The organism is Arthrobacter sp. MDB1-55, from assembly GCF_059092925.1.
This window is the reverse complement of the sequence record NZ_JBNHID010000002.1, coordinates 285,575-340,255: the sequence shown is the minus strand read 5'-3', so window position 1 is coordinate 340,255 and position 54,681 is coordinate 285,575. Positions and strand designations below refer to the sequence as shown.

Sequence of the window (54,681 nt, the reverse complement as noted above, 5' to 3'; positions counted from 1 at the left end):
CTGCTGGTCGGCGCCCTCGGGAGCGGCGATGAAGAACACGAGGTCTGCCGGTCCGTCCTTGGCGCCGAAGTCGACCTTCGGTTCGAGACGGGCCATGGCCAGAGTCGGCTCAAGGACGGAGGTGGATCGGCAGTGCGGAATGGCGATTCCACCGGGGATTCCGGTTGCCGTCTTTTCCTCGCGGGCCAGTGCATCAGCGAACAGCCCTTCCACCTGATCGGCGCGGCCCTGCGCCACCACAAGTTCAGCGAGCCGACGAATAACGTCGGCGCGGTCGTTGCCCAGGGACTTGTCGAGGACGACAAGTTCAGGCGTAATCATTGCGGACATGGGAGTTCCTTCGGAGGTTATGGGTGGTTGGGGGAAGTAGCCGGAGTCAGAGCCCGGACCGTGACGGCGTCGGGCGTGGTTTGGTGCAGGGCGGGCACGGTCGACCCGGGCAGCGAGGCCGCCGCTGAACCGTGCGCGACTGCCTGGCGTAGGCAGTCGGGAGCGCTGGCGCCGCGGGTATGCGCCAGGAGATAGCCGGCAAGGGCGGAATCGCCCGCGCCGACAGTGGAAATTGCTGTGATTGGGGGGTGCTGTGCGTGCCAGGCGCCGTCGGGGGTTACCAGCAGCGCACCCTTGGATCCGAGCGTTGCCAGTACTGCGCGGACGCCGCGGGCAAGCAGGCGGGTTGCTGCCTCCACGGCGAGGTCCTGCTGGTCCTCCAGTTCGTCACCATGACCGATTCCGGTGAGCTGCGACAGTTCCTCGGCGTTGGGCTTGAGCAGGTCCGGAGCGGCATTTCCTTCTATCGCGGCGATGAGCGTCGCTTCGGATGCGTCAAGGGCGATCAGTGGTGCGCGGTTCCCGTGCCGGGTACGGACTGCCCGCACGGTTGCTGCATAGAAGTCCTGCTGCAGGCCCGGCGGAAGTGACCCTGCAAGAACCAGCCAGCGCGCGCCGTCGGACAAGTCCACCACCAGGTCGATGAGCGTGGCGGCTTCCTGCTCGCTCAACGCTGGACCGGGCTCGTTGATCTTGGTGGTGGTGCCGTCCGGTTCCGTGATGGTGACGTTGGAGCGCAGGGCCGCCCGAATCGGCAGGTTGCGGTAGGCGACACCTGCGGCGAGCAGGCCGGCAAGTACCGGATCACCGTCCTGACCCGGAAGGATCGCGAGGGCTTCGGTTCCACCTGCTGATAGTGCACGGCAGACGTTAACGCCCTTGCCTCCCGATTCCTGCCGGTTGGCCACTGCCCTTTGCACCGCACCGCGGGCGAGGGGAGCGGCCAACTCGATGGTGCGGTCAAGGCTGGGATTGGCCGTGAGCGTGATGATCATGCGACCACCAGCTCGACATCCGCGTCAGCCAGTGCTTCGCAGAGCGCAGCGTCCGGCTGGACGTCGGTGATGAGTGCGTCGATCTCGTTGAGACCGGCGAAGCCCACAAGGGTCTCCGCGTTCAGTTTCGATGCATCTGCCAGCACGACGACGCGGCGCGCCGATCGAACAATTGCCGCCTTCACGGAGGCCTCCTCTGGGTCTGGAGTGCTGAGCCCGAATTCCGGGTGCACACCGTTTGTGCCGATGAAAACGACATCCGGTCGAAAGCCGTTGTAACGCGCTACGGTGCCGCTTCCCACGCAGGCACTGGTGAGGCTGCGGACTCGCCCTCCGATGAACTCGAGCTGGAGGGACGAGCCGATGAGAGTGTGGGCGACAGGGACGGAGTGGGTGATGATCAGGAGCTGATCCGCCGCTTCCTGAACGAGGAGGGCTGCGAGGCTTCCGGTGGTGGTTCCGCCGTCCAGCACAATCGATCCCTCAGCTGGCACCATGGCCAGCGCAGCCTTGGCTATGCGGGCTTTCTCCGCCTGATTCCGACCTTCGCGGCTGGACAGGCTGAGCTCGCTGGTGCTGGCGTTGGTAGCCGGGACGGCACCTCCGTGTACGCGGCGGAGAATTCCGTCCTTTTCCAGAAGCGCGAGGTCCCGCCGGACAGTCTCCTTGGTGATGTTGAAGCGGGCGGCGAGTTGCGCCACGGTAACGCGGCCTTCGGACGCCACCAAGGCGGCGATCCTGTTATAGCGTTCCTCGGCGAACACAGCGCCTCCTCGACTGGTGACCAGAGTCACAGGTATTTCTGTTTCAGTGACTCTATCTGTGTTTATGTTTGGATGTCAATGGAAACCGGAAGAAAAGGCAGATTGGGAGACCTGGCGGTCGTACACGTAGTCCTGTTCCCGGACGGGAGGTGACGGCTTAAATGAAGAAGCCACCCGCGCCGAGAGGCAGGTGGCTTCTTCGCTGATCGGGGCCGTCGGCCCAGGTGGATTCGTCTAAGGGTTAGATCCCGCCGTCGCGGGTTTCATTGCGGGTGATCCGCTCACCGGTGTTCGGATCCTGCACAGTGCGCGATTCGCTCACTCGCTTCTGGTTGCGCGGCGCATTCATCAGGAGCGAGATGATGAGTCCCAGAACACCGACTCCCATGAGGATGTAGCCCACGAGGGTGAGGTCGATGAAGTTCACCAGATTGTCTGCAACGGCGAAGGCCAGGATTGCCCCGAGTGCAATCAGGACGATGGAGGAACCGATTCTCATACCAACTACTCCTTGATTTGACCCGCTTGGCAATTTTTCTGTTTGTTCGCTGCTTGTTGCAGCAGCAGAAGCAGGTGGCGAATAACACGCTATGTAATCAGCATACTGTCTTCCGGTTGGTGTGGCTCCGAGCATCGCGCAGAAATTGAGCGAGCCCTTTTTCTGCGGATCAATCTTGCCCCCGGTGAAGTTTTGATTACGGGGGGTTGCAATGCGGGCAGGCAGGAGTTTAATGGTTGCACCAGCAGGACCATAAGCTATTACTAAGCTCACTGATGAAGTAGGGTGGTGTGCAGTTGCACTTCGGTGCACGGTCGAAATCGACAAACAAGTTGCGTGGATAGAAGTTCGATTAAGGAGTACTTCATGAATTTCCTAGCATTTCTTCTTCTCGGTCTTATTGCAGGCGCCATCGCCAAACTGATTCTCCCTGGACGGCAGGGTGGCGGCTGGGTAATGACGCTTATTCTCGGCGTGATCGGCGCCCTGCTCGGAGGTTTCCTTGGCAACCTCCTCTTCAACGTCGGCGTGAACGAATTCTTCTCGCTTTCTTCATGGCTGCTGGCCATCGGTGGAGCGATCATCGTTCTCCTCGTGTACGGTGCCATCACCAAGAATCGCTCGCACGCATAATCTGGGCGACATCTACTAAAACGCCCCGTCGGCCCCATCCGACGGGGCGTTTTGCATGGCTTTGCGAAGCCAAGTAAGCCAGACTTGAACAACTCGACGGAAGGATCAGCAATGGCACCCTTCAACCCAGCGGGCAAATTCGCGAGTGGGGCGGTTTTCGATCGCCACGGCCGACCGAAGCCGGGTATCCAGCGTGCAGTGGAACGGGCTATCGACGTTCAGCGGCCATTGGTGCTTGCAAACCTGCGGCGGCTACGCAAGAAAGACCCAACAGCTACTGCCGCCGAGTTGAACGCAAAACTGGAGCGGGACTACCTTGTCGCGATCACGACGGCGGGAGCGGCCGTCGGAGGTACCGCCGTCGTGCCGGCGATCGGCACAGTCGTTTCCCTGGGGCTTTCAGCCGCAGCCACGGTCGGCTTCCTGGAGGCAACAGCCCTCTACGCCCAATCAGTCGCGGAGCTTCACGGGATCTCCACCGATGATCCGGAACGCGCACGAACGCTCGTTATGGGCATCCTGATGGGCGAAGAGGGGTCAGCGCTGATACAGGCCACAATGGGTTCCTCAGCGGGCGGTGTAACGCGTCACTGGGGCAACGTGGTCGGTGGATCGATGTCTTCATCAGCGGTACGCGGAATCGGCGCGAGTATCCGCAAGCGGTTCATCCGGCGCATGCTGGCCCGCCAGGGCGGGGCACTGCTGGGACGTGCACTGCCATTCGGGGTGGGCGCTGCCGTGGGCGGAGCCGGCAACCACATGATGGGCCGTACGGTCATCAATGCCACGCGCGAAGCGTTCGGCCCTCCGCCCACCGTGATTCCCGGTGAACTGCTCACCGAACTCGAGAAGCTGCCTGCGGCGACAAAGGATTACGGCCACCCCTGAGTCCGGCGGAGGTCAGCCGAACAGCGCGTGAGCGATCGTGAAGATCGCCAGGCCTGCGAGTGAACCCACCACGGTGCCGTTGATTCGGATGAACTGAAGATCCTTACCTACCTGGAGTTCGATCTTCCGTGAGGTCTCCTCTGCATCCCAGCGTTCCACGGTCTCCGAAATGATTCCGGCAATGTCGCTGCGGTAAGTCCGTACGAGGTAGCCGGCGCCGTCGGAGATCCAGCGGTTGATCTTGCCCGCGAGCTCCTCGTCGGTGGTCAGCCGGCGTCCGAAATCCCGGACAGCTGACTTGAAGTTCCGGGTCAGTTCGCTGTCGGGGTCGTTCACCGCCTCGAGCAGCGCCGTCTTGACGGTCTTCCATGCCCGCGCAGCGACATCGTGAACACGTGGGTCATCCAGGATGCCGGCCTTGATCTCCTCGGCTTTCGCAATGACCGCCGGGTCATACTGAAGGTCCTGTGCCAGGTCCGTGAGGTACTTGTCGATCGAGAGCCGGACATCGTGCTGCGGATCGGCCTGGACGGCGCGCACGAACTTGAGAAACTCGGTATAGACCTTGTCGCCCACCAGCCCGTCCACGAAATGCGGAACCCAGGTGGGGGATCGTTGCGACACCACGCGCGAGACGACGTCGTAATTCGCGTCGACCCACTCGGCTGCGCGGTCCACCAGAAGGTCCACCAGCCGGTGGTGGTGACCTTCCTCGAAGATCCGGGCTGCCATCCGCCCAACCGGCGGGCCCCACGGCGGGTCCACCACGTGCTTGCGCACCATTGACTCGATGACCTGCTGGACGGCGTCGTCATCCAGCACCGTGAACGCACCACGGATCAGTGCCGCGCCTTCCACTGCTACCCGGTCCGCACCCTCCGGGCGGGCGAGCCACGTGCCGGCGCGCTGCGCAACGCCGAGGGAGGTCAACTTCTGTTGGACAACGTCCTCGGCGAGGAAGTTTTCCTCCACAAACTGCCCGAGGGAGGTTCCGATCTGGTCCTTCTTGCGGGGGATGATCGCCGTGTGCGGAATCTTCAACCCCATGGGGTACTTGAACAGGGCTGTCACTGCAAACCAGTCGGCCAGCGCGCCCACCATGCCACCCTCGGCCGCCGCCCGGACATACTGCAGCCACGGGTACTGCTCCTGCAGCGCGAACGCGACCAGGAAGATCACCGCCATGACGCCAAGCAGGCCCGTTGCGACGGTCTTCATCCGCCTCAGTCCTGCTGCGCGCTCCGTATCGGTCAACGCAATGCTCACTTGGTCCTCCGCATCGGTGCTGAATTCCCCATCTCATCAGCCGCTCTTAGGTCAGTTCCTGCCGCATTCGCTAGCGTAAGGCCTGTGGCAGAACAACAAGGAGTGAAGCATCTGGTTTTCGCCCACCGGGGCGCCAGCAAGCAATACGCCGAACATACACGCGCCGCGTTCCTCCAGGCGCTCGCCGAGGGGACCGACGGCGTTGAATGCGATGTCCATCTCACAGAAGACCTGGAACTCGTTTGTATTCACGACCCCACGCTTGACCGGACGTCCAGCGGCACGGGTGATGTCGGTGACCACACGCTGCGGCAGTTGCGCGAACTGGATTTCGCGTCCTGGAAGGGCGCCAACATCCCGCCGCAGTACGGTGGCGTGGCGGATCAGTTGCTTACCCTCGAGGAGCTGATCGAACTTCTCCGCGGGGATGGCCGGGAGCTGGAACTAGCCATCGAACTGAAGCACCCAAGCCCCTTCGGGCTCAAGCTCGAGGAAAGGCTGATCGCCTTCCTGATGCGGGAGGGATACGACCCGGAGACCTCCCGGCTGGCTAACCTGCACATCTCCTTCATGAGCTTCAACCCGGACTCGGTGAGGCATCTTCTGGAACGGGTCCCGTCCGACGTCGTCTGCCAGCTGGTTGCCGATGTCCACCCCGAGGATGTGAGGGAGACCCTGGGGCCGCTTACAGCCGCCGCCGTCATGAATCTCCTGCGCCGTGCCCTCCATGAGGGAGAGCGGATCATCGCGAGCGGTGCAGTCGGGATCGCCGGGCCCGGTATCGAGTATGTGCGGGCGCACCCCGAGCGGGTAAAGCGGTGGCTCGCCGCGGGCCTGCGCGTGAGGGTGTGGACGGTGGACACGGACGACGACGTCGACTTCCTTCGCGAGCTCGGCGTCCAGGAGATCACCACGAACCGGCCCGCTCATGTCCTTCGCAGGTTGAAGGGGGAGCCCACCACCGGGGGTTTGTGATTGAGTTAACGCATGGCTATGCCGATTGAGGACTATGCACTGATCTCCGACCTCCACACCGGGGCCCTGGTGTCCAGGGGTGGGAGCGTCGACTGGCTCTGCTACCCGAGGTTCGACTCGGCGTCGGTCTTTGCGGCTCTGCTGGGCAACGAGAACCACGGGAGATGGCTTATTGCTCCTGCCCATGACGCCGGGGTGGCGGAGCTTGTTGAGTGGAAGTACGTCGAGTCCACTTTTGTTCTCCAGTCCCGGTGGCGGACTGAGGCCGGAGAAGTGCTCGTAACCGATTTCATGCCCATGCACGACCGACGGGCGTCATTGGCGCGCCGTATCGAGGGCATCGCGGGCTCCGTGCCGATGCGTCAGGAGCTGGTGGTCCGGTTCGGTTACGGTGACGTCCTGCCGTGGGTGCGGCGAACCCATGAAGAAGGTGGTCCCGGGATCCTGGCGATGGCCGGTCCGGATGCACTGCTGTTGCGCGGCACCCATCTTCCCCACGCTGCTGACCACCGTCACGCGGGCGAGTTCACGGTCGAAGCCGGGGAGAAGGTCGACCTCGAGCTGGTCTGGTACCCCTCGCACCGGGAGCAGCCGACGCCCCTCGACTTCGACGTGACGCTCCAGTCAACCATCGACTACTGGCAGAACTGGGCGGAAAGCTGCGAGAAGCAGGGCGAATACGACGACATCGTCAAGCGCTCCCTTCTGGTTCTTCGGGCGCTGACTCATGAAGATACCGGCGGCATTGTGGCAGCACCCACCACTTCGCTGCCGGAAGCCTTCGGCGGCGAACGGAACTGGGACTATCGGTTCTGCTGGCTACGCGACGCAGCGCTGACCCTCGAGGCGATGATGACGCACGGCTATGAGGATGAGGCGTCCGGGTGGCGGAATTGGCTGCTGCGGGCCGTCGCCGGGGACCCGGAGGACCTGCAGATCATGTACAGCGTCTCCGGTGAGCGGCAGCTTCCGGAGAAGGTGCTCGGCCACCTGCCGGGCTACGCGGATTCCGCTCCCGTACGAATCGGCAACGGGGCTGTGAATCAATATCAGGCCGACGTCGTCGGTGAAGTGATGGTCGCCCTGGAGAAGCTGCGTGAGCGGGGTGTGAACGAGGATGAATTCTCGTGGCCCCTCCAGCACGCCCTGCTCGGTTTCCTCGAGAAGCACTTCGATTCGAAGGATCACGGCATCTGGGAAATGCGCGGCGAACCGGCCTACTTCACGCACTCCCGCGTGATGATGTGGGCTGCGTTTGACCGCGGTGCCCGCGCTGTACGGGAGTACGGGCTGAAGGGCGAGGCCGATCGCTGGGAGGAGCTGCGCGACACCCTCCGGCAGGAGATCCTGGCACAGGGTTACGACAGGCAGGTGAATTCCTTCACCCAGTACTACGGCGCCACGCTTGTCGATGCGTCACTACTGCAGCTGCCGCAGGTCGGTTTCATCGACTACGACGATCCGATGATGTTGGGCACGGTGGCGCGGCTTGAGGAGCAGCTCCTGGACCGTCATGGGCTGCTGCTGCGGTACCGCACTGAATCGGCCATCGACGGTCTTGCCCCTGGGGAGCACCCCTTCCTCGCCTGCTCGTTCTGGCTCGTTGAGCAGTACGCGCACACGGGCCGTCTCGAGGATGCCAAGCGCCTCATGGATCAGCTGGTGGGCTACGCGAACGAACTCGGCCTGCTGTCTGAGGAGTACGACGCCGAGAACGCCCGGATGGCTGGAAACTTCCCCCAGGCGTTCTCGCATCTTGCGCTGGTGCGGGCCGCGGACGCGATCCACGCCGTTCAGACCGTCATGGTTTGAGAATCACCTTGATGCAGCCGTCCTGCTTCTTCTGGAAGATCTTGTAGGCGTTCGGTGCTTCCTCCAGCGACACCTCGTGTGTCTTGAGGTCCATCACGCCCAGCGGGTCCGAGGGGTCTTCGACGAGCGGCAGCAGCTCATCGGTCCATCGGCGTACGTTGCACTGACCCATCCGGGTCTGGATCTGCTTGTCGAACATGGTCAGCAGTGGCATGGGGCTGGCGGTGCCGCCGTAGACGCCGCTGAGGGAGACCGTTCCGCCGCGTCGGACGGCGTCGATTGATGCGTAGAGGACCGTCAGCCGATCTACGCCGGCGGTTTCTATGGCCTTTCTGGCGATGGGGTCCGGGAGCAGCCCCACTGCGTTCTGTGCGAAGGCCCCCAGCGGTGAGTTGTGGGCTTCCATGCCGACGGCGTCCACCACGGAGTCAGGTCCGCGGCCATTGGTCATCTCGCGGAGCACATCGCCGACCTCCTTGGTGAAGTCCACTGTCTCGATGCCGTGCCGCTCGGCCATTGCACGCCGCTCAGCGACCGGCTCCACGGCGATCACGCGGTAACCCAGATGCCGTGCGCTGCGGGCAACGAATTGACCGACGGGACCAAGTCCGAAAACGGCGAGGGTGCCGCCGTCGGGCACGTCCGCGTACTGCACCGCCTGCCAGGCGGTGGGAAGGATGTCCGAGAGGTACAGGTAACGCTCATCGGGGAGGTCGTTGCCGACCTTGACGGGGCCGTAGTCGGCATGGGGAACCCGGAGGTATTCGGCCTGGCCACCGGGAACGGAACCGTACAGCTCCGAGTAGCCGAAGATGCGCGCTCCCGTACCCTGATCGTGGTTCTGCGTGGTTTCACACTGGGATTGCAGCCCGTTGTTGCACATCCAGCAGTGGCCGCAGGCAATGTTGAACGGGATGACGACGCGGTCGCCGGGCTTCAGGTTGGTGACGCTGCTCCCCACGGCTTCGACAATGCCCATCGGTTCGTGGCCCAGCACGTCGCCTTTTTTCATGTACGGGCCCAGAACTTCGTACAGATGGAGATCGGAGCCGCAGATGGCCGTCGAGGTAATCCGGACTATCGCGTCCGAGGGATCTTCGATTCGCGGGTCGGGAACTTCCTCGACGCTGACCGATCGTTTACCCTGCCAGGTAAGTGCCTTCATCGATACTCCTCCACAGATTCGTAAGTATGCTGACCTTTCTCAGTATTGCCGCCATCGGACCCGAAGTGAAGCGAGGCCGGGGTTCCGCATAGGCTTGGCCGGTGGAGTTTTCGAAATCCCCGGCTGCGCGGGTTGGTCTGTCTATTGCCGTAGCGACGGGGCTCTACGGGGTGTCCTTTGGCGCCCTCTCGGTAGCGTCCGGGCTTGACCTCCTGCAGACGATGGCGCTGAGTCTCCTGTTGTTCAGCGGCGGCTCACAGTTCGCGTTCATTGGAGTGGTGGGTGGCGGCGGAAGCGGTGCGGCGGCCATGTCGGCGTCGGGGTTGCTGGGCATCCGCAACGCCGTCTATGGCATGCAGATGAACGCGATGCTCCGCCCGCGCCGCTGGCGCCGCTTCGCCGCGGCACAGGTCACCATCGACGAATCAACCGCAACCGCCACCGGGCAGAGCGATCCACTGGAGCAAAGCCGGGGCTTCTGGGTGGCCGGAATCGGCATCTACGTGCTGTGGAACGTGTTCACCCTGGTGGGCGCCTTGCTCGGAAACGCCCTCGGTGATCCGGCGCAATGGGGTCTCGACGGCGCTGCGGTGGCCGCCTTCCTCGGGTTGCTGTGGCCCCGGCTGAAGGCGCGGGAACCCGCGGCCATCGCCGTGGTCTGCGCCCTCGTCACCCTGCTGGCAGTTCCTTTCGTGCCGCCGGGCGTCCCCATTCTCGTGGCCGCACTCGTCGCCGGCCTGCTCGGCTGGTTCAGTTTCGGTCCCTCACGTGAAGGGCTCGAACCCGATGTCGAGCCGTATCCCTCGGAAGGGCGGCCGTGAACCTCTGGATCTGGATCCTTGTTGCCTGCTTGCTCAGCTACCTCACGAAGCTCGCCGGATACCTTGTGCCCGCGCGGCTGATGGAGAACCCGCGGATGACCCGCGTGGCAGGCACTCTGACCATCGGCCTGCTCGCCTCGCTGACGGCCGTCAACACCTTCTCGAGCGGTCAGGCTCTGGTGGTTGATGCGCGCCTCGCCGCGCTCCTGGCCGCCGCGGTGGCACTGTGGCTGCGGGCACCGTTCCTCGTCGTTGTGCTCAGCGGCGCCGCTGCGGCCGCGCTGGCGCGCTTCCTCGGTGCCGCCTGACGAGCGATTGAACAGCAGAACCTAAGCGGAGCCGACGACGGCGGCAGTCGCCTCTGCGATCGCCGCCTCTTCGTCTGTGGGCACCACCAACACCGGGAACGCCGATTCTTCGGTGCTGATCTCGCGTGGGGACCCGCCCGGCTTCTGGTTCTCGGCGTCGTCAATGAAGATGCCCAGCGCGCTGAGTCGATTCACCACGCGCTCCCTGAACCGCCACGAGTTCTCTCCGATTCCGGCGGTGAAGACGAGCGCCTGCGCGCCGCCGACGGCAACGTGGTAGCCGCCGATGTACTTGGCGAGCCGGTAGGAAGCAATGTCGAGGGCGACCGTCCCGGCGTCGCCTGATTCCTCGACCGACCGCATGTCATTGTGGCCAGTGAGGCCCACGAGCCCTGACTCGCGGTTCAGGAGTCGATCGAGATCCTTCTCCGTATAGCCCTCGCGACTGAGGAACAGCAGGATGGACGGGTCGATGTCACCGGATCGGGTGCCCATGACCAGGCCCTCCAGAGGTGTGAAACCCATCGAGGTATCGATGCTGCGTCCACCCTGGACGGCCGTGATGGACGCACCGTTTCCCAGGTGCGCGATGATCCCGGTGAATTCCTGCGCCGGCAGGCCGAGCAGCCCGGCCGCGTGCCGTGTCACGTACTCGAAGGACGTGCCGTGGAAGCCGTACCGACGGATGCCGAACTTCTTGTACAGGTCGTCGGGCACGGCATACCGCCAGGCGTGTTCGGGCAGGGTGCGGTGGAAGGCGGTGTCGAAGACGGCGACCTGCTTCATGCTCGGCCACCGGTCGGCGATGGCGCGGATGCCCTGGACATTCGCGGGATTGTGTAGCGGGGCCAGCGGGTTGAGCCGTTCGATGGCGCGGATGATCTCGTTGGTGACCAGCACCGGCTCGCTGAAGCGCTCCCCGCCGTGGACCACACGGTGACCGACGGCGTCGATCGATCGGCCCTGCAGCGTTGATTCAAGTTCCTGTGTGACCCGATCGAGTGCTTCTGCGTGGTCTCTGGGCCCGCCATGGGCAGAATCCCCGATGCGCTCGATCAGTCCGTTGGCCAGACGCTCCCCGGTAGCGGAGTCCCGCACCTGGTACTTGAGTGAGGACGAGCCTGAGTTGATGACAAGGATGATCATTACGCCTCCTGGGATGTGGTGCCCTGTGCCTGGACGGCCGTTATGGCTACGGTGTTCACGATGTCTTCGATGGTGCAGCCCCGCGAGAGGTCGTTCACCGGCTTGCGCAGGCCCTGCAGAACCGGCCCGACGGCGACGGCACCGGCCGACTGCTGCACCGCCTTGTACGTGTTGTTGCCCGTATTCAAATCGGGAAATATGAAGACGGTTGCCTGCCCGGCGACCGTGGACCCGGGCAGCTTGGACTGCGCAATCGACGCGTCCACCGCGGCGTCGTACTGGATGGGTCCTTCAACGGGAAGGTCCGGCCGGATGGACCGCACCAACTCAGTTGCACGCCGGACCTCGTCCACGGCCCCGCCGTATCCGGATTCTCCCGTGGAGTAGGACAGCATGGCCACGCGCGGTTCAACTCCGAACTGGGCAGCGGTCTCCGCCGACGCAGCGGCGATGTCAGCAAGCTGTTCCTCGGTGGGATCAGGATTGACCGCGCAGTCGCCGTACACCAGAACCCGATCCCGAAGGAGCATGAGGAACACTGAGGACACAATCTTCACGCCCTCCTTGGTCTTCACGAACTCCAGCGCCGGGCGGATGGTGTTGGCCGTCGTGTGCGCGGCGCCCGAGACCATGCCGTCCACATGGCCGAGCTGTACCATCATGGTCCCGAAGTAGGAGCCGTCGAGCATGCGTTCCCGGGCATCCTCGAGGGATACGTTCTTGTGTGAGCGCAGCCGCGCGTATTCCGCAGCGAACTCCTCACGCAGCTCGGAGGTGGCAGGATCGAGCAGGGTCAGGCCTGCGAGGTCGATGCCCTGACTCGCCGCGTTCTCCCGGACCTGTGACTCCGAGCCGAGGATTGTCAGGTCGCAGACATCCCTGCGGCGCAGGATCTCCGCTGCGCGCAGGATCCGCTCGTCCGTGCCCTCGGGAAGGACAATGTGCTTGCGGTCGCTGCGCGCCTTCTCGATGAGCTCGTGCAGAAACCGCAGCGGGGTCATCTTCACCGGCCGCGGCAACTCCAGCCGTTCGAGCAGCTCCACCGCGTCCACCTGCCTGGACCATACGCCCAGCGCCGCTGCTGCCTTCCGGCGCAGGCCGGTCGCGATCTCGCCGCGCACCTCACTGACGCGTTTGGCGGCGGTGTAGGTGTCGTCGTCGACCGCGAACACGGGGAAGGTTGCGTGGGCAAGCAGGGCAAGAATATTGGGATCGGGCGTGAGGCCCCCGGTGAGGATCATGCCGGAAGGTACGGGGAACTCAGGCGAGAACGACGACGCCACCGTGGCCACCAGCACGTCCGCCCGGTCACCGGGCACAATTACGAGCGCGCCGTCCCGGAGCAGTTCGAGGAAGTGCCCTACATTCATGGCAGCGACGCGGATGGAGGAGACGTCCCGTTCAAGCGTGGCCCCACCGGCGATATGCCGGGCGTCAAGGGCGCTCGCGACCTCAGCCATGGTGGGCTGCGAGATTTCGCTCAGCTCGGGGATGACGTAGACCGGACGGCCCGACTTTCCGGGGCGTACCTGTTCCCGGATGGTGCCGACGGCGCCTTCCGCCGCGCGGTTCACCATCATGGCCAGCAGGGACACTTGCGCAGCGTCCAGCTCCCGCCGGGCGACGTCGACGGCGTCGGCCGCCTCGGCCGCGCTCATGTCCTTCGCGCTCACGACGGCGAGAACCATGGCGCCCAGGTTGTTCGCCAACCGTGCGTTGAGGTCGAATTCAACCGCGGCGTCCTGCCCGCTCAGGTCGGTGCCCTCCACGATGATGACGTCGCAGGACTGCGCCATTTCGCTGTAGACCGCGACGCAGCGGGCATCGATCTCCTCGCGCTCACCTGCGACGAGCAGCGCCCGTGCTTCTGCACGCGTCATGCCGCTCCGGGCCGTTCGCGCATCCAGCCCGAACGCACGGCGCATCAGGAGGACCATCGGATCGTCTGCGCCGTCCTCCGCTTCGGAGATCGGCCGGAGGAATCCGATGCGGTCAGCGTGCCCCTGCAGCATGCTGGCAAGACCCAGTGAAATGAGGGACTTCCCCGAGCCGGGAGCCATTGCGCTGACGTAAATTCCGCGGGTGGTCATTACTTCATCCTGCACGATCACAGATGCTTAGTCACTGTCCGTCAGTGTTGGCTGCCTTACCTTCCGGGCTATCCATTCGACACGGAGGCATCTGCACAAACGGGTGACCAGCGGGACCAAACCTGACAGACTGTCCCCATGCTCGTAGCCTTCTCAGTTGCACCTTCCGGCCGGCCCAGCGGCGCACACGAGGACACCTCCGGCAATGCTGAGGGGTCTGTTCACGCCGCCGTGGCTGAGGCCGTGAAGATCGTGCGTGATTCAGGACTTCCGAACTCCACCAGCTCCATGTTCACCGAGATCGAGGGTGAGTGGGACGAGGTAATGGACGTCGTCAAACGCGCCACCGAGGCGGTAGCGAAGTACGGCAGCCGCGTCTCCCTCGTACTCAAGGCAGACATCCGTCCCGGACGCACCGGTGAGCTGACCGGGAAAGTGGAACGCCTGGAACGCGCCATTGACGAGATGGACGAGTACCAGGGGCATTCATGAGCACTTGGGCCGAGGTGGACGCGTACCTCAACAGCACGGTCGTCCGGCCCGATGACGCACTCCTCGCCGCTGTGGAGAACACGCGCAGCGCCGGAATGCCCGCCATCGAGGTGACCGCTGGGCAGGGGAAATTCCTGATGCTGCTGGCCCGGATCCACGGAGCGCGTCGTGTGTTGGAGATCGGCACGCTGGGCGGTTTCAGCACCATCTGGCTGGCCCGGGGCCTTCCCGAGGACGGCACCGTGGACACGTGCGAGTATGAGCCGGCACACGCGGAGGTGGCGCGCCGCAACCTGGATTCGGCCGGCGTCGGGCACAAAGTGACCGTGCATGTGGGCGCTGCTCTTGAGACGCTCCCCACTCTTGCCGGACCCTACGACCTGTTCTTCATCGACGCAGACAAGGTCAATAATCCCCATTACCTTGAATGGGCGGTGAAGTTGTCCCGCCCGGGCGCGGTGATTGTGCTGGACAATGTGGTGCGCGGCGGCACGGTCCTGGATGCGGACGGCGACGAGCACACGCGCGGCACCCGGACGGCCCTTGAGATTCTCGGCGGCCATCCTCGCCTGGAGGCAACCGCGCTTCAAACCGTAGGAACCAAGGACTGGGACGGGTTTGCGGTCGCCGTCGTCAACTAGAACTCAATTCTCGATCCGTACGGCCACCGTCGACGACGCGGAAGCCTACGCGCGCACGCATGTCGCCGCGCTGCATGAAACCTACGCGAACATCATGCCGCGCGAGTTCCACGACCACTACGATGCGGACCTGCCGAACATCATCAGCCGACGTCGGGCCGCACTTTCGCGTGACGACGGCGTCACCGGCTGGATTGCCTTAGACGGCCGGGGTCGGGCGGTAGGGATTGCTTCCTCGGGGCCGGGCAGGGACGACGATCGCCCCGATTTCGAGTTGCACCACATCTATACGCTGGCCTCGACGCACGGGTGCGGTCTGGGCCAGCAGCTGCTTGATGCATCAATCGGTGATTCTTCGGCCTATCTCTGGATCCTCAATGACAACCCGAGGGCGGAGCGTTTCTACGTTCGCAACGGGTTCGTCCCCGATGGAACGACCGCCCTCTGCGGACCGGTCTGGCATTCCAGGCCCATGTTCCGCATGCACCGAACCTAGCCGCCGTCATTCTCCAGGGCGCAGGACCCAGGGTTGTCGCTGCCGGACGATAGCATGAACGGCATGGTCACCATCCGTCCGCTGCGTATCGACGAGCTTGAGGCTGCGCTGCGGATGAAGAACGAGGGTTGGCGCCAGGCCTACGAAGGTCGGCTCGAATCCGGGGTCCTGGCAGGGCTGGACGACACGGTGGAGGCGCAGGCCGAAGCCTGGCGGATGGGGTTTGACACCCAGGACAGCGTTCCCTTCGTTGCAGTGGATGAACTGGGGAAGATTGTCGGGATCGCGGCGGGCGGTGACGCCCGGGGCGAGAGTCCGCCCGCCGCCGTCGAACTTTTCATGCTGTACGTACTGAAGCAGTACTACGGCACCGGCCTGGGTCGTGCGCTCGCCGATGCAGCCATCGGTGATGCCGCGGCGTGCGTCTGGGTTCTTGAGGGGAACGAGCGCGCCATCGCTTTCTACCGCAAACTGGGATTCACGCCGGACGGCGAAAGGGAACAGCTCTCCGAGCGGTGGAACGGGCTCTACGAGATCCGGTTGGTACGTTCGGCGCAGACACCGCGTCCGCCCGCGACCGGCGGGTCCGCATCAGTCTTACAACAGACAGGGAAATGACATGTCCAACTACTATGGGAATCAGCCCCAACAGCACGTGGTGGTCTATGCCGCGAAAGAAAGCTGGCTCGCGTACCTGCTCTGGTTCCTCCTCGGAAACTTCGGCGCACACAAGTTCTATCTGCGCCAGAACGGGATGGGTTTTCTGTACCTGGCACTCGGGCTGGTCGGTTACGCCACGGCCTGGTTCCTGCTCGGTTTCCTCTTCCTGATACCGCTGTGGATTCTCATGATCATCGACCTCTTCACCATCCCCGGCCGCGTTCGGCAGGTCAACGGGTATCTGCATCATCAGGGCGTTGTCCGTCCTTACTGACCGGCATCGGGCGAGAGAGTAAGGATTCGTGGGACGGAAGCGGGAAAACAAGGAAACGGCTGCCGCCGACGGTGGTCCGGTCCCCGGAATTCACACCATCGACACCGGTAATTGTGAGCTCGTGCCCGACCGCTTCAACCCCAACGGCTGGGTGCTGCACATCAACGGGGTCCCGAGTTCGCACATCGATCTCGCGGACCCGGCGCGGCTCGACTTCGAATACATGCGATGGATCAATTCACTGGTGACCTCGCAGTGGCCCTCAACGTTCCGCCTCCGCGCACTTCACCTGGGCGGCGGCGCATGTTCACTGGCGCGAAGCTTCGCAGCAACCTTCCCCGACGCGCGGCAGGTCGTCGTCGAACTCGACGGTGCACTCGCTGTGCTGGTGCGCGAGTGGTTCGACCTACCGCGTGCGCCGCTGCTGCGGATCCGCGTCGGAGAGGCGCGGGAAGTCACCGAGTCTCTCTCCGCCAGCAGCCGCGACGTCATCATCCGTGACGTCTTCGCCGGCAGCCGCACTCCGAGCGCACTGACGACCCACGAATTCGTGGAACACGCGAAACGCGTCCTGGATCCCGCCGGTGTTTACATCGTCAACTGCGGTGACTCCCCGGACCTCGCCATGGCGCGGCGGGAGGCGGCCACCATCTCCTCGGCCTTCACGCACACGGTGATCATCGCGGACCCGGCCATGCTGAAGGGGCGGCGCTATGGAAACGTCATCATCGCCGCGAGTGATGCACCGCTCGGGGAGGATCCGGGCCTGGCCCGGGAACTGCTGGGCGGCGGTGTGCCCGCGCACCTGTGGCAAGGCGACCAGCTCACCCGATTCATCAGCGGCGCCCCGGTTCTCACAGACTGAATCCTCACAGACTGAGTTCTCACAGACTGCGTTCTCACAGACTGAGCCAACTCAAGCGGCTAGGTCTTGCCGAGCAGCGGGTCCTCATACTCGTCGGTGGCCCTCCGCAAAGCGCCGACGACGGCGGCAACAGCCGGTTGCCGCAGCGAATCCGGGCGTGCCACGAGCCAATAACCCAACCGCTCCGCGACCTCCTCAGGCAACAGCCGCACGAGGTCGCTGTGCAGGTTCGCCATGAAGCAGGGGAGCAGGCCAATGCCCGCTCCCGCCCGGGTGGCTTCCACATGAACGAAGACATTCGTCGAGCTCAAAGAGTCCTTCATGCTTGGCAGCAAGCGCCGAGGCGCGTCAAGGCTGTCCACCTGCAGCATCGAGTCAATGAAGTACACCAGTGGGTGCTTCAGCACTTCATTGATGCTGGACGGGGTGCCGAACTCGGCCAGGTACTCCCGCGAGGCGTAGAGCCCCAACACGTATTCACCCAACCGGATGGCTTCCGCCCGATGCACCTGCGGCCTGCCAACGACCACCTCAAGGTCGAGGCCGCTCCTCGTCTGCGACGCCCGCCGCGTTGCTGCCACAATCTCGACGCTCAGCCGTGGATGCTCGCGCCGCAGCCTTGCGAACGCCGGAGCGGCGATGTACGCGCTGAAACCGTCCGTGGCACTCATGCGCACGACGCCGGAAAGCCGGCTCGCGCCGTCGTCGTCGGTTTCGAGCTCCGAAAGTGCCCGCTGGACCTCCTCGGCAGCGGCCACCGCGCGCAGGCCGAGGTCCGTCAGTTCCCAACCACCGCTCGCCCGTACCAGGACGTGCCCGCCGAGCGCTCGCTCCAGTGCCGCAATCCGACGCGAGACCGTGGTGTGGTTCAGGCCGAGGCTCTCAGCGGCGGAGGTGAAGCGGCCGGAGTTGGACACGGCGAGGAGGATGAGCAGGTCGTCCGGCTGAAGGGGCACATCTGCATTTTCGCAGATTGCTCCTGCGTAACTGGCCATTGAAGTGCCCCGGCATGTGCACACATACTCAATGAGGCCCACCTGGGTGACAGGCGTCACAAGCGCGCACCACCCGAATCAAAAACCCCTGGATTCACCCACCGAGCAAAGAGTGTCAGAGCCGACACAGAAGGAGCAGTCCATGAGCGTCAGTTCGCGCCCAGCCAAACCGGGAAGGGGTCCGGCAGGAGAGGCCGATGCAGCCCCCCACGGCCTCAAGAAGATCGTCGCAGCCTCGATGGTGGGCACCGTCGTCGAGTGGTACGAGTTCTTCCTCTACGCCACGGCGGCGTCCCTGGTCTTCGGCATTGTGTTCTTCCCCAACGCGGACACCCCGCTCGACGCAATCATCGCAGCGTTCCTGACCTACGCCGTCGGCTTCGTTGCCCGTCCCCTTGGCGGAATCTTCTTCGGCCAGATCGGCGACAAATTGGGCCGTAAGCACACGCTGCAGGTCACCATCATCCTCGTCGGCGTGGCCACGTTCCTGATGGGCTGCCTGCCCGGATTCGATTCCATCGGCTACTGGGCGCCGGCTCTACTGGTCATCCTCCGCTTCGTCCAGGGCTTTGCAGTGGGCGGCGAATGGGGTGGTGCGGTCCTGCTGGTTGCAGAGCATAGCCCCAACAAGTCGCGCGGCTTCTGGTCGAGCTGGCCGCAGTCTGCGGTACCGGTCGGCAACCTGCTCGCCACCGTTGTGCTGCTGACGATGTCCTCCATCCTGCCCGAGGACGAGTTCCTCAGCTGGGGCTGGCGCGTAGCGTTCTGGCTGTCCGCGATCATCGTGGTGATCGGTTACTACATCCGCACCCACGTCAGTGAATCGCCGATCTTCCTCGAAGCCCGTGAGCAGGTGGAGCGCGAGAAGGCCATCAGCTACGGCGTCTTCGAGGTTGTGAAGAAGTACCCCCGCGGCATCCTCGGAGCCATGGGTCTGCGGTTCGCGGAGAACATCCTGTACTACATCATCGTGAGCTTCTCGATCGTGTACCTCTCGCAGGTCCACCAGTACAACACCAGCTCGCTGCTCCTTGCGCTGCTGATCGCACACGTTGTGCACTTCCTGGTGATCCCGCAGGTCGGCCGGCTGTCCGACCGCTTCGGACGCAAGCCCGTGTACCTCGCCGGCGCCATCCTCGGCGCGAGCTGGGCATTCTTCGCCTTCCCGATGTTCGACACCCTGAACCCGGTGATCATCATCCTCGCCGTGACCATCGGCCTCTGCTTCCACGCACTCATGTATGCGGGCCAGCCGGCGATCATGGCCGAAATGTTCCCCACCCGCATGCGCTATTCCGGCGTCTCGCTCGGCTACCAGGTGACCTCCATCCTCGCGGGATCCCTCGCGCCGATCATCGCCACGGCGATCCTGCAGGAAACCGGCTCCTGGGTGGGAGTGGCGCTCTACGTCCTCGGCGCCAGCGTGGTGACGGCCATCGCCGTCATCACCCTGCGCGAGACACGCGGAACCTCGCTTCGGGACATCGATGCGGCGGACGCGGAGCGCCACGGAATCCCGGTTGCCGGCAGGGACCGCTAACCATGCCTGCCGAACCGCGGAACGACGACGGCGGCTTGCGCCCCACCGCACAGCCGCCGTCGTCCCTCACGCCCTTTCCCCTCGCGCTCGCCGGCCGGCGCGCTGTCGTCACCGGCGGCGCGAGCGGAATCGGAGCGGCCTGCGCCCGTGAACTGGCGACGCAGGGGGCATCCGTCGTCGTCGCCGATCGCGATGCTGAGGGTGCCGGCGTCATCGCCAAGGAGGTGAAAGGCGAGGCGTGGGCGGTTGATCTGCTCGACACCGAGGCGCTGGAGAACCTCTCGCTCGAGGCCGACATTCTGGTTAACAACGCCGGCATCCAGGTGGTGCGACCCATCGAGGAGTTCGATCCTGCCGACTTCCGGCGAATTCATACGCTCATGCTCGAGGTGCCGTTCCTGCTGATGCGGGCCGCCCTGCCGTCGATGTACGCCAAGAAGTTCGGCAGAATCATCAACGTGTCTTCAGTGCACGGGTTGAGGGCATCAGCCTTCAAGTCTGCCTATGTGTCTGCCAAGCACGGGCTGGAAGGCCTGTCGAAAGTGGCGGCCTTGGAAGGCGGACCGCACGGAGTCACCAGCAACTGCATCAACCCCGGGTACGTGCGGACTCCGTTGGTCGAGAACCAGATCGCGGACCAGGCGCGCCTGCACGGCATCAGCGAGGACGAGGTGCTCGAGCAGATCATGCTCACCGAAAGCGCAGTCAAACGTCTGGTGGAGCCCACTGAGGTGGCCTCGCTTGTGGCCTGGCTGGCCTCCGATCACGCCGGGATGGTGACCGGTGCCTCCTACACGATGGACGGCGGGTGGTCGGCACGCTGACCGGTCTTCGCCGTGAGTGGCAGGACACACCCCGTTTGCTCCCGCACTCGGGGCGTGTCCTGCCAATTCGGTGTTGGCTAGCCGACGCCGAGCAGTTGCTCGATGGGTCCGATCCCGAAGAAGATGACGAACGCGCCAGCGACGGCCCACATGAGCGGGTGGATTTCCTTCGCCCTGCCCTGGAATGTGCGCACCAGCACATAAGCGACGAAGCCTGCACCGAGCCCGTTGGCGATGGAGTATGTGAATGGCATCAACGTGAAGGTGAGGAACGCCGGGATGGCGATACCCCAGTCCTGCCAGTCGATCCTGCCCACCTGGGACACCATCATGAAACCGACGATGACGAGGGCAGGAGCAACGGCCTCGAACGGGACCAGCGAGATCAGCGGTGTGAAGAACATCGCCACCAGGAACAGCAGCCCGGTCACGATGTTGGCGATACCGGTACGTGCTCCTTCACCGATGCCGGCGCCCGATTCAACATAGATCTGATTCGACGACACAGAGCCCGCGCCGCCGGCCACGGCTCCAAGTGCGTCGACGATGAGAACGCGGTCAACGCCTGGAATGTTGCCCTGCCTATCAACGAGCTTCGCTTCGTTGGCCAGGCCCACCATCGTGCCCATGGCGTCGAAGAAGATGCTCAGCAGGATGGTGAACGTCAGCAGCAGGGCAGCTGTTGCTCCCAGGGTGCCGAACGCACCGAAGACGCTGACGCTGCCCACGAGGCTGAGGTCGGGGATGCCTACCCAGGATCCGGAGGGCAGTTCAGGCACCACCAGCGACCAGCCCTGCGGATTGGCGCCCTCCGGCCCTACGCTTGGCCCAACGTTGGCCACAGCCTCGATGATGACGGCAAGGATGGTGGACGCGATGACGCCGATCAAAATGCCGCCGCGGACCTTCCGGACTACCAGTGCGATGGTGAGAATCAGGCCGAAAACAAAGACGAGCGTAGGCCAACCGAGGAGTACCCCATCGAAACCCAGCCCGACCGGGACGGTGGTCTGTGCAACGTCAGGAATTCGTCGGACGAAGCCGGCATTCACCAGACCGATGAGGGCGATGAAGAGCCCGATCCCGACGACGATGGCCGTCTTGAGGCTTTCGGGAACCGCGTTGAAAACCGCAGTACGGAAGCCGGTGAGCACCAGAACCAGCATGGTGAGGCCGGCGAGCATCACCAGTCCCATCACCTCCGGCCACGTCAGCTCCGGGTTGGTCGCGACAGTAATTGCCACAAATGCGTTGACGCCCAGTCCTGTGGCCAGCGCGAAGGGATACTTTGCCCAGGCGCCCATGAGAATCGTCAGCACACCCGCTATGAGAGCGGTTACTGCGGCGACGCGCTCGATGCCAAGGCTCTCGCCGCTGGCATCAGCTCCGGCAAGGATCAGCGGATTGAGCACCACGATGTAGCTCATGGCGAAGAACGTGGCGAGCCCGCCCCTGATCTCTCGTGAATAGGTTGATCCGCGGGCGGTTACCTGAAAGTAGCTGTCCATCGCGGTACGCAGTGCAGGCACGGGTATTCCTCTGCTGGTGGGGGAGTTCGCTCGAAAGTCTATCCAATGAGCGGCTCAGGATCCTGCCAGCCGCCTCCCGTACGCTGGGGGTATGAAGCAGCATTCCTCAGTAGTTGCAGCAAGCCCGTCGGCGCTCCCGGGGGCACATTCCGTCCAGCGCATAGACGTTCTGCTGGTGAGCGCGTTGATGATGGCGCTGGCACTGGTCCTTGGCACCGCGAACGGGGCAACCGCCCATGACGAGTTGAGCTCATCGAACCCGGAGGCGGGCGCGACGCTCGATGCCGCTCCCGAGATGATCGAGCTCACGTTCAGTAACGTGCCGGCGACGATCGGTTCAGAAGTGCAGGTGCTTGACGAGGCAGGCGAGGACTGGGCCGAGGGCGAGGTGTCCATTACGGACACGGTGGCCACCCAGGCACTGCGGGATGGAGCCCCGGCCGGTACGTACACGGTGAACTGGCGTGTGGTTTCTTCCGACTCGCACCCCATCGAGGGGACGTTCGAGTTCACGGCCGCAGGCGGCGGCAGTGCTGATTCCCCTGCTGCTTCGGAGACGCCGGGGGCATCGGCAGGTACGTCCGGTCCCATCGAAACCGCCGAGCCGGGCGCACTCGATCAGGAGCCCGCAGCCGACTCAGGCGTGTCCTGGGCCGTCATCCTGATGATCGCGGTGTTGATTGCTCTCGCCACAGTTCTGGCGCTGGGAGCCCGGCGCCGCCTCAAGCAGGGCAATAACGACGCGGGATAACGGGCTTAGGCGCTAAGGGCCGGTGGCTGTCCGGGGCGCGGAAGGCCGGCCGCCAGGACAGAGGCCTTCACGGGCTGGACCAGCTGGGCGGCCAGTGCGCCCTTCGAGACGATCGCGTCGCTGATGACCTTGGCCTGCCGGACTATCTCCCGTGTTGTAGGCGTGAGCACCTCGCCTACGCCGATAAGGTACAGCCCGATGGCGCGGAGGGCGGCCTTGATGTCTATCCCAACGGCCAGGCCGAGGGACTGGACGAACCGCCGCAGCTGGTTCTGGGGATACTTCGTCAGAACCACGTGGTCTGCGAGGAGTACGCCGTTCCGGGTCTGGACAGCCCACTTCTTGGAGCCGAGCACGGGCGCCGGGAGCAGTTGCGAATAGCCCACCATGCACAGGCCCTCCGCCACCGTCTCCTGCCGGATGTCCAGCGAGTGGCTGGACGCATAACAGCGCAGCAGGCGCAATAGCTCAGTGCGCTCTGAGAGCGACACCGAGTCCGTCATGACGGTCCGATTGGCACCCGAATTCAGGCACTCCATGCTTTCAACGACGATGGACTTGACTCCGCGGCGACTCAGCTCGCTGGCGACGGCAAGACCCGACAGTCCGGAACCGATCACCACTGTGGTTGTCATCTCTGCCGCGGCAGGCGCGGAAGACTCTGCGGCCGCGCGGGTGGCGGGTTCCGGCACCATCGATGAAAACCTCCTGAGGGAAAGGAGAACTCCGCACAGCCCGGCGCCTCTTCCGGGCCGTGCGGACACTTGGCTGCGAACGGGTCAACCAAGCGCACTTAAAGCGGGCGGGAACCCCAAGGGAGACCATCCGCCCGATAACGATTCTCGAAGCCTATATAACTTTTTGGGCGCTGAATAGACCCCCTACTCGTGAGTAGGCTAGAAATAACTCGACGGCTGAGCAAAGGTGTCAGTAACGGTTCAACCGCAAGGAGGCGGGACATGTTTGAGACTCACGAGCCGGGCGCGCCAAGGCATTCACAGGGGCGCGGAATAGTTGTTGGTGTGGACGGTTCTGACCAGAGCATGTGTGCCCTTGTATGGGCAGCACACGAGGCCAAACGCCGCCGGTCGCCGCTGCACGTAGTGACGGCATACACGGTGCCGGTGTTCGCGGCGTCGAGTATGGATGCAGGGTACGCAACCGTGGACGACACGGTTATCCGGGAGGGTGCTCAGTCGGTTCTGGACCAGTCCATCGGCAGGCTCGCCAGTCGCCACGACATTGAGATAGTGCCGCGCGTGGAGAGCGGGGACGCCGCAGGGGTGCTTCTTGAGCTCTCCGAGGAGGCCGAACTGATGGTGGTCGGGTCACGTGGACGGGGAGGCTTCGTGGGCCGGCTGCTTGGATCAGTCAGCTCAGCGCTTCCCGCGCACGCGAAGTGTCCGACCGTCGTCGTGCCGCTCTTTTGCGCTCCCCGTTTGAACGAGGCCGGGGTGTCGGCGCCGAGGACGAAGGGGGAGCCCTGCCCCAAGGCGGAGGACGTCGAAAAGGTCGTCGTGGTGGGCGTCGACGGCTCGGAACAGGCACGGATGGCGTCGCTGCTCGCGGCTGAGCAGGCGGAGTCCCGCGGACTGCCGTTGCGAGTGGTGTGTTCGCTGCCGCCGTTCACCGGCTCGCTCGCATGGATGCCGACTCCGGTCGACCGGGACGCGCTCCATAGCGAGATCATGGTTCAGCTGAACGCCGGAAAGGCATGGCTGCAGAGCCACTTTCCCCGGTTGGAGATTTCGATCGAACTGCTGGACGGTCCGCCCGTTGAGATACTGATCGAAGCGTCACGCACGGCCGAGCTGGTTGTGCTGGGAACCCGGGGGCGCGGTGGATTCGCCGGCATGTTGCTGGGCTCCACCAGCCAGGGCGTGCTGCATCATGCGAAGGGCCCGGTGCTTGTGGTTCCTGACCGCGAGGACCCACGGTTGGCGGACCGCGCCAGGTTCGGACCAATGGCCGCCTAGGACCGGGAGGTGCCTAGAATCGGGCAGCCATCGGATTGAGCGCGCCCATTCCGCTCATGTTCGCCAGGTTCACTTCGAGGATGCCCTGAGAGGGATTGAGGGCGTTCACGACCGTGTTGTTGCCGACGTAGATCGCAACGTGCCAGATTCCGGCACCTTCCCCCCAGAAGACCAGGTCCCCGAACTGCACCTGGGAGAGCGGAACGTGGGTGCGGGCAGCGTAGAACTGAGCAGAAGCTGTCCGCGGTAGCGAGATACCGCCTGCGGCGAAGGCCTGCTGAACCAGACCGGAGCAGTCGTAGCCCCGGGGGCCGTTCCCGCCCCACTGATAGAAGTAGGGTGCACCGACTCGCGCACGGGCGTAATTGACGGCTGCGGCCACGCCGCCCGGATTGGTCGCTGGAGGTGCCGGAACCGGTGAGGGCGGCGGAGTTGGCTTCGGCGCCACCGGAGCAGGTGCGGGCGCCACCGGAGCAGGTGCCGGTGCGGGAGCAGGTGTTGTCGGGCGCGGGGCCGGAACAGGCCGCTGTGCGGTGGGCGGCTGCACGGGCTCTGGTGCCGGTGCGGGAAGTGGCGAGGGAGCCGGCGCCGGTGCGGCGGGAGTCTCCGGAGTAGTCTGTGCAGACTGTGCAGGCGTTGCTGACTGCCCGGTGGAAGCTGCCCGGGTGACCTCGGCGGATGCGGCGAGGACACGCGCAAGTTCAGCTTCGCGGCGTTCCTGTTCGAGGCCCGCGATCCGCTGCTCCTCCAGGGCTGCAGTGGTGTCGCGCAACTGTGCCAACTGGGCAACGAGGGTTTCCCGCTCTGCCTGCTTTTGTTCGACCAGGCTGGCGGCTGCCGCCATGGCGGATTCGGTAGCCGCACCTGCGCGGGTGGCCTCTTCGGCGGCGTCGGCGGCGGCTGTTTGGGCTTCTCTCGCGTCGGCGCGCAGGGACTCGAGCGAACTCGCGGCGGTTTCGGCCTGGTTGACAGTTCGGGATTGCGAAGCCGCCATGCCTTCCACCGTTGATGCCTGGTACATGATGTTTCGGGGATCCTGGGCGAAGGCGAGGAGGCTGCTGTCCGGCATGATGCCGCCGGCACGATAGATGTCCGCCGCCAGTTCCCCGAGCTCCGTGGTTGCCGCGCGGTACGCGTCTTCTGCCTGCTGCGTCTGCGCGGAGAGTCGCTCTGCGGCGGCGCGGCGTTCATCCAGTTCGGCCAGTGCGTCGATGTACGCGCCCTGGGATTTCATTGCCTCAACCTGCGCGTCCTGCAGTTCTGTCGCAGCGGTCTCAAGGATTGCCTCGATCTCGTCGACCAGCTGGGAGGTCCGGGCAGTGTTGTCCTTCGCCGCAGAGATCTCGCTGGCACTGGGCAGGTCCGGCGCGCCGACCGCGGGTGACGGCGTCAGCCCGACGGTGAGTAGAGCTCCGGAAAGCACGGCAGCGAGCACGGGGAACCTGCGTGCAGGGAAGGTTGGCAGCATGACTCGATCCTCGGACGACATCCAAACACATCCGAGGGTATGGCCCAATCGTCACATTGGCAACATTAGGCACACGAGTAGCTTAAGTAACAACAGCACCATTATCGAGAACTTGGCATGGCGTGTCGCGCCGGTGAATCGGGAGGATTCAGGCGTGCTGATGACTCTCATGGACCGCATGCTCAAGCGGTTCGACCTGAAACGTGCAGTGCTCAGTGTCGAAGTGATTGCTCAGGCAATGCGCGAGGCGGTCCAGCATTCGGTCCACCCCTTCCGCATTCAGGCTCTCCGAATCCACGACGACATGCGCCGAAAACACCGGCACGCCGGAAGTGATGGTCCAGGCGTGGATGTCATGGGCATCAACCACGCCCTCTACCTTCAAGATGTGTTCGCGGATCGTTGCCGGGTCGACGCCCTTCGGCGCTGATTCCAGAAGGACGTTGATCACGTCGCTTAACAAGCTCCACGCCCGCGGCAGGATCATGAGCGCGATGAGGATCGAAGCGATGGCATCCGCCTGCTGAAATCCCGTCATCGCAATCACGACGGCGGCGACCACCACGGCGATGGAGCCGAGCAGGTCGCCCAGCACCTCCAGGTAGGCACCTCGAATGTTGAGGCTTTCCTTGTGGCCGCCATGGAGTATCAGCAGGCATACCAGATTCGCTGCCCCGCCCAGGACCGCGGCGACGAGCATGATGTCCGTCCGAACCTCTGTCACGTCACCCAGCCTGCGAATCGCCTCAATGGTGATAACGACGGCGATTACCACCAGGATGATGGCGTTCGCCAAGGCGGCCAGGACCTCCGCCCGCTGGTATCCGTAAGTGCTTCGAACAGTGGCGGGCCGCGCCGCGATCCACGAAGCCAGCAGCGCGATGAAGACGCCGGCGGCGTCGGAAAGCATGTGGCCCGCATCGGCAAGGAGGGCCAGCGAGCCAGACAGTGCCGCACCGATCACCTGGATAACGACGACGGCGAGCGTGATCGCAACAACCAGGACCAGCGATTTGCGGTGCTTGCCGGTCGCTGTGACGGCGTGCCCGTGAGTATGTGCGCCCATATGACAAGTATGAAGCCCCATCCGGCGCAGGGTCAGGTTACCCCCAGCCGAGCTCGTGAAGGCGTTCGTCGTCGATTCCGAAGTGGTGCGCCACCTCATGGATCACCGTGACGAGGATTTCTTCCACCAGCTCCTCCCGGCTTTCGCACATGCGCAGGAGCGGTTGACGAAAGATGCTGATCCGGTCCGGCAGGGACCCGGCGTCCCACCACGAGTCCCGCTCGGTCAATGGAGTTCCCTCGTAAAGTCCGAGCAGGTCAGGGTCAGGTTCTTCACCGGGCCCCGGCTCAAACTCCTCCTTGACGAAGATCGCGACGTTATTCATGGCCCGCGCCAACCTGTCGGGGATCTGGTCGATGGCGTCGTCGACGGCTGATTCGAAGTCCTCGAGGCTCATGTCAATGGGCACGCAGGAAACTCTACTGCCGTAGCCCGGACGTTACTTTCCGGCGCGTGAGAGCCGGTTTTGTGTAATCGAGATCGAGGCCCTATAGTTTTAGAGGTCCACAACGAGGAGTAAAGCACTTGTGTGGTCCTGGCCCCCATCGTCTAGCGGCCTAGGACACCGCCCTTTCACGGCGGCGGCACGGGTTCGAATCCCGTTGGGGGTACGCAAGGGAGTGGTCCTAAGCACCGTCACGGTGCTGGTAGGATGAAACTCTTGCAAAATCGCAAGGCCCTGTAGCGCAGTTGGTTAGCGCGCCGCCCTGTCACGGCGGAGGTCGCGGGTTCAAGTCCCGTCAGGGTCGCTGAGATGGTCGGAGAAATCCGGACGTCGACGGTGATCATCGTCAGGTGGTTGCAAGGCTCTGTAGCTCAGTTGGTAGAGCGTTCGACTGAAAATCGAAAGGTCACCGGATCGACGCCGGTCGGAGCCACCAGCTAGAACCCCGCAGTTCCCAGTGTTTACTAGGACTGCGGGGTTTCTTCGTTTCCGCGTAGGGCCGTGTTTGAGTTTGAATCACGCCACGTCGCCCGTGTGCTCGGGCGGAACTGTGTGTCATTCGAGCGGCAGAAGCGAACCCGTTCCGTTTGTGCCTGGAACCGAAGTCATCGCCGCGATCCGCGTTGATGTGCAGGTACCCAGACCGAGCCCTGCACCGAAAGCTGTCCGGAAGGACCAGTCGGTTCCGACGGCACGTGCTAGTCGGTGGGACTGATATCGGTGGTTAGGCAACGATCATCCTCTGTTTCCCTGTCGAGCTCCTCGGCTGGGCCGGTGGCTATATTGAGCCCCAGTAGGCCTTCTGAAATTCCGGCAAGCTGTTGTGTGCGCCAGCCTCGTGCGACGTGCCCCTCCTGGTCGTAGTGTGGAAGGCTCAGGCCCGTGTGCGTTGATTGACGATTCTCAATGAACATGTTGTCTCCAGGTGCGACGATTGTGATGGCTCCAGGGCCGAGACGGATAACCCCACAGGGGTCAAGATCAGCGGGGCGGCGAATCTAGAGGGTAGTGCGGGCATTTCGTTTCAGGGTGAGCCGCTGTGCCAGCTCATCACAGGCGTCTCCATAGTCGGCCAGGAGGCATTCCGGAGGATTCACCTGGTCGAGCAAGCTGAAGTACTCGTCGCACATGCGTTTGAGCTGTCTCGTGCTCAAAGCTGCTATCCCCGCCTTGGCTGGTGGGAGGTCATCGGCCGTCAAGCCTAAGGCGCCGGTGCCTTGTGCGCGGGTCATGACGCAGCAATCAGGCGCGGTACGGGGGGCAGGCTCGCCAGTAGCCCGCATGCTGGGTACATATCGGGAAGCTGCAACGTGACAGCACCAAGTTCGTGGTGGTGATGTTCCAGCCGAATGCTGTCGTTGAGTGCTTCTGCCGCTGCTGCGTCAACGTGGATGGCATTGCGCAGATCCACGATCACGGCCACGCCGTCCACCAGTGCGTTGGCACGTCGGATGACGGGAAGCAAGGCCCGATAGCGTTCCGTGGTGAGGCAACCGGTGACGGCAAGAACTGCCGAATTGCGGTCGATGTCCAGTCGAACCAGAATACGAAACTTGTGATCCATGGGAGTCTCCCTCAATCAGGAGGAACTGGCCCATTGCTTAAGCTGGGTCTGATCTTAGCAATGATCAGCTAGCTGATCAATACTCCGAGACGCTGCATCAGGCTCCCCTGGGCCGCCCCTGGTTCGAATGGCACTACAGTGTGACCGGTCAGGTTTCCACCCATCCGCAAGACCTTCTGCACCGAAGAATCAAGGTGCCCGCGCCCTGTCGATTAGGCTTGACTCGGGAACGGGCAAGGTGCAAGTAAATGCTGGGAGGGGCGTAATGCAGCACAAGATTCTGGTGGTCGACGACGACGCAGATATTCGCGACCTGGTCGCAACCAAGCTCGAGTCCAGTGGCTACGACGTAGAGACGGCCGGTGACGGCGTCACCGGGTTGGAACTCGCAACGAACAACAGCTACAGCCTCGTGATCTCTGACGTCATGATGCCCGGGATGTCCGGTGTGGACATGGTGCGGATGATGCGTGCGGCTGAACCTCCGGTCACGGTCCCTGTAATCCTCCTGACGGCGAAGAACCAGGAGCGCGACATCGAGAACGGCTTCGCGGCCGGCATTACCGATTACGTCGTCAAGCCCTTCAGCCCACGCGAGCTCGCAGCCCGCGTTGCCGGCATCCTCGCCCGCTGACCCAGGGTGCTGGTCTCCTGGGACGTACTGGCGGCTGTCGTCGTCGTACTGAGTATTGCGTGCCTTCTCGCGCTCGCCGCCGTGGTGGTCGTGAAGGGCTCACGCCACGCCCGCGAACGCAGCAGGACGGTGCACGACGCGGCCATCCGCCGTCGGATCATGGCGCTGGCGGTGGCCGAGGACGCCGAACTGGACGCGTTGATCGACGAGCTCTCGTCAGTACCCGGCGCGGTCGGCGACCACGTGGAGCAGACCCTCCTCAGGATGATCCCGGAGGTACGCGGTGACGTCCGCGAGGCGATGATCCGCGTCCTTGCCGGGCGCGGACTGCTCCGCCGGTCCCTCGACCGAATCACTTCCCGTAGCCCCATCCAACGCGCAGCCGCCGCTGAGCTCCTTGGCATTCTGGGCGGACGCGAGGTGGTTGATCCACTGACTGCAGCCCTGCACGACAAGAGCCTGGAAGTCCGGCTGGTAGCTGCCCGCGCGTTGGGTGTCGCCGCCAGACCAGAAGCCGGGGGGCATCTCGTCGACGCTCTCTCACTCAGCAGCGGTATTCCGCATTCCGTCGCGGCGACCGCCCTGCTGAACCTTCCCGAACAGGATCCGGCCGTGTACATCGAGGGACTCCTGGACCGGGACCCGGGGATCCGCTATGGGTCCGCAGCCGTCGTCGGACTGCTCCTCATGTCCGAAGCAGCCGAGGCCCTCTTCCAGTGCATGGTCACGGAAGGCGGCCGCCAGGACCCGTCCGACGTCGTTATTTCGACGTGCGCCCGATCCCTCGGAAGACTGGGCTACAAGCCCGCTACCGACGCGCTCGCGGAGCTCTCGTGCTCCGCTGAAGCGCCGTCGTCAGTGAGGCAGGCAGCCGGTGAAGCTCTGAAGGCGATGCCGGGCTCCGAGGCACGTGAAGTCCGCCGCCGGGTCATCGAACAGGCTGATGCGGACGTCCGCCGCATCCTCGTGGACGCATAGGGGGAGGGATGAACCAGGTACTGGAGCCGTTGAGGTCTGGAATCCAATGGCTGTTTGAACTGACGGCTTATCCCGTGCTCGCCTATTTCATCGTGATCAACACGTCGCTCCTGCTCCTGATCATCCTCGCCAGCGTCAACTTCACGGCGCACCTGCGGAGGCAGTCGTTCGCAGGCGCCCGGATCACTGCCGCATCTCCGTTGAGCCCGGGGATCTCGGTCCTGATGCCCGCCTTCAACGAGGGCGCAGTCATTGCCGCTTCAGTCCGTGCGGTGCTTGACCTCCGTTATCCCGACCATGAGGTCGTGGTTATCAACGACGGCAGTTCCGACGAAACCCTGCAGACGCTGATCGACGTGTACGACCTCGTTGAGGATCGGCGGGACGTCGCCATCAAGGTGCCCGTGCGCGGTAAGATCCGAGCGATCTACAGGGCACGGGATACGGCACTGCCCATTGTTGTGATCGACAAGGAGAATTCCGGGCGGTCCGACTCACTGAACATGGGTTTGAACGTGGCATCGAAGGACCTGGTGGTGATGGTCGACGCCGACAGCCTGCTGGACCCCGATTCCCTGCTTGTGGTGTCCAAGCCCTTCACCGACGATCCCGAGCACGTCATCGCCACCGGCGGTGTGGTGCGCGTGGCGAACGGCTGCAACGTTGTGGCCGGCCGGGTCGTCGACGTGAACATGCCCAAGAACTACTACGCCCGGATCCAGATCGTCGAGTATCTCCGCTCCTTCCTCCTGGGCAGGGCAGGGTGGTCACAACTCAACTCGCTCATCCTGATCTCGGGCGCTTTCGGGATGTTCCGCCGGGACCTGATCATCCGGGCGGGTGGGCTGGATGCTGACAGCATCGGTGAAGACTTCGAATTGGTCATGCGGCTCCACAAGATGATGCGTGACGAAAAGCGGAAATACCGCGTCATCTTCATCGCCGAACCTGTGTGCTGGACGGAGGTTCCATCCACCGCGGCGGTCCTGGCCCGACAACGACGGCGGTGGCACCGCGGTCTGTGGGAAGTGCTCACCAAGTACCGGAGCATGACCTTCAACCCCCGATATGGATCAGTGGGCATGGTCGCCTTGCCCTATTACTGGATCTTCGAGCTCATTGCCCCCGCCATCGAACTCTTCGGAATCATCATTGTCCCGTTGGGACTCCTACTCGGCGTGGTGAATGTCCCGTATGCGCTCGCCTTCATCGCGGTTGCTTATCTCTACGCGATCTTCGTGTCCCTGATGGCGCTGCTGGTCGAGGAAGCTTCCTTCCACCGCTACAGCCGGTGGCGCGACCTCGGAACAGCGCTGTGGGTCTCAGTGCAGGAGAACATCGGATACCGGCAGCTCACCGCCGTGTGGCGCATCCAGGGCTGGTGGGCAGCGCTTCGCGGTAAGAAGCAGGTGTGGGGCACCATGACCCGGACAGGCTTCGAGAACGCCTCACAGTAGCTCGGCCTGGTCCACCCCGTCGCCGCCGAACCAGACGCGCACGGTGAGGCCACCGCCGTCGGTCTCGTCGAGCTCGAGGTGGCCGCCGTGCGCCTGCGCGATCCGGTTGCACGTTGCAAGGCCGAGGCCGGTGCCGGCAACGTCGCTCTCCAGCCGTACAAGCGGTTCAAGCGCTCGCTGGCGGTTCTCGGGCGCGATCCCGATGCCGTTGTCGGCGAACTCCAGGCACCAGGAACCGGCAGGGCGGGTGGCACTGATCCGTATCGATGGAGACCTGTCCGGGTGCCGGTAGTTGAGGGAGTTTTGCAGTAGATTCTGCAGCAGCGCGTGCAATTGTGAGGGATCGGCTTCACCGACGAAGTCCTGAACCTCAACGTGCGCCCCGGCCGCAGCGATCGCCGGAGCGAGGTCCTCCTGTACCGCACTCACCGCCCGCGCGAGGCTGACCGGTTGAACCCGCAGCGCTCCGTTGGAACGGGCAAAATCAAGTAGATCACCAATCATCGAGGCCATTCTGCGCGCACTTGCGCCAATACGCTCCAAATAAATCCGGGTTTCGCTCTCCGGCGGTATGGCCGGCTCACCTTGAACGAGCTCGGCGAATCCCTGGATGCTGGTCAGCGGTCCCTGGAGGTCGTGACTCACGCGGCCGGCGAACTCTGCCAGCAGTTCGTTGCTGCGATTCAGCTCCTGCAGCGCCGTGCTCAACTGCCGCGTGCGCAGCTGTAGATTCAAGATGTCCATGATCTGGTGCGCCAGGGTTTCGAGGCTGCGCGTCTGTTGCTCCGAGATGGACCGGGGCACCTCGTCGAACACGCACAGGGTTCCCAGCGGATGCCCTTCACCGGTGACCAGAGGGGTGGAAGCGTAGAACCGAACGTTCGCGATCTCCCCGGTGACGAAGGGATTGTCGCGGAACCGAGGGTCCTCGAGGCAATCCTCAACAGTGATCGTCCGGCCATAACGGAAGACCACTGCGCACATCGAATCCTCGCGGGAGCACGCGCTGGCTGAAATGCCCCGCGCGGCTATCTGGTGCTGCTCATCAGCCGTGATGATGTTAATGACACCGTAGGGAACTCCACACACCTCGGCGGCCAGAGCCACGAGATTGTCGAGATTCTCATAGTAGGTGCCTTCCCTGTCCGTCAGGCCTTGGGTAAGGGAGTACTCCTGTAGTGCGGCGAGCCGCTGCTCCTCGGTTCCGCGGGTTACATCTATCGACACAGTGCAGCGCCTCCCCGTAGAAAGTACTCTTGCTCCTTCATGACCGATGCCTGTTGCACCACTTCCCCCTGCTATTCCCCTGTCGCGCCAGCCAAGATAGTGGCGTGATGGCCCAGCGTCAGGATCACGATCCGGACCAGCTTCTGTGGAAGTCTAACGTTTGGGGCTCTTGATTGTGCCCGGGAGAAGAGTCACCGGGTTGTCCGTTAATATCGTGAAGCGTCGCCGTCAGGCACGTCAGCTCATCCGGCACCCACACACACGGAAGGATCCTCAGGCGTGAAATCGCTGCTACCCGGGGCCTTCATCGGCGCCTTCGCGCTGGTCCTGTCCGGGTGCGCCGGCACCGTTCCCGAAGCGACGAGCAGCCTGAGCATGCCGGCACAGGAACCACTAACGCCACAGCCCTCTCCTTCTCCGATTGAGCCTCCCTCCCCGCGCTACGCCGGGGAAGAACCGGGAACCGCTGCCGCCATGGAGGATTGCCTCGTCGTAGCTGCAGGTGTTTCATCCGTACTGCTCGCGCCGCTGAGCTTCATGGGCGATGAAGACGCTGAGACCATGGCCAAGCTGGAAGACCAACTGCATCACCTGCACGGGAAGGTACCCGTGGAGCTCAAGCCCCACTTCGTCGAGGTGGCAGACGCTGCAGAGCGCGGCCACGACGGCGCCGGCGACTTCGATGAACCCGCCTTCCGGGAGGCTCTCAAGCCCGTGCAGCAGTGGCTCAGGGACCACTGCAATGAACCCGCAGGCTGAGCCTTTCGAGCGCGTGTCAAAGGTTCAGCGGAAGGGTTAGGCTGGGCTGGAGAGAAAGGGTCTCAGCATGGAGAACGAGCAGGAAGTGCGTCCCTCAGGTTCCTCGGCAGTTGCTGCTCCGGCCGCGTCCGGACGGACAACCATCTCGGAGACCGCTGTAGCCAAGGTCGCCGCGATCGCAGCCCGGAAGGTTCCGGGCGTCTATGCGCTGGGTAGTGGAACCGGCCGTGCACTCGGAGCGCTTCGCGACGTCGTCGGGGCCAGCGATCTGGCGCAGGGAGTGCACGTTGAAGTCGGGGAAATCCAGGCGGCAGTGGACCTCAATCTTGTTGCCGAATACGGATATCCGCTGACCGCAGTAGCCGATCAGGTGAGGGCGGCAGTGTTCGCCTCCGTCGGCGAGTTGGTGGGCCTGCACGTCATCGAAGTCAACGTTGAGATCAACGATGTGCACGTGCCCGGCCTGAACGATCCGAAGAGCCCCGACAAGCCACGCCCCGCGGCGAGCTAAGGAGACACCATGAACCTCACTGTCATCGGGATCCTGGTGGGTACCATTCTGGCTTTCGCTGCGCTGATCTTTCACTTCTGGGGCTTCCTCCTCGTAGCGCTCTTCATGGCCATCGGCGCATTCGTCGGGAGGGTCGCCGAGGGCAAACTCGACCTGCGCAGCGTGCGTGACGCCCTGGCCGGACGCCGTTCATCCTCGTGACCGCCGCACCTGCCGCTGATGAGCGGCTCTCCGGCCACAACCGGATCAGCACGCAGGCGCTCACCAGCACGGCCTGCGCCGTTGCTGCTGAGGTGCTCCACGTCCCCGTCAGGGACGTGCGTGCCAGCTGGTTCGACGACGCTGGTCTGCTTGCCCTCAACCTCGCCCTGCCTATCGCGGTGCCTTCGCTGCACAGGGTAGCGTCGGACCCTTCGACCGTTGCGGTGTTCGGCGGCTCGGTTGAGGATCGGGTGCACCGGGCCAAGGGAGAAATCCTGACGCGGGTGACCGAGCTGACGGGTTCACGGTTGAGCCGTGTGGACATCCGGGTCACGGGTGCCCGCGTCACCGATGGCGGGAGGACCAGGTGACGGACGACACCACGCGCCTGACCTCGGAGGTCATCCGACGCGAGATGCACTCATCACGGGCTGTTCCCGCCACCATCGCCGCAGTGCTGGTCATCCTGGTCTGCCTGTATGTGATGCTCGAGGCGGCGCTGAAGGCGCTCGGCCAGGAGCCGTGGCTGCTTGGCTCGGAGACCGCCGCCGGTTGGGTCGGATCCCTCCCGGAGGGAGTGTCGCCCACTGTGCTTGCCGCAGCCGGTGCCCTGCTTTTCCTTGTCGGTCTCTTTTTCTTCCTCGCCGCCGTCCTGCCCGGCAGGAGGGCGCGGCTGAGCATTCCCAACGAGCGCACCGCCGTCGTTGTGGACGCCGAAGTTCTGGCCTCCTCACTGGCGCGCCGTGCGCGGATCGCCGCGGGTGTGGCGCCGGAGCAGGTCCTGGTGACCATCGGGCGGCGACTGGTCGACGTGCAGGTACGGCCGACGTCGGGCATTCCGGTCAATGACGGGGCTGTACGGGCGGCGGTGGAGGATGAACTCCGCCGTACCGCCGTCGAACCGGTACCGGAGGTGCACGTGATCGTGGCGAAGTCAGGGGTGATCGGGCAGTGAACCAGACTCCCCGCACCGTCAACCGCATACTGCTCGGGCTGTTCGGACTCATCCTGATGCTGGCCGGTGGACTGGCGATGGCGCTGGGCGTACCAGCAGTTGCCCGCTGGTGGCAGACGACGGCGGCGCAGGCCGGTGAGGCGATCGACGGCGTCCTCGACGCGACCACCCTTGCCGGGCAGCGAGACAGCTGGCTCTGGATTGTTGTGGCGCTCCTGATGGTGCTGTTGGTGATCCTCATGCTCGCCTGGGTGGCGAACCAGGGGAAGGGCCGCTCCGGAACGCTGGCCTATGACGATGACGCCGATCCGGTACCGGGCAGCGTCACCATCAACGCCGCAGTGGCGGAGCAAGCGCTCAAGGCGGCACTGAGTGAGCGCGTGGACCTCGTGAACTCGGCGGTATCCACCTACGAGTTCCGGGGAAAGCCCGCGCTGAAAGTGAGAGTTTTCCCGCGGCAGGGCGTAGCTCCCTATGTGGTGGCGGAGGAAGTATCGACGCTGGTGGCAGCGCTCGATGAAGTACTCGGCGTCCAGACGCCGGTGCTGATCAGCGTCAGTTCGGGCGCCCGTTCGCGGTTCACGCGCGCCGAAAGAGTGCGCTAGGGGATCGCAGCCGGTGCCTGGACCTGCGGACGCAGGCGCAGTTCCTGCATACCGCCGTCCACGGCGATGAACGTTCCTGTGGTGGAGCCCGAGGACGCCGATGCAAGGTAGAGGACAGCACCCGCGACCTCGTCGGCGGTCACCAGGCGACCGTGGGGCTGGCGCCCTTCCAGCGCTGACCTCTCGGCTGCGGGGTCTGGCGCCGACTCCAGTAGACGGGATATCCATGGGGTGTCAGCGGTGCCTGGGTTGACGGCGTTGACGCGGATTCCTTCGCCCAGATGGTCCGCCGCCATTGCGCGGGTCAGCGACAGTACTGCCCCCTTGGTGGCGCTGTAAAGCGCGCGCTGCGGTAGTCCGGCTGTTGCGGCGATGGAGCAGGTGTTCACGATCGCGGCCGCCGGTGACCGGCGGAGATAGGGGAGCGCGGCGCGGGTCACGCGTACCAAACCCACAACGTTGATGTCCCAGACGCGGTGCCATTCGTCGTCGTCGTTGGTTTCCACCGTGCCCTGCGCGCCGATGCCGGCGTTGTTGACCACGATGTCGATCCGGCCGTAAGTAGTGATGACATCCTCGATGGCTGCTCGGACCGAGCTGTCGTCGCAGACATCACACAGCAGGCCGGTGATGCCGGACGGCGCGGCATCCGGCTCAAGGTCGAGGGCAACCACGAATGCTCCCGCTGCGCTCAGCCGCCTGGCGACTGCTGCTCCGATTCCGGATGCCCCGCCGGTGACCACCGCGACGAGTCCGTCGAGATCGCCCTGCCCGGTGCGAGTGCTCATGCGCGTTCCTGGCGGAAGAATTCCTGCCGTTGCCGGCCCAGCCCTTCAATCTCAAGCTCTACGACGTCACCCGGTTGGATGTAGGGGAAACGGCCGGACAACGCGACGCCCTCAGGCGTACCGGTAAGGATCACGTCCCCCGGCTCGAGGGCCATGTACTGACTGATGTGGTGTACGACGGTGGCGCAGTCAAAGATAAGGTCCGACGTCTTCGAATCCTGGCGGATCTCACCGTTCACCCAGCTGCGCAAGCGCAAAGAACCTGCATCAACCTCATCCGCCGGAATCAGCCAGGGCCCCAGCGGTGTCGAAGCGGGGAGGGATTTGCCCTTCGTCCACTGGCCTGCATCGCCCGGAATCTGATACTCCCGCTCCGACAGGTCATTGGCGACCACATACCCGGCAATCGCTGCTGTGGCCTCCTCGACGCCGGGCAGGTAGCTCGCTTCCCTGCCGATGATGATTCCGAGTTCCACCTCCCAGTCGTATTTACTCGAGTCGGGTGGGATAGGAGCGGCGTCGAACGGGCCGGCAACTGTATTGGAAGGCTTGAGGAAAATGACCGGTCGGCTGGGCGGGGCCGCCCCGGATTCGACGGCGTGGGCTGCGTAGTTCATGCCGACGCAGACGACGGCGGCTGGACGGGCTATGGGCGCGCCGACTCTGAGCGATTCCGCACCGGGCAATGCCGGCAGGGAACCGGCGGCAAGCGCCTCTCGCGTCCGTGCGATCCCGTCGTTGGCCAGGAAGGTACCGTCGATGTCCTTTGTCAGCCCTCGTAGATCGTAGGTGGTGCCGGCACTGAAGACTGCAGGTATTTCCCGGCGGAACTCGCCCAGTCGAAGGAAATGCATGGGGATCCTCGCTTACATCTGAACTATGCAGTGGTTGGTGACCCAGCGTAGCCCAAAAGCGCCGTCGTTGACACCCAGACATCCGATGTCTAGGGTCAGCTTAGTCCGACCCCCGATCAACTCGGTGCGGTCGCCACAGGCCGAGACAACAGGAGCCAGGCATTGAGCACGATTACAGCTGTCGAGATCTTCGACGTCCGTTTCCCCACATCAAAGCAGCTCGATGGCTCGGACGCCATGAACACTGATCCGGACTATTCCGCCGCGTACCTCAAGATTCTCACGGATGCCGGGGACGGCCATGAGGGCCACGGATTCGTCTTCACCATCGGCCGGGGAAATGATGTTGAGGCTGCCGCAATTGAAGCGCTGAAGGACATGTTCATTGGGCGCAGCGCCGAGGAGCTGCTCGATGACATGGGGGCCACCTGGCGCGAACTGGTTCATGATTCACAACTGCGTTGGCTGGGGCCCGAGAAGGGGGTCATGCACATGGCCATCGGTGCCGTGATCAACGCGCTGTGGGACCTCAAAGCAAAGAGGGCGGGGCTCCCTCTCTGGCAGCTACTGAGCCGCATGTCTCCGGAAGAACTGGTCGACCTGCTGGACTTCCGGTATCTGACGGATGCCCTCACTCGTGACGAGGCGCTCGAGATACTGCGCAGCGCAGAACCGGGACGCAAGCAACGCGAACAGGAACTTGTCGCCGAGGGTTATCCGGCCTATACAACGACCCCGGGTTGGCTCGGGTATTCGGACGAGAAACTCGCCAGGCTGTGCCGGGAAGCGGTGGAGGACGGCTTCCTCCAGATCAAGCTCAAAGTCGGAGGCGACCTGGCGGATGACCGTCGTCGTCTGGAAATTGCACGCGGGACAGTGGGTCCGGATATTCTCATCGCCGTAGATGCGAACCAGCGCTGGGACGTGGCCGAGGCGGTCCGATGGATGGCGGAGCTGGCCGAGTTCGATATCGCGTGGATAGAAGAGCCCACCAGCCCGGACGACATACTGGGCCATGCCGCCATCTCCCGGGCTATTGCACCCATCCCCGTGGCCACGGGCGAGCACGTGCAGAACCGGGTGGTGTTCAAGCAGATGCTGCAGGCCGGAGCGCTGCAGGTGCTGCAGATTGACGCCGCCCGCGTGGCCGGAGTGAACGAGAACCTCGTCATTCTCCTGCTTGCGGCCAAATTCGGCGTGCCCGTCTGTCCGCATGCCGGAGGGGTCGGTCTGTGCGAAGCGGTCCAGCACCTTTCCATGGTGGATTTCGTCGCGGTATCCGGTTCGCGGAGCGGCCGCGTCATTGAGTTTGTCGACCACCTGCACGAACATTTCGTTACGCCGATCGACGTACGTCAAGGGCGTTATTGGCCTCCGCTGGCGCCGGGCGCGGGAGCGGAGATGTGCATGACGTCACTTCGGGAATACTCCTACCCAGGCGGTCCGGCATGGCAGCCCGAAACATCGGATATGGCGAGATAACGCGGGGGTCGCAGTGGAACAGGTAAAGCGGGGTACGAATATGTTCCCCGGCCCATTGGGCTTCGGCGCGGCCGGGATAGGAAACCTGTATCGCGAGGTGCCCGACGAGGTTGCGTGGGAGACGCTGGAGGCGGCATGGGATGGGGGAATCCGCTATTTCGACACTGCCCCGCACTACGGACTGGGGCTCTCCGAACGCAGACTCGGCGAGTTCCTGAGGACTAAACCACGGGAAGAGTTTCTTGTCTCCACCAAGGTCGGCAGGCTGCTCCGGCCCAACAACCGCTTCATCGGCCAGAGCGACGACGAGGGGTTTGCAGTTCCCGCCCGCACCACGCGGAGGTGGGCGCCTGATGAAGCGGGGGTAAGGGCCAGCGTCGAGGAGTCCCTCGATCGCATGGGACTCGACAGCGTCGACATCCTCTACCTGCATGATCCCGATGTCTATGATCTGGATGAAGGAATTCGCACAGCCCTTCCCGCGCTCGAGAAGTTGCGCCGGGAGGGTATGGCGAAAGCCATCGGGGTGGGTGCAAACTCCGCCGACGCGTTACTCGCCTGCGTCGAAAATGCTGATCCCGACCTCATCATGCTTGCCGGCCGCTACACCCTGCTTGAACAACCGGCCCTGAACGGGTTGCTGCCAGCCTGCACGCGCCGCGGTGTGGGGGTGGTCAATGTGGGCGTCTTCAACTCGGGTCTGCTTGCCTCGCACGCCGTCCGTGATGACGCACACTACAACTACCGGCCGGCACCACAGCCTGTCATTGATCGTGCACGTCGCCTCGCTGACGTGTGCAGGGAGTACGACGTCGAACTACCGGCTGCTGCGATCCAGTTCAGTCTGCGGCACCCGGCCGTAAGGACGGTCGTCGTCGGCGCGCGAACGCGTGACCAGATCCGACAGAACATGGCACATATGGCTACGGAAATTCCTGATCAGCTCTGGGAAGCGCTGATGAGTGAGGGTCTGGTGCCGGCGTAATGCGCACTGTTGATTCGCACCTGCACCTGTGGGACCTGGCGGCAGGCCGCTACTCGTGGCTCACCCCTGCGGCGGGGGAAATCTACAGGACCTACACCGCCGAGGAAGCGCGGGGGGAATTGGATGGGGCAGGTATCGATGACGCGATACTGATTCAGGCGGAGGATTCGGTCGCCGATACGCAGTTCATGCTCAGTCAAGCTTCCGAACACGCCTGGATAACCGGCGTCGTAGGTTGGATTGAGCTGGAGAATCCCGCAGTCGCCGAGCAAGCGCTCGCCGGCTACTCAGAAGAGCCAACCTTCGTTGCTGTACGGCACCTCGTGCATGACGACCCGCGTGACGATTTCCTGTCTATGCCGATTGTACGGACGTCACTGAAACTCCTTGCCTCCTCGAACCTGCCGTTCGATGTGCCGAATGCGTTTCCGCGCCACCTCGAAGCGGCGCTGGACCTTGCGAGATGCCTCCCCGAACTCCACGTGGTCATCGACCATCTCGGCAAACCACCGCGGGGAGAGGCCGAGGCGTACGAGTTGTGGAGCCGGCAACTCAGGCGATTCACGGACCTGCCCAACGTCACGGCGAAGGTGTCGGGTCTGGCGGTTACCGGTCAACCACTGACAGCAGACGGGCTTCAACCGGTGTGGGACCTTGCACTGGAAGTATTCGGGCCGCACCGGTTGATGTACGGCGGAGATTGGCCGGTTTCGTTGCTCGGCGCGACCTACGCCGAAACAAGCGGTGCGCTTCAGGAGTTGGCATCCCAGCTCTCCGCTGAAGAGCGGGAAGCGTTCATGGGCGGAACGGCGTCCACGGTTTATTCGCTCAGCCTGCGTCCCGGGTGCCGGTAGCCTCGCGCAACCACTGCTCAACACCGCTGATGTGCACAGTCATGAGTGCCCTGGCCAGCTCTGCGTCTCCGCGAGCAAGCGCGTCGGCGATGGCGTGATGCTCCGACAACGTGCGGGACACGGCACGATCCTGGGTGATGCCCCGCCAGACTCGGGCGCGTACTGTGCTGCTGGAGAGCCCCTCCAGCAAGCTGCAGAGATAGGTATTGCCTGCCGCAGCGGCAATCAGTCCGTGAAACTCCAGATCGTGCGCAACCAGGTCTTCCACCGACGTTTCGTCGTGCGCCGAAGCAATTGACTGCCGTAGTGCTTCCAGCTGGTCGGGTCTCATGCGGGCAGCTGCCAGTCCGGCGGAAGCAGGCTCGAGAATCCGTCGGACTTCGAACAATTCGAGCACGGAACTGTCCTGATGAAGATCGACGACGAACGCAATCGCCTCGGTCAGAAGGTTCGGCTCGAGGCTGGTGACATAGGTTCCATCACCTCTCCGCACGTCAAGCACCCGGATGAGATCCAGCGCTTTGACCGCTTCACGCAATGAACTGCGGGAGAGGCCCAGACGTTCGCTCAATTCTTTCTCCGGGGGAAGCCGGTCGCCCGCCTTCAACTCTCCCGAGAGCAGCATCTCCTTGATCCGGATGATTGCTTCGTCTGTTACGGCCATGAGCCCATCTTATTGGTCGGATGTCTGCGCCCACCGCGGATGTTTGAAGTTATTGCCATCTTTCATCCACGTGTCCTGAACGGAACGAAGGAGCCCGAATTGCTTCAGGCTCCTTCCGACGCTGTCCACCTCAGCAGGCAGGTGCTGTCAGTCGCGTTCGATCCAGACTGCGCTGTTGGGCTGCAGAGCGTTGTCAGCCACTGCGTCCTCCGCGCTTGCTACCACGACGACGCCGGCAGGCAGTTCGATCGGCTCTTCGCCCATGTTCGCCACCAGCAGCACGGAGCCGTTGGTGAAGGCGACCACTCCGTCCTCAGGACGATGTTCCGCTGTCCACTCCAGAGAACCGCGGCCAAGCTGCCGCGCCGAGCGTTCGGACAAGGCCTTCCGCACTAATTCATATACCGAACCCGACCGGCCCACCTGCTGATCCGCGGCGTACCCGGCGAAGCCCGCAGGCTGGGGCAACCAGGGCGCAGCGCTGCTGCCCTCGGTGGTGGTGAAACCGAAGCCCGGTGCCTCAGCTTTCCAGGGCAGAGGGACCCGGCAGCCGTCCCGGCCGCGCTCCACCCCCTCTGTCCGGAAGAAAGCGGGGTCCTGGCGTACGGCGTCGTCAAGGAGGGTGTGCTCGGGCAGGCCGAGCTCGTCTCCCTGATAGAGGTAGGCCGACCCGGGCAGTGCGAGCATGGTGAGGATTCCCGCCCGGCCGCGGCGCAGGCCGAGCGCCTCATTCGGCTGTTCGTCCTTGGCGCCGACACCCTTGGGTAGCTGCGTCGGGTCCGCCAGCCCGAAGCGCGTGGTGTGCCGGACGGTGTCATGGTTGGACAGCACCCAGGTGCTGGGTGCTCCGACGTTCCCCGCCTGCGCAAGGGATTCCGTAATGCTCGCGCTCAGGCGCTTGGCGTCCCAGCCTGCGCGCAGGAAGTCGAAATTGAACGCCTGCTGCATTTCATCGGGACGGACATAATGGAAGAGCCGTTCGGCCGGTTCAACCCATGCCTCAGCCACGAGCATGCGGTTGCCCGGGTACTCTGCGAGGACCCGGTTCCAGTCCCGGTAGATTGCATGGACGCCTGGCTGGTCGAAGTACGGAGGTGTCGGTTCGGTTGCCGCTGCTTCCTCGGCGGCGTCGGGATTGTGCACATCCCCGACCATGCTTTCGCGGCCTGCCCAGTCCGGGAGTCCCTCGGCCTTGACCAGGCCGTGCGCGACGTCGATGCGGAAGCCGTCTACGCCGCGATCCAGCCAGAATCGCAGGACGGAGATCATTTCCTCGTGAACTTCGGGGTTCTCCCAGTTCAGGTCCGGCTGCTTGGTGTCGAACAGATGCAGATACCACTGGCCGTCCTCGACCCTGGTCCAGGCATTTCCGCCGAAGATGGACTGCCAGTTGTTCGGCGGCAGTTCGCCGTCCTGGCCCCGGCCGTCGCGGAACATATAACGCTCGCGTTCGGGCGATCCCTTCGGTGACCGCAAAGCTTCCTGGAACCACTCGTGCTCATCGGAGGTGTGGTTGGGCACGAGGTCGACGATCACCTTGAGCCCGCGCTCGTGCGCTTCTGCAAGCATCGCGTCAAAATCGGCCAGAGTGCCGAAGCGGGGGTCGACGTCGCGGTAATCCGCGACGTCGTAACCGGCGTCGGCCTGCGGCGAGACATAGAACGGCGACAGCCAGACGGCATTGACGCCGAGGTTCTGCAGGTACGGGAGTTTGCTGGTGATGCCGTGCAGGTCACCCATGCCGTCGCCGTTTCCGTCGGCGAAGGAACGCGGATAAATCTGGTAGATGACGGCGTCAGCCCACCAGGCAGTTGCTTCTTTGCCCGGCGCAGGAGCGGCTTGGAGGGACACGTATAACCTTTCGATAAACTCACTGGGCGCAAGACGTAAGCGCTTGCGTAACAGAATCGACCTTACTAGAGTGACAGGCATCACTCAATGGGGCGGTTGAATCTCCGCCTTATTTCTCATTGGAGAGAAGACGCACATGAAGAACAAGAAATCACTGGCCGCCGCAGCATCGGTGGCAACTCTCACTCTTCTGCTCTCGGCCTGCGGTGGCGGTGGCTCGTCTGAAGGTGGCGGCGGCGGTGCGGCCGATGAAGGCCTCGAAGACCGCGGCCCCATCACGTACGTACAGGGCAAGGACAACAGCGGCGTGGTTCGTCCCCTGATCGAGAAGTGGAACGAGGAGCATCCCGACGAGGAAGTGACTTTCAAGGAACAGACCGACGAGGCCGACCAGCAGCACGATGACCTGGTCCAGAACTTCCAGGCACAGAACGCAGACTACGACGTCGTGTCTGTCGATGTCGTCTGGACCGCTGAGTTCGCGGCGCAGGGCTGGATCCAGCCGCTCGAGGACGAGATGGCGATCGACACCGAGGGAATGCTGCCGGCGACCGTAGCGTCCGCGACGTACCAGGACACGCTTTACGCAGCTCCCCAGCACTCCGACGGCGGCATCCTTTACTACCGTTCGGACCTCATCGAGGAACCCCCCACCACGTGGGACGAGATGATGGAGATGTGCTCCATCGCTGAAGAGAACGACATGGGCTGCTATGCGGGCCAGTTCGCGCAGTACGAGGGCCTCACCGTCAACGCTTCCGAAGCCATCAACGGCGCCGGCGGCACCGTGATCAACGAGGCAGGCGAGCCCACACTGGACACCCCGGAGGCAAAGGCCGGGCTGGAGAACCTCGTATCCGCCTTCGAATCCGGCAACATCCCGCAGGAAGCGATTACGTATACCGAGGAAGAAGGACGCATTGCGTTCCAGGAAGGGAACCTGCTCTTCCACCGCAACTGGCCTTACGTATACAACCTCGCCACCACTGAGGAATCGTCTCAGGTCAAGGACTCACTCGGCATGGCTCCTCTTCCGGGCGCCGACGGCTCGGGTGCATCCTCGCTGGGCGGTCACAGCCTCGCCATCAGCGTCTACTCGGACAACAAGGCAACCGCACGTGACTTCCTCGAGTTCATCACCCAGGAAGAGCAGCAGCGTTTCTACGTGACCCAGGGCTCACTCGCCCCGGTTCTGGAGAGCCTGTACGAAGATCCCGAGCTCGTCGAACAGCTGCCGTACCTGCCCGTCCTGAGGGAATCCATCGAGACTGCTGTTCCCCGTCCCGTGACGCCGTTCTACCCCGCGGTCACCACCGCGATCCAGGAGAACGCTTACGCTGCACTGCAGGGTGAGAAGTCTGTTGACCAGGCATTGACCGACATGGCTGCGTCGATCAGCCAGGCCGGGTCCTAACCACACCATTCGGTGGTGGGAGCGCGCGGCGTTCCCACCACCGGCACCTGCTTGCTCTCACCGGCGTCGTTGCCGGTATCGAAAGGACGGGTCATGGCCACACGTCTGGCAATGCCACCCAAGGGTAAAAAGGACCCCAATTCAAAGCTTCACCACCAGGCGGCGGAGAGCGCCGACCGTCGGGCGGCTGCGAAGAATAAATGGGCGTCCATTCTGATTGCGCCGACTCTGATCCTGCTGGGGATTGTGATCGTTTATCCCATCATCAGCGGCATCGTCATGTCGTTCCAGAATGATTCCGGGCTGGACCCGGACACCGGGCTTTTCACTGACGGCGGATTCGCAGGCTTCGGCAACTACACCGGTTGGATCCTCCAGCAGTGTCCGGCACCCGGCGGGGGCACCGTCGCCTGCCCGCCCGGGACCCTCGAATCGCAGTTCTGGAACGCAACCGGCATCACGTTCTTCTTCGCCGCCGTCACAGTCACCCTCGAGACCATCATCGGCTTCTGGATGGCACTGATCATGGCACGCACGTTCAGGGGTCGCGGGTTGGTTCGCGCAGCTGTGCTGGTGCCGTGGGCAATCCCGACCGCGGTCACCGCGAAGCTCTGGTTCTTCATCTTTGCCTTCCAGGGCATCGCGAATGAACTGTTCAATACGTCGATTCTCTGGACGGGGTCCGAGTGGCCCGCCAAGTGGGCCATCATCATTGCGGACGTCTGGAAGACCACTCCGTTCATGGCCCTCCTCATCCTCGCCGGCCTGCAGATGATCCCGGGGGATGTCTACGAGGCTGCCAAGGTTGACGGTGCCAGCACTTGGCAGCGCTTCCGCTACATCACGCTGCCGCTGGTGAAGCCCGCGCTGATGGTGGCTGTCCTGTTCCGTGTTCTCGACGCCCTGCGCATGTACGACCTGCCGGCGATCCTCACCGGCGGCGCGAACGGCACCACCACCCTTTCCATCCTGGTGGTGAACCAGATCCGGCAAGGCTTCAACAGCGCGGCGGCTCTATCGACGTTGACGTTCATCATCATCTTCATCGTGGCGTTCATCTTCGTCAGATTCCTCGGAGCCAATGTCTCCGAGGGCTCCGGAGTGATCAAGAAGGCGAAGGTCATCAAATGACACAGGCAGTAGCAACCTCCTCCGGCCGCCCGACCGAGTCGACGCCGGGCCGCCGCGCAGCTGCTTCGCGCGAGCGGTGGGCGTCCATCCGGACGTACATCAGTGCAGCGATCATCGTTACCTGGTGTCTGCTTCCGTTCTACTGGATGATCATCACTGCGTTCCGTGATGTGGCCTTCACCTACGACACGGCGTTCTATCCGACCCACGTCACGTTGGACAACTTCCGCACCGCATTCGCAACGGATGCGGGCAACAACTTCACGTTGGCGTTGTTCAACAGCTTCTTCATTGGAGCAACCACCACCCTGATCGCGCTTGTGGTCGGAGTGTTTGCCGCCTATGCCCTGGCCAGGATCGACTTCAAGTTCAAGTTCGTCATCCTTGGAGTCATCCTGGGCGCGTCAATGTTCCCGGGCGTCGCTCTGATTACTCCGCTGTTCCAGCTGTTCACGGACATCGGGTGGATCGGCTCCTACCAGGCGCTGATCATCCCCAACATCTCGTTCGTCCTGCCGCTCACGGTCTACACGTTGACGGCGTTCTTCCGTGAGATGCCGTGGGAACTGGAGGAAGCCGCCAGGATCGATGGCTGCACGCCGGGTCAGGCCTTCCGGAAGGTGATCATGCCGCTTGCGGCACCGGCGGTATTCACGACGGCGATCCTTGCCTTCATCTCCGCCTGGAACGAATTCCTGATCGCGAGCCAGCTGTCCAGTGATGCGACGGCACCGGTGACGGTTGCCATCGCGTCCTTCGCGGGCAGCCAGCCGCAGCAGGAACCGTACACCGCGGTGATGGCCGCGGGCACCATTGTCACCATCCCCTTGGTCCTGCTGGTCCTGATCCTGCAGAAGCGCATTGTTGCCGGCCTGACCGCCGGCGCGGTGAAGTAACGCGTCGATCATGACCAATAGACGCAAAGAGCGATTGGCGGAGAACCTCGATATCCTGATTGGGTTTCTGGGGTTCTTCGCCGTCGTGCTGGTGGTTGTCATCATCGCCATCCAGCTCCGGGGAGACAACGCCGCCATGTGGTCGGTCCTGTTGCTGGCAATCGTTCTTGGGATGTGGGGCCTGTACAAGGTCCGGCAGCGCGAGTAGCTGCCGCCCGGACAGCGCGGTCGCCGTCGCCTTAGATCAGGGCACTAGAGAAAGAGGTTGCACCCCGTGGTCATCATCGAGGATGTTGCCGTAGCCACGGGCGTTTCCACGGCCACGGTTTCCCGCGCCCTACGCGGCCTGACGGGTGTGTCGGCCGGAACACGTGCCCGCGTCCTCAGGGCTGCGAAGGATCTGGGGTACGTGCCGTCGTCGGCTGCTTCCGGGTTGGCTTCCGGCCGCACAATGGCCATGGGAGTACTGCTGCCGCTCATTGAACGCTGGTACTTTTCGGCGGTCCTCGAGGGAGTCGACCGGCAGCTCCGCGCAGCCGGTTATGACCTCATCGTGTTCAGCCTGGGCGGCACCGGGACCAACCGGGAGAGGGTCTTTCACCGCTCGATCCTGCGGAAGCGGATCGATGCCCTGCTGGTGATGTGCATGGAGCTCACCGAAGATGAACACCGCTCCCTGAAGGAGCTTGAGTCTCCAACGATCGTCGTAGGCGGGTCCGTACAGGGGGTCCGGCACGTCAGTATCGACGACGCCGCCGCGGTGCGCGACGCCGTCGAGCACCTTGTCTCGCTCGGCCACACCCGCATTGGTCACGTCCGGGGCGGGGGCTCCTACGGGCTCTACTTCGAGGTGCCGCGCATCCGCGAGGAGTCCTATGTCGCCACCATGGTTGCCCATGACCTGCCGGTGCGGGACGAGTGGTCTGTCTTCGGCGACTTCCGCTTCAGCGAAGCGAAGCTGGCAGTCAAACACATGCTGTCCACGGTGAAGGAGCGGCCCACCGCGCTCTTTTGCTCCTCGGATGAGATGGCGTTCGGTGCGTTACTTGCCGCCTCGGAGCTCGGCATCCGCGTACCGCAGGACCTGTCCATCGTGGGGATTGACGACCATGAGTTCGCTGAGCCCATGGGCCTGACGACCGTTCGTCAGATGCCCGAGGAGCAGGGTGCGTTTGCCGTGGACCTCCTGCTGGGTGAACTGGAGGGGGAGACGCCGCTCCGCACGCCTCCTGTGCAGCCGCACGAGCTGGTGGAACGCTCCTCAACAGGCCCCGTGCCCCGGTAGCCTCACCCGGTCGCTACGCTGGTACGCATGGCTACCGAACTCCTCTACCTTGACGATTTCGACGTGTTGACTGCTCCCGCCGCAGTGACGGCGGTGACCGCGCTCGACGACGGCCGAATGGACGTCGAACTCGACCGTACCTGCTTTTATCCGCGAGGCGGCGGACAGGATTGGGACACCGGAATCATCCGCGCCGGAGACTCCGTGTTTACGGTGGAGGAAGTGCGCCTGGACGAGCACGGGGTGGTCCACCACCTCGGGCGGGGTACCGTGCCGGAGGGCGCCGGCGTCGTGCTTGAGGTGGATGCCCACCGCAGGGCAGTGAATACGCGGCTTCACTCGGCTGGCCACATCGTCGACCTCGCCGTGGAGCGGCTGGGTTTGCCCTGGGTTCCTGGGAAAGGCGCGCATTATCCGCACATGTCCTTCGTCGAGTACAACGGGGAGGTGCCGGGGGACGCGGAGCAAACACGCCGGCAGATCGAAGCCGAGGTTGCACAGGTCATCGGCGAGGGCAGCACCAATGAGATCCGCTTCATGCCTGTGGCGGAAATGGCGGAATACTGCCGGCACGTGCCGGAGAATATCCCGACCAACAAGCCAGCGCGGATCGTACTCTACAACCGGACCTTCGGAGTGCCCTGCGGCGGCACTCACGTGCGGGACGTGGCCGACGTCGGGACGTTGAGCATCACCAAGATCAAGTCGAAAAAGGGCGTCACGAAGGTGTCGTACGCGGTTGACGGCGTGAATTAGGCAGTTGGCCCGGAGGGCGCAGAGGCGCGGTCCCGGCGGAGGCCCCCTGCCCGGCCGGGCCCTACCTGGTCAGGAAATTCGGGACCCGGTCAGGAGGCGCGGGCGAGCTGCCGGATGGGAACCCACCGTGAGGCCAGACGCCGGTACGCCGCGGCCGCCCCCGTCATATCCGCCTCGGCGAGGCACTCGATGCCCATCCGAACGTCCATGGGCGACTCGTCGGGGAACACGAGATCCGCTACCGGGCCGTAGTCCAATTCGACGACGGCGTCACGGCGGAAGGTCTCCAGCCACTCGGTGATCTCGGTCAACTCCTCGAGGAGGTCGAGTTCCGGTGCGGCAATGGCAAGGTTGGCTACCGCCCGCCGGGCACGGTCGATGCACTCGCTGATGGTCACGGATACCCGGACTGTGTGGACCTCGCCGTCGTCGTCAACGACCTCGGTGAGGTCGTCCTCGTGAATGAGGACAAACCAGGCGAAGGGCACGCCCCACGTTGCGGATCGGGTATGCAGCTTGGCCGTGGACGCGGCCAGGGTCTCAGGATCCAGCCTGGCCTGGTGGGCCTCGCGCGCTACTTCGGGAAGAAGCACGTCCATCAGGGGCCCCCGAATGGTCTGCTCAAGGGACTCCGCGGCAAGGTAGGTGCGCACGGCCAACTGATTCGGGCAGTAGAACGGCGCCGTAGTCCCGTTGCTGCGGGGGAAGTGGAGAACCCTTACGAGGTCCTGGGTATGGTGCGGGAAGGGGTCGGAGACCACCCGGGTGATGCGCCGCATCGCGTCGAGGCGGTCCATGGCCTCGGTGGTCCGGCGCTCGCGGGTCCGCTGTTCGAGGATGGCAAGCTGCTGGGCATCGCTGAAGGCATCAAGCGGTTCATAGATCCGCAGGAAGGATACGTAGGGGAAGCTTCGCCCCGTGCCCGGCACATGAGCCATGGGTCAGGTCAGCTCCACGATGACGGGCGCATGATCCGACGCACCTTTGCCCTTGCGTTCCTCACGGTCAATCGATGCCCCGCTGACACGCTGGGCGAGAGCGGGCGATGCCAGGACAAAGTCGATGCGCATGCCCATACGCTTCGGGAAACTTAGCTGCTTGTAGTCCCAGTAGGTGTACACGCCCGGTCCGGGGGTATGGGGACGAACGACGTCGGTGAAGCCGGAGTCCTCGAAGGCATGGAACGCAGCACGCTCGGGAGGGCTGACGTGGGTGTAGCCGTTATTCAGGAACAGGTCGATATCCCAGACATCCTCATCCTGCGGCGCGATGTTCCAGTCACCCGTCAGCGCCACCTGGGCCGTGGGGTCCTGTTCCAGTAAACCAACAGCGTGTTTTCGCAACAGTTCGAGCCACTCGATCTTGTAGGCCATGTGCGGATCTCCCAACGCGCGGCCGTTCGGGACGTAGAGGCTCCACACCCGAACGCCCCCGCACGTGGCGCCGATCGCGCGGGCTTCCTGGATGGGATCGGCGTCTTTCCCGAACACGGGCTGTCCCGGGAAAGTGCGCTCAACATCGGAGAGCCCAAGGCGGGACGCGATGGCAACGCCGTTCCACTGGCTCAGACCGAAGTGGGCCACCTCGTAGCCGCTCTTCTCGAACATGTCCCACGGGAAGTTGTCGTCCTTGCACTTGGTTTCCTGGATGGCAAGGACGTCCACATCGGATCGGTCGAGCCAGGCTTCCACACGGTCGGCACGGGCTCGCAGGGAATTGACGTTCCAGGTCGCAATCTTCACAGTGGCTACGTTACCCAATCGGCCGGTGTTGCTTGGTACCCGGTCCTTGAGTTGCGCCCACTCGCGGCGGGCGTCCGCCCATAACGACTACGGCTTAGCGTGCCACCACGAATCATGGATGGACACGGGAACGGTGCGCTTGTGCCGGGTCAGCAGGTAGCGGCGCTCGATGGACTGCGCTGCCTCATCTGCGACGTCGCGGCCTTCAAGGTAGTCGTCGATCTGCTCGTAGGTGAGACCGAGCTCATGCTCGTCGGTCTGACCCGGGTTCTCGTCGAGGAGATCCGCGGTAGGGATCTTGTTGTAGAGGCGTTCCTCCGCGCCGAGCTCCTTGAGGAGCTGGCGGTTCTGCCGCTTGTTCAGGCCGAACAGGGGCAGGATGTCCGCACCGCCGTCGCCGTACTTGGTGAAGAAACCGGTGACTGACTCGGCGCCGTGATCCGTGCCGATGACCAGCAGGTTGTCATCTCCGGCCAGGGCGTACTGCGCCACCATCCGGACGCGCGCCTTCACGTTGCCTTTGTTGAAGTCGGACATTTCGTTGCCGGCGGCACCGGCGAAGCCCGCCTGGAAACCGTCGACGGCGGGAGCGACGTTGTAGACGACGGAACGGTCAGGCGAGATGAAGGCCAGAGCGGCCTGCGCGTCTTCCTCGTCATGCTGCACGTTGTAGGGCAGGCGCGCAGCGACGAAGGTGGCGTCAACGCCGTCGGCCCGCAACTCATCCGTGGCCAGCTGCGCCAGTTTGCCCGCAAGTGTGGAGTCCAGCCCACCGCTGATTCCGAGCACGAAGCCCTTGGTCCCCGTGGCACGCACATAGTCCTTCAGGAAGTCCACCCTGCGGCGGATCTCCTCCGCAGGGTCGATGGAGGGGCGTACGCCCATTTCGTCGATGATTTTCGCCTGGAGTTCACGCATGGGGACAGGTTACTAAGCTTTTGTTGCCTATCTGTTGCCCGAATCGCATCAGGCAGCAGATAGGCACCAAAGTCTGCTCGGATTACTGCTTGAACGCAGCGTCGAAAGACAACGACGACGGCGCGAAGTCGAACTTCTTCAGAAACGCCAACGCCTCGGGTGCCCCGTCGAGGCGATCCATACCGGCGTCCTCCCACTCAACGGAGACGGGACCGTCATAGCCGATCGCGTTAAGCGCACGGAAGCTGTCTTCCCAGGGCACATCACCCCGGCCGGTCGAGACAAAGTCCCAGCCGCGGCGCGGATCTCCCCACGGCAGGTGCGAGGAGAGGATGCCGTTACGGCCACCGCCCATGCGCATCTTCGTGTCCTTGCAGTCCACGTGGTAGATCCGGTCAGCGAAGTCGGAGATGAAGGCAACGGGGTCGATTTGCTGCCACATGAAGTGGCTGGGGTCCCAGTTGAGGCCGAAAGCGGGCCGGTTGCCGACGGCGTCGAGCGTGCGGCGGGTGGACCAGTAGTCGTAGGCGATCTCCGACGGATGCACCTCGTGGGCGAAGCGCACGCCGCACTCGTCGAAGACGTCGAGGATAGGGTTCCAGCGGTCAGCGAAGTCCTGGTAACCGGCGTCGATTACGTCCTGGCTGACCGGCGGGAACATCGCTACATACTGCCAGATGGACGAGCCGGTGAAGCCGACAACGGTCTTCACGCCGAGCTTTTGGGCGAGCTTCGCCGTAAGCTTCATCTCCTCCGCGGCGCGCTGCCGGACGCCCTCGGGATCACCGTCACCCCAGACTTTGGGGCCGACGATCGCCTCGTGGCGGAAATCGATCGGGTTGTCGCAGACAGCCTGGCCCTTGAGGTGGTTGGAGATGGTCCACACCTTCAGGTTGTTGCGCTTGAGGATGTCGAGCCGCTCCTGGATGTAGTCATCATCATCCCAGCGCCAGGCATCGAGGTGATCACCGGAAACCGCGATTTCCAGGCCGTCATAGCCCCACTGGCCGGCGAGCTCGGCGACCTTCTCGAACGGCAGATCCGCCCACTGGCCGGTGAACAGAGTGTAATTGCGTGCCATAGATATCTCCTTTGATTGAGGGGTCGAAAAGCGCGTGGTCAGGAAAGGGTCCGGGCAGTGGGGTCCCAGCCCTCGGGCAGCGGCTCTGCTGCCGCCGCGGAGCTGGCGATGTCAACGAAGGAGCGGGTCTCGACTGACTCGGCGATCGAGGCCATGACGTCCAGCACGTGGAACGCGGTGGCGCCCTGTGCTCGGTGCGGCGCACCGGCGCGGATGGAACGTGCCATGTCCAGCACGCCGACGCCCCGCCCGAAGGTGGAACCCGCCGCCGGGAAGGTCTCCCACTCCTCGGCGCCGTGGCGGTGAAGCCGGATCTCGCCGTCGAACCTGTTCGGGTCCGGGAAGGCGATGGTGGCTTCCGATCCCGTGATCTCCACAAAACCGTGCCGGGGAAGCGGCGAATCGAAACTGAAGTTGCTGGTGGAGGAGGCACCGTTCTCGAACTGCACGAGGGCGCTGACGTGGGTCGGGACGGTGACCTCGAACTCCTCGCCCGCGCGCGGACCGGAACCGATCACCCGCGTCTCACGCGAGCGGGATCCGAGCGCCGCGACGGTTTGCGCCGCACCGAAAGTCTGAATCAGGGTGGTCAGGTAATAGGGGCCCATGTCGAACAGGGGACCGGCGCCTTCCTGGAACAGGAATGCCGGGTTGGGATGCCAGGCTTCGGGGCCGGGCGACTGCATCAGGGTCAGCGCCGTCAGCGGCACGCCGATGTCGCCGCGCTGGATCATGCGTAGGCCGGTCTGCAGACCGGCGCCCAGGAAAGTGTCAGGCGCGCACCCCAGGCGGAGGCCGGCGTCGGACGCGGCGTCCAGGAGGGACTGCCCCGACTCACGGTCAAGGGAAAACGGCTTTTCACTCCAGACATGCTTGCCGGCTGCGACCGCGTCGAGGGCAACCGGAACATGGGCGGCCGGCGTCGTGAGGTTGACGATGATCTCGACATCGGGGTGCTGCAGCGCATCCTCGACCGTCCCGAAGGCTGCGACGCCGAACTCCTCCGCGCGGGCGCTCGCCGCCTCGGGGAAGAGGTCCGCCACGATGTGGACCTGCACGTCAGGGAACGCAGTGAGGTTGGTGAGGTACTCCTTGCTGATCACACCGGCACCGATGATGCCGACGCCTACCGGGCCGCTCATGCTCCACCCTTCCCGAAGTCGTGCTGCAGGAAGCGCAGACTGTCCTCGAGGGCACGGAAGAGGTCACCGGCAGAGTCATCCAGTTCGACGACGCCGACCTCCACCGACCCGGCTGCCTCCAGGACAGCGGGGATGTTCATCCGGCCGGAACCAACCGCCACCTGGGACTTGTTGTCCCTGTCCACTTGGCCGTCCTTGATATGGATGAACCGAACCCGGTCGCCCAGTTTTGA

At 63.9% G+C, this 54,681-nt stretch carries 61 protein-coding genes and 3 tRNA genes (2 of these 64 only partly in view); 37 read left to right on the top strand and 27 right to left on the bottom strand.

The features are described from left to right. The 4 genes from AC5RU3_RS08805 to AC5RU3_RS08790 form a co-directional block, all read right to left on the bottom strand. A protein-coding gene (locus tag AC5RU3_RS08805; RefSeq protein ID WP_493965318.1) for a PTS fructose transporter subunit IIABC crosses the window boundary here: on the bottom strand, positions 1–330 show its start. Its footprint begins 1,713 nt before the window's first position; the window shows 330 of its 2,043 coding nt (coding positions 1–330); its start codon is at positions 328–330; its stop codon lies off the left edge, out of view. A gap of 17 nt (positions 331–347) precedes the next feature. Continuing rightward, positions 348–1,325, bottom strand: a complete 978-nt coding sequence (locus tag AC5RU3_RS08800; RefSeq protein WP_493965317.1) for a 1-phosphofructokinase family hexose kinase — start codon at positions 1,323–1,325, stop codon at positions 348–350. Then, positions 1,322–2,089 carry a DeoR/GlpR family DNA-binding transcription regulator gene (locus AC5RU3_RS08795; protein ID WP_309070070.1) on the bottom strand — a complete coding sequence of 256 codons (768 nt, stop codon included), beginning with the start codon at positions 2,087–2,089 and terminating at the stop codon, positions 1,322–1,324. Before AC5RU3_RS08795 ends, AC5RU3_RS08800 begins: the two co-directional genes overlap by 4 nt. Positions 2,090–2,330: 241 nt before the next feature. Continuing rightward, on the bottom strand, positions 2,331–2,588 hold the full coding sequence (locus AC5RU3_RS08790) for a DUF6458 family protein (RefSeq protein WP_204533555.1): 258 nt from the start codon (positions 2,586–2,588) through the stop codon (positions 2,331–2,333). 366 nt (positions 2,589–2,954) lie between these two features. Between AC5RU3_RS08790 and AC5RU3_RS08785 the strand changes: the two genes are divergently transcribed. Next, positions 2,955–3,221: a GlsB/YeaQ/YmgE family stress response membrane protein gene (locus AC5RU3_RS08785; protein WP_309070069.1), complete on the top strand. Its 267-nt coding sequence runs from the start codon at positions 2,955–2,957 to the stop codon at positions 3,219–3,221. 111 nt (positions 3,222–3,332) lie between these two features. Next, positions 3,333–4,109 carry a hypothetical protein gene (locus AC5RU3_RS08780; protein ID WP_309070068.1) on the top strand — a complete coding sequence of 259 codons (777 nt, stop codon included), beginning with the start codon at positions 3,333–3,335 and terminating at the stop codon, positions 4,107–4,109. A 12-nt stretch (positions 4,110–4,121) separates the two neighbouring features. Here AC5RU3_RS08780 and AC5RU3_RS08775 read toward each other — a convergent pair whose 3' ends face one another. Next, entirely contained in the window at positions 4,122–5,327 is a 1,206-nt protein-coding gene (locus tag AC5RU3_RS08775) for a DUF445 domain-containing protein (RefSeq protein WP_309070132.1), read from the bottom strand. A gap of 132 nt (positions 5,328–5,459) precedes the next feature. Between AC5RU3_RS08775 and AC5RU3_RS08770 the strand changes: the two genes are divergently transcribed. Both AC5RU3_RS08770 and AC5RU3_RS08765 read left to right on the top strand, forming a co-directional pair. Next, the gene (locus tag AC5RU3_RS08770; protein WP_493965316.1) at positions 5,460–6,350 is read left to right on the top strand and encodes a glycerophosphodiester phosphodiesterase family protein; all 891 of its coding nucleotides are present in this window, start codon (positions 5,460–5,462) and stop codon (positions 6,348–6,350) included. A 12-nt stretch (positions 6,351–6,362) separates the two neighbouring features. Continuing rightward, on the top strand, positions 6,363–8,162 hold the full coding sequence (locus AC5RU3_RS08765; RefSeq protein ID WP_493965315.1) for a glycoside hydrolase family 15 protein: 1,800 nt from the start codon (positions 6,363–6,365) through the stop codon (positions 8,160–8,162). Here AC5RU3_RS08765 and AC5RU3_RS08760 read toward each other — a convergent pair. After that, the gene (locus tag AC5RU3_RS08760; protein ID WP_493965314.1) at positions 8,152–9,327 is read right to left on the bottom strand and encodes a zinc-dependent alcohol dehydrogenase; all 1,176 of its coding nucleotides are present in this window, start codon (positions 9,325–9,327) and stop codon (positions 8,152–8,154) included. The genes AC5RU3_RS08765 and AC5RU3_RS08760 overlap by 11 nt on opposite strands. A gap of 101 nt (positions 9,328–9,428) precedes the next feature. Here AC5RU3_RS08760 and AC5RU3_RS08755 point away from each other — a divergent pair, with 101 nt between their 5' ends. Together AC5RU3_RS08755 and AC5RU3_RS08750 are read left to right on the top strand one after the other, a co-directional pair. Then, positions 9,429–10,148, top strand: coding sequence for an AzlC family ABC transporter permease (locus AC5RU3_RS08755; protein WP_309070064.1), 720 nt, complete (start codon positions 9,429–9,431; stop codon positions 10,146–10,148). After that, entirely contained in the window at positions 10,145–10,456 is a 312-nt protein-coding gene (locus AC5RU3_RS08750) for an AzlD domain-containing protein (RefSeq protein ID WP_493965313.1), read from the top strand. Before AC5RU3_RS08755 ends, AC5RU3_RS08750 begins: the two co-directional genes overlap by 4 nt. Before the next feature lie 21 nt (positions 10,457–10,477). Here AC5RU3_RS08750 and AC5RU3_RS08745 read toward each other — a convergent pair whose 3' ends face one another. Continuing rightward, positions 10,478–11,602, bottom strand: a complete 1,125-nt coding sequence (locus AC5RU3_RS08745) for an acetate/propionate family kinase (protein ID WP_309123640.1) — start codon at positions 11,600–11,602, stop codon at positions 10,478–10,480. Next, the gene (gene pta / locus AC5RU3_RS08740) at positions 11,602–13,692 is read right to left on the bottom strand and encodes a phosphate acetyltransferase (protein ID WP_493965312.1); all 2,091 of its coding nucleotides are present in this window, start codon (positions 13,690–13,692) and stop codon (positions 11,602–11,604) included. Before pta ends, AC5RU3_RS08745 begins: the two co-directional genes overlap by 1 nt. Positions 13,693–13,830: 138 nt before the next feature. Here pta and AC5RU3_RS08735 point away from each other — a divergent pair, with 138 nt between their 5' ends. From AC5RU3_RS08735 to AC5RU3_RS08710, 6 genes are all read left to right on the top strand, one after another. Beyond that, on the top strand, positions 13,831–14,184 hold the full coding sequence (locus tag AC5RU3_RS08735; RefSeq protein ID WP_309070060.1) for a thiamine-binding protein: 354 nt from the start codon (positions 13,831–13,833) through the stop codon (positions 14,182–14,184). Next, positions 14,181–14,825, top strand: a complete 645-nt coding sequence (locus AC5RU3_RS08730) for an O-methyltransferase (protein ID WP_309070059.1) — start codon at positions 14,181–14,183, stop codon at positions 14,823–14,825. The genes AC5RU3_RS08735 and AC5RU3_RS08730 overlap by 4 nt, the downstream gene beginning before the upstream one ends. Further along, positions 14,803–15,321 (top strand): GNAT family N-acetyltransferase, encoded by a 519-nt coding sequence (locus AC5RU3_RS08725; RefSeq protein ID WP_309070058.1) that lies wholly within the window; start codon positions 14,803–14,805, stop codon positions 15,319–15,321. The genes AC5RU3_RS08730 and AC5RU3_RS08725 overlap by 23 nt, the downstream gene beginning before the upstream one ends. A gap of 63 nt (positions 15,322–15,384) precedes the next feature. Next, on the top strand, positions 15,385–15,939 hold the full coding sequence (locus AC5RU3_RS08720) for a GNAT family N-acetyltransferase (RefSeq protein ID WP_309070057.1): 555 nt from the start codon (positions 15,385–15,387) through the stop codon (positions 15,937–15,939). A 1-nt stretch (position 15,940) separates the two neighbouring features. Beyond that, positions 15,941–16,255 (top strand): TM2 domain-containing protein, encoded by a 315-nt coding sequence (locus AC5RU3_RS08715; protein ID WP_493965311.1) that lies wholly within the window; start codon positions 15,941–15,943, stop codon positions 16,253–16,255. Positions 16,256–16,283: 28 nt separating this feature from the next. Continuing rightward, positions 16,284–17,120 (top strand): spermidine synthase, encoded by an 837-nt coding sequence (locus tag AC5RU3_RS08710; protein WP_458116168.1) that lies wholly within the window; start codon positions 16,284–16,286, stop codon positions 17,118–17,120. A gap of 59 nt (positions 17,121–17,179) precedes the next feature. Here the strand turns inward: AC5RU3_RS08710 and AC5RU3_RS08705 are convergent, their stop codons facing one another. Beyond that, a complete protein-coding gene (locus tag AC5RU3_RS08705; protein WP_493965310.1) occupies positions 17,180–18,115 on the bottom strand; it encodes a LysR family transcriptional regulator in 936 nt (311 codons plus the stop codon). A gap of 142 nt (positions 18,116–18,257) precedes the next feature. Here AC5RU3_RS08705 and AC5RU3_RS08700 point away from each other — a divergent pair, with 142 nt between their 5' ends. Further along, positions 18,258–19,655, top strand: a complete 1,398-nt coding sequence (locus AC5RU3_RS08700) for an MFS transporter (RefSeq protein ID WP_493965309.1) — start codon at positions 18,258–18,260, stop codon at positions 19,653–19,655. Between the two features lie 2 nt (positions 19,656–19,657). After that, positions 19,658–20,479, top strand: coding sequence for a 3-hydroxybutyrate dehydrogenase (locus AC5RU3_RS08695; protein WP_493965308.1), 822 nt, complete (start codon positions 19,658–19,660; stop codon positions 20,477–20,479). A 77-nt stretch (positions 20,480–20,556) separates the two neighbouring features. Here AC5RU3_RS08695 and AC5RU3_RS08690 read toward each other — a convergent pair whose 3' ends face one another. Further along, positions 20,557–21,987: an NCS2 family permease gene (locus AC5RU3_RS08690; protein ID WP_309070131.1), complete on the bottom strand. Its 1,431-nt coding sequence runs from the start codon at positions 21,985–21,987 to the stop codon at positions 20,557–20,559. Positions 21,988–22,099: 112 nt separating this feature from the next. On the opposite strand from AC5RU3_RS08690, the gene AC5RU3_RS08685 reads away from it, so the two are divergent. Continuing rightward, positions 22,100–22,759 (top strand): copper resistance CopC family protein, encoded by a 660-nt coding sequence (locus AC5RU3_RS08685; protein WP_493965307.1) that lies wholly within the window; start codon positions 22,100–22,102, stop codon positions 22,757–22,759. Positions 22,760–22,764: 5 nt separating this feature from the next. Here AC5RU3_RS08685 and AC5RU3_RS08680 read toward each other — a convergent pair whose 3' ends face one another. After that, the gene (locus AC5RU3_RS08680) at positions 22,765–23,454 is read right to left on the bottom strand and encodes an FAD-dependent monooxygenase (RefSeq protein ID WP_309124310.1); all 690 of its coding nucleotides are present in this window, start codon (positions 23,452–23,454) and stop codon (positions 22,765–22,767) included. A gap of 264 nt (positions 23,455–23,718) precedes the next feature. Between AC5RU3_RS08680 and AC5RU3_RS08675 the strand changes: the two genes are divergently transcribed. Continuing rightward, positions 23,719–24,735 (top strand): universal stress protein, encoded by a 1,017-nt coding sequence (locus AC5RU3_RS08675; RefSeq protein ID WP_309070049.1) that lies wholly within the window; start codon positions 23,719–23,721, stop codon positions 24,733–24,735. 13 nt (positions 24,736–24,748) lie between these two features. Here AC5RU3_RS08675 and AC5RU3_RS08670 read toward each other — a convergent pair whose 3' ends face one another. The 3 genes from AC5RU3_RS08670 to AC5RU3_RS08660 form a co-directional block, all read right to left on the bottom strand. Beyond that, entirely contained in the window at positions 24,749–26,203 is a 1,455-nt protein-coding gene (locus AC5RU3_RS08670; RefSeq protein WP_493965306.1) for a C40 family peptidase, read from the bottom strand. Between the two features lie 148 nt (positions 26,204–26,351). Next, positions 26,352–27,269 (bottom strand): cation diffusion facilitator family transporter, encoded by a 918-nt coding sequence (locus AC5RU3_RS08665; protein ID WP_493965305.1) that lies wholly within the window; start codon positions 27,267–27,269, stop codon positions 26,352–26,354. A gap of 37 nt (positions 27,270–27,306) precedes the next feature. Beyond that, positions 27,307–27,666 (bottom strand): metallopeptidase family protein, encoded by a 360-nt coding sequence (locus tag AC5RU3_RS08660; RefSeq protein WP_309070130.1) that lies wholly within the window; start codon positions 27,664–27,666, stop codon positions 27,307–27,309. Between the two features lie 141 nt (positions 27,667–27,807). On the opposite strand from AC5RU3_RS08660, the gene AC5RU3_RS08655 reads away from it, so the two are divergent. The 3 genes from AC5RU3_RS08655 (at position 27,808) to AC5RU3_RS08645 (ending at position 28,150) form a co-directional block, all read left to right on the top strand. Further along, a tRNA-Glu gene (locus AC5RU3_RS08655) sits at positions 27,808–27,880 on the top strand. A 64-nt stretch (positions 27,881–27,944) separates the two neighbouring features. Further along, positions 27,945–28,018, top strand: a tRNA-Asp gene (locus tag AC5RU3_RS08650). 56 nt (positions 28,019–28,074) lie between these two features. Next, positions 28,075–28,150 (top strand) — tRNA-Phe (locus AC5RU3_RS08645). Positions 28,151–28,712: 562 nt separating this feature from the next. Here the strand turns inward: AC5RU3_RS08645 and AC5RU3_RS08640 are convergent. Next, positions 28,713–28,868 (bottom strand): hypothetical protein, encoded by a 156-nt coding sequence (locus tag AC5RU3_RS08640; RefSeq protein ID WP_493965304.1) that lies wholly within the window; start codon positions 28,866–28,868, stop codon positions 28,713–28,715. A 74-nt stretch (positions 28,869–28,942) separates the two neighbouring features. Beyond that, entirely contained in the window at positions 28,943–29,278 is a 336-nt protein-coding gene (locus AC5RU3_RS08635; RefSeq protein WP_493965303.1) for a hypothetical protein, read from the bottom strand. Between the two features lie 265 nt (positions 29,279–29,543). Here AC5RU3_RS08635 and AC5RU3_RS08630 point away from each other — a divergent pair, with 265 nt between their 5' ends. The 3 genes from AC5RU3_RS08630 to AC5RU3_RS08620 are packed head-to-tail and all read left to right on the top strand — an operon-like array spanning position 29,544 to position 32,347. Continuing rightward, the gene (locus AC5RU3_RS08630; protein WP_309072308.1) at positions 29,544–29,912 is read left to right on the top strand and encodes a response regulator transcription factor; all 369 of its coding nucleotides are present in this window, start codon (positions 29,544–29,546) and stop codon (positions 29,910–29,912) included. Between the two features lie 6 nt (positions 29,913–29,918). Further along, positions 29,919–30,890, top strand: coding sequence for a HEAT repeat domain-containing protein (locus AC5RU3_RS08625; RefSeq protein WP_493965302.1), 972 nt, complete (start codon positions 29,919–29,921; stop codon positions 30,888–30,890). An 8-nt stretch (positions 30,891–30,898) separates the two neighbouring features. Continuing rightward, entirely contained in the window at positions 30,899–32,347 is a 1,449-nt protein-coding gene (locus AC5RU3_RS08620; protein WP_309072306.1) for a glycosyltransferase family 2 protein, read from the top strand. On the opposite strand, the gene AC5RU3_RS08615 is transcribed toward AC5RU3_RS08620, so the two are convergent. Then, complete coding sequence (locus AC5RU3_RS08615; protein ID WP_493965301.1) at positions 32,339–33,574, bottom strand: sensor histidine kinase; 1,236 nt, start codon at positions 33,572–33,574, stop codon at positions 32,339–32,341. The two genes, AC5RU3_RS08620 and AC5RU3_RS08615, sit on opposite strands and share 9 nt — an antisense overlap. 279 nt (positions 33,575–33,853) lie before the next feature. On the opposite strand from AC5RU3_RS08615, the gene AC5RU3_RS08610 reads away from it, so the two are divergent. The 6 genes from AC5RU3_RS08610 (at position 33,854) to AC5RU3_RS08585 (ending at position 36,605) form a co-directional block, all read left to right on the top strand. After that, positions 33,854–34,333: a hypothetical protein gene (locus AC5RU3_RS08610; RefSeq protein WP_309072304.1), complete on the top strand. Its 480-nt coding sequence runs from the start codon at positions 33,854–33,856 to the stop codon at positions 34,331–34,333. Positions 34,334–34,400: 67 nt separating this feature from the next. Then, positions 34,401–34,844, top strand: a complete 444-nt coding sequence (locus AC5RU3_RS08605) for an Asp23/Gls24 family envelope stress response protein (protein WP_309072303.1) — start codon at positions 34,401–34,403, stop codon at positions 34,842–34,844. A 9-nt stretch (positions 34,845–34,853) separates the two neighbouring features. After that, positions 34,854–35,045 (top strand): DUF2273 domain-containing protein, encoded by a 192-nt coding sequence (locus AC5RU3_RS08600; RefSeq protein WP_204533590.1) that lies wholly within the window; start codon positions 34,854–34,856, stop codon positions 35,043–35,045. Further along, positions 35,036–35,416 (top strand): hypothetical protein, encoded by a 381-nt coding sequence (locus AC5RU3_RS08595; RefSeq protein WP_375164447.1) that lies wholly within the window; start codon positions 35,036–35,038, stop codon positions 35,414–35,416. Before AC5RU3_RS08600 ends, AC5RU3_RS08595 begins: the two co-directional genes overlap by 10 nt. Beyond that, on the top strand, positions 35,413–36,000 hold the full coding sequence (locus AC5RU3_RS08590) for a DUF6286 domain-containing protein (protein ID WP_493965300.1): 588 nt from the start codon (positions 35,413–35,415) through the stop codon (positions 35,998–36,000). Before AC5RU3_RS08595 ends, AC5RU3_RS08590 begins: the two co-directional genes overlap by 4 nt. Beyond that, positions 35,997–36,605, top strand: coding sequence for a hypothetical protein (locus tag AC5RU3_RS08585; protein WP_309124459.1), 609 nt, complete (start codon positions 35,997–35,999; stop codon positions 36,603–36,605). Before AC5RU3_RS08590 ends, AC5RU3_RS08585 begins: the two co-directional genes overlap by 4 nt. Here the strand turns inward: AC5RU3_RS08585 and AC5RU3_RS08580 are convergent. Continuing rightward, a complete protein-coding gene (locus AC5RU3_RS08580; protein WP_493965299.1) occupies positions 36,602–37,393 on the bottom strand; it encodes an SDR family NAD(P)-dependent oxidoreductase in 792 nt (263 codons plus the stop codon). The two genes, AC5RU3_RS08585 and AC5RU3_RS08580, sit on opposite strands and share 4 nt — an antisense overlap. Next, positions 37,390–38,247, bottom strand: a complete 858-nt coding sequence (locus AC5RU3_RS08575; RefSeq protein ID WP_493965298.1) for a fumarylacetoacetate hydrolase family protein — start codon at positions 38,245–38,247, stop codon at positions 37,390–37,392. Before AC5RU3_RS08575 ends, AC5RU3_RS08580 begins: the two co-directional genes overlap by 4 nt. A 162-nt stretch (positions 38,248–38,409) precedes the next feature. On the opposite strand from AC5RU3_RS08575, the gene AC5RU3_RS08570 reads away from it, so the two are divergent. From AC5RU3_RS08570 to AC5RU3_RS08560, 3 genes are read left to right on the top strand one after another with little or no spacing between them, the layout of a single operon-like run. Next, entirely contained in the window at positions 38,410–39,729 is a 1,320-nt protein-coding gene (locus AC5RU3_RS08570; protein WP_493965297.1) for an L-fuconate dehydratase, read from the top strand. A gap of 40 nt (positions 39,730–39,769) precedes the next feature. Next, complete coding sequence (locus tag AC5RU3_RS08565; protein ID WP_493965296.1) at positions 39,770–40,714, top strand: aldo/keto reductase; 945 nt, start codon at positions 39,770–39,772, stop codon at positions 40,712–40,714. Beyond that, the gene (locus AC5RU3_RS08560; RefSeq protein ID WP_493965295.1) at positions 40,714–41,568 is read left to right on the top strand and encodes an amidohydrolase family protein; all 855 of its coding nucleotides are present in this window, start codon (positions 40,714–40,716) and stop codon (positions 41,566–41,568) included. Before AC5RU3_RS08565 ends, AC5RU3_RS08560 begins: the two co-directional genes overlap by 1 nt. Here the strand turns inward: AC5RU3_RS08560 and AC5RU3_RS08555 are convergent. Both AC5RU3_RS08555 and AC5RU3_RS08550 read right to left on the bottom strand, forming a co-directional pair. After that, a complete protein-coding gene (locus tag AC5RU3_RS08555) occupies positions 41,543–42,232 on the bottom strand; it encodes a FadR/GntR family transcriptional regulator (protein WP_493965294.1) in 690 nt (229 codons plus the stop codon). The two genes, AC5RU3_RS08560 and AC5RU3_RS08555, sit on opposite strands and share 26 nt — an antisense overlap. A 147-nt stretch (positions 42,233–42,379) precedes the next feature. Then, positions 42,380–43,972, bottom strand: a complete 1,593-nt coding sequence (locus AC5RU3_RS08550) for a glycoside hydrolase family 13 protein (protein WP_493965614.1) — start codon at positions 43,970–43,972, stop codon at positions 42,380–42,382. A gap of 247 nt (positions 43,973–44,219) precedes the next feature. On the opposite strand from AC5RU3_RS08550, the gene AC5RU3_RS08545 reads away from it, so the two are divergent. From AC5RU3_RS08545 to AC5RU3_RS08520, 6 genes are all read left to right on the top strand, one after another. After that, positions 44,220–45,497 (top strand): ABC transporter substrate-binding protein, encoded by a 1,278-nt coding sequence (locus AC5RU3_RS08545; protein ID WP_309071361.1) that lies wholly within the window; start codon positions 44,220–44,222, stop codon positions 45,495–45,497. Between the two features lie 93 nt (positions 45,498–45,590). Continuing rightward, complete coding sequence (locus AC5RU3_RS08540; protein WP_375164413.1) at positions 45,591–46,628, top strand: carbohydrate ABC transporter permease; 1,038 nt, start codon at positions 45,591–45,593, stop codon at positions 46,626–46,628. Beyond that, positions 46,625–47,524: a carbohydrate ABC transporter permease gene (locus AC5RU3_RS08535; RefSeq protein ID WP_309071362.1), complete on the top strand. Its 900-nt coding sequence runs from the start codon at positions 46,625–46,627 to the stop codon at positions 47,522–47,524. Before AC5RU3_RS08540 ends, AC5RU3_RS08535 begins: the two co-directional genes overlap by 4 nt. A 10-nt stretch (positions 47,525–47,534) precedes the next feature. Next, complete coding sequence (locus AC5RU3_RS08530; protein ID WP_309071363.1) at positions 47,535–47,732, top strand: hypothetical protein; 198 nt, start codon at positions 47,535–47,537, stop codon at positions 47,730–47,732. A 66-nt stretch (positions 47,733–47,798) separates the two neighbouring features. After that, entirely contained in the window at positions 47,799–48,809 is a 1,011-nt protein-coding gene (locus AC5RU3_RS08525) for a LacI family DNA-binding transcriptional regulator (protein WP_493965293.1), read from the top strand. A 27-nt stretch (positions 48,810–48,836) separates the two neighbouring features. Next, complete coding sequence (locus tag AC5RU3_RS08520) at positions 48,837–49,565, top strand: alanine--tRNA ligase-related protein (protein WP_309124081.1); 729 nt, start codon at positions 48,837–48,839, stop codon at positions 49,563–49,565. A gap of 89 nt (positions 49,566–49,654) precedes the next feature. Here AC5RU3_RS08520 and AC5RU3_RS08515 read toward each other — a convergent pair whose 3' ends face one another. The 6 genes from AC5RU3_RS08515 to AC5RU3_RS08490 all read right to left on the bottom strand — a co-directional run. Beyond that, positions 49,655–50,503, bottom strand: a complete 849-nt coding sequence (locus AC5RU3_RS08515; RefSeq protein WP_309071366.1) for a DUF8083 family protein — start codon at positions 50,501–50,503, stop codon at positions 49,655–49,657. A 3-nt stretch (positions 50,504–50,506) separates the two neighbouring features. After that, positions 50,507–51,307, bottom strand: coding sequence for an exodeoxyribonuclease III (locus AC5RU3_RS08510; protein WP_493965292.1), 801 nt, complete (start codon positions 51,305–51,307; stop codon positions 50,507–50,509). An 87-nt stretch (positions 51,308–51,394) separates the two neighbouring features. Further along, positions 51,395–52,225 (bottom strand): NAD(+) synthase, encoded by an 831-nt coding sequence (nadE, locus tag AC5RU3_RS08505; protein ID WP_493965291.1) that lies wholly within the window; start codon positions 52,223–52,225, stop codon positions 51,395–51,397. Between the two features lie 82 nt (positions 52,226–52,307). Next, positions 52,308–53,306: a sugar phosphate isomerase/epimerase family protein gene (locus AC5RU3_RS08500; RefSeq protein WP_493965290.1), complete on the bottom strand. Its 999-nt coding sequence runs from the start codon at positions 53,304–53,306 to the stop codon at positions 52,308–52,310. A gap of 38 nt (positions 53,307–53,344) precedes the next feature. Next, entirely contained in the window at positions 53,345–54,448 is a 1,104-nt protein-coding gene (locus tag AC5RU3_RS08495) for a Gfo/Idh/MocA family protein (RefSeq protein WP_309071370.1), read from the bottom strand. Further along, positions 54,445–54,681: the 3' portion of a sugar phosphate isomerase/epimerase family protein gene (locus AC5RU3_RS08490; protein WP_458116194.1), read on the bottom strand. The gene runs 519 nt beyond the window's last position; the window shows 237 of its 756 coding nt (coding positions 520–756); its start codon lies beyond the right edge, outside the window; it ends in the stop codon at positions 54,445–54,447. Before AC5RU3_RS08490 ends, AC5RU3_RS08495 begins: the two co-directional genes overlap by 4 nt.

Coding starts and splice junctions, on each gene's coding strand:
- AC5RU3_RS08800 (WP_493965317.1), bottom strand. CDS start 1,325: ATGATCATCACGCTCACGGCCAATCCCAGCCTTGACCGCACCATCGAG.
- AC5RU3_RS08790 (WP_204533555.1), bottom strand. CDS start 2,588: ATGAGAATCGGTTCCTCCATCGTCCTGATTGCACTCGGGGCAATCCTG.
- AC5RU3_RS08785 (WP_309070069.1), top strand. CDS start 2,955: ATGAATTTCCTAGCATTTCTTCTTCTCGGTCTTATTGCAGGCGCCATC.
- AC5RU3_RS08780 (WP_309070068.1), top strand. CDS start 3,333: ATGGCACCCTTCAACCCAGCGGGCAAATTCGCGAGTGGGGCGGTTTTC.
- AC5RU3_RS08775 (WP_309070132.1), bottom strand. CDS start 5,327: ATGAAGACCGTCGCAACGGGCCTGCTTGGCGTCATGGCGGTGATCTTC.
- AC5RU3_RS08765 (WP_493965315.1), top strand. CDS start 6,363: ATGGCTATGCCGATTGAGGACTATGCACTGATCTCCGACCTCCACACC.
- AC5RU3_RS08760 (WP_493965314.1), bottom strand. CDS start 9,327: ATGAAGGCACTTACCTGGCAGGGTAAACGATCGGTCAGCGTCGAGGAA.
- AC5RU3_RS08745 (WP_309123640.1), bottom strand. CDS start 11,602: ATGATCATCCTTGTCATCAACTCAGGCTCGTCCTCACTCAAGTACCAG.
- pta (WP_493965312.1), bottom strand. CDS start 13,692: ATGACCACCCGCGGAATTTACGTCAGCGCAATGGCTCCCGGCTCGGGG.
- AC5RU3_RS08735 (WP_309070060.1), top strand. CDS start 13,831: ATGCTCGTAGCCTTCTCAGTTGCACCTTCCGGCCGGCCCAGCGGCGCA.
- AC5RU3_RS08730 (WP_309070059.1), top strand. CDS start 14,181: ATGAGCACTTGGGCCGAGGTGGACGCGTACCTCAACAGCACGGTCGTC.
- AC5RU3_RS08720 (WP_309070057.1), top strand. CDS start 15,385: ATGGTCACCATCCGTCCGCTGCGTATCGACGAGCTTGAGGCTGCGCTG.
- AC5RU3_RS08715 (WP_493965311.1), top strand. CDS start 15,941: ATGTCCAACTACTATGGGAATCAGCCCCAACAGCACGTGGTGGTCTAT.
- AC5RU3_RS08705 (WP_493965310.1), bottom strand. CDS start 18,115: ATGGCCAGTTACGCAGGAGCAATCTGCGAAAATGCAGATGTGCCCCTT.
- AC5RU3_RS08700 (WP_493965309.1), top strand. CDS start 18,258: ATGAGCGTCAGTTCGCGCCCAGCCAAACCGGGAAGGGGTCCGGCAGGA.
- AC5RU3_RS08695 (WP_493965308.1), top strand. CDS start 19,658: ATGCCTGCCGAACCGCGGAACGACGACGGCGGCTTGCGCCCCACCGCA.
- AC5RU3_RS08690 (WP_309070131.1), bottom strand. CDS start 21,987: ATGGACAGCTACTTTCAGGTAACCGCCCGCGGATCAACCTATTCACGA.
- AC5RU3_RS08685 (WP_493965307.1), top strand. CDS start 22,100: ATGAAGCAGCATTCCTCAGTAGTTGCAGCAAGCCCGTCGGCGCTCCCG.
- AC5RU3_RS08680 (WP_309124310.1), bottom strand. CDS start 23,454: ATGGTGCCGGAACCCGCCACCCGCGCGGCCGCAGAGTCTTCCGCGCCT.
- AC5RU3_RS08675 (WP_309070049.1), top strand. CDS start 23,719: ATGTTTGAGACTCACGAGCCGGGCGCGCCAAGGCATTCACAGGGGCGC.
- AC5RU3_RS08670 (WP_493965306.1), bottom strand. CDS start 26,203: ATGCTGCCAACCTTCCCTGCACGCAGGTTCCCCGTGCTCGCTGCCGTG.
- AC5RU3_RS08665 (WP_493965305.1), bottom strand. CDS start 27,269: ATGGGCGCACATACTCACGGGCACGCCGTCACAGCGACCGGCAAGCAC.
- AC5RU3_RS08660 (WP_309070130.1), bottom strand. CDS start 27,666: ATGAGCCTCGAGGACTTCGAATCAGCCGTCGACGACGCCATCGACCAG.
- AC5RU3_RS08635 (WP_493965303.1), bottom strand. CDS start 29,278: ATGGATCACAAGTTTCGTATTCTGGTTCGACTGGACATCGACCGCAAT.
- AC5RU3_RS08630 (WP_309072308.1), top strand. CDS start 29,544: ATGCAGCACAAGATTCTGGTGGTCGACGACGACGCAGATATTCGCGAC.
- AC5RU3_RS08620 (WP_309072306.1), top strand. CDS start 30,899: ATGAACCAGGTACTGGAGCCGTTGAGGTCTGGAATCCAATGGCTGTTT.
- AC5RU3_RS08605 (WP_309072303.1), top strand. CDS start 34,401: ATGGAGAACGAGCAGGAAGTGCGTCCCTCAGGTTCCTCGGCAGTTGCT.
- AC5RU3_RS08600 (WP_204533590.1), top strand. CDS start 34,854: ATGAACCTCACTGTCATCGGGATCCTGGTGGGTACCATTCTGGCTTTC.
- AC5RU3_RS08580 (WP_493965299.1), bottom strand. CDS start 37,393: ATGAGCACTCGCACCGGGCAGGGCGATCTCGACGGACTCGTCGCGGTG.
- AC5RU3_RS08575 (WP_493965298.1), bottom strand. CDS start 38,247: ATGCATTTCCTTCGACTGGGCGAGTTCCGCCGGGAAATACCTGCAGTC.
- AC5RU3_RS08565 (WP_493965296.1), top strand. CDS start 39,770: ATGTTCCCCGGCCCATTGGGCTTCGGCGCGGCCGGGATAGGAAACCTG.
- AC5RU3_RS08560 (WP_493965295.1), top strand. CDS start 40,714: ATGCGCACTGTTGATTCGCACCTGCACCTGTGGGACCTGGCGGCAGGC.
- AC5RU3_RS08555 (WP_493965294.1), bottom strand. CDS start 42,232: ATGGCCGTAACAGACGAAGCAATCATCCGGATCAAGGAGATGCTGCTC.
- AC5RU3_RS08550 (WP_493965614.1), bottom strand. CDS start 43,972: ATGGGTGACCTGCACGGCATCACCAGCAAACTCCCGTACCTGCAGAAC.
- AC5RU3_RS08545 (WP_309071361.1), top strand. CDS start 44,220: ATGAAGAACAAGAAATCACTGGCCGCCGCAGCATCGGTGGCAACTCTC.
- AC5RU3_RS08540 (WP_375164413.1), top strand. CDS start 45,591: ATGGCCACACGTCTGGCAATGCCACCCAAGGGTAAAAAGGACCCCAAT.
- AC5RU3_RS08535 (WP_309071362.1), top strand. CDS start 46,625: ATGACACAGGCAGTAGCAACCTCCTCCGGCCGCCCGACCGAGTCGACG.
- AC5RU3_RS08530 (WP_309071363.1), top strand. CDS start 47,535: ATGACCAATAGACGCAAAGAGCGATTGGCGGAGAACCTCGATATCCTG.
- AC5RU3_RS08520 (WP_309124081.1), top strand. CDS start 48,837: ATGGCTACCGAACTCCTCTACCTTGACGATTTCGACGTGTTGACTGCT.
- AC5RU3_RS08515 (WP_309071366.1), bottom strand. CDS start 50,503: ATGGCTCATGTGCCGGGCACGGGGCGAAGCTTCCCCTACGTATCCTTC.
- nadE (WP_493965291.1), bottom strand. CDS start 52,225: ATGCGTGAACTCCAGGCGAAAATCATCGACGAAATGGGCGTACGCCCC.
- AC5RU3_RS08500 (WP_493965290.1), bottom strand. CDS start 53,306: ATGGCACGCAATTACACTCTGTTCACCGGCCAGTGGGCGGATCTGCCG.
- AC5RU3_RS08495 (WP_309071370.1), bottom strand. CDS start 54,448: ATGAGCGGCCCGGTAGGCGTCGGCATCATCGGTGCCGGTGTGATCAGC.